We start from the raw sequence: 57,671 nt of genomic DNA on the forward strand, positions 1-57,671 counted from the left end.
TTCTTTTAATAGAAAACCTTCTAAAAGCCATTGTGAAATATCTATTTGTACCCGAATTCCCTTTGGATAATAATCCTCCAGATCAAATACTTCTAATGCACTATTGGCAACTTTATTGATGATTTCTTCCATAGTTATTAGTGTTCAGTCACAGTTTACAGTCGCAGTTGCACACTACTGCGACTGTAAACTGTATACTTTTATTAAAGCATTCCTAATTCTAATTTTGCTTCTTCGCTCATTAAATCTTTACTCCAAGGCGGATCAAAAGTAATTTCAACGTCAACCTCTTTTATGTTTTCGATTGTTTTTACTTTTTCTTCTACTTCTCTTGGTAAGCTTTCTGCAACCGGACAGTTAGGAGATGTTAGTGTCATCAGGATTTTTACTTCGTAATCTGTATTTACCATTACGTCATAAATCAATCCTAATTCATAAATATCTACAGGAATCTCCGGATCGTAAATGCTCTTTAAAACTTTTACAATTGATTCTCCTAATTCGTTTGTGTCTATTTCTTGTTCCATTTTTTTGTTTTTGTATTTTTTTTCGCCACGAATTTCACAAATTTCCCGAATTAATCATTTCGTATGATTAACAAAAATTCGTGCAAAAGAAATTTAGTTTTTATTTTTTGTGTCAAAAGCCAAAGCGTACATTTTGATATTTTTAATCATCGAAACCAATCCGTTTGCGCGAGTTGCTGATAAATGTTCTTTTAAACCTATTTCATCAATAAATTCAGTATCTGCATTTATGATATCTTCTGCTTTTTGATTAGAGAAAGCACGAATTAAAATGGCGATAATTCCTTTGGTTAGAATTGCATCACTATCTGCAGTAAATACAATTTTATCGTCATTTTGTTCACCTTGTAACCAAACTTTCGATTGACAGCCTTTGATTAAATTTTCTTCTGTTTTGTATTCTTCTTTAATCAACGGAAGGCTTTTCCCTAATTCAATGATGTACTCATAACGTTGCATCCAGTCATCAAACATCGAAAATTCGTCGATTATTTCGTTTTGTATTTCTTTTATTGTCATAATTATTCTTTAGTAAAACTAACCAGCAAATTTACCAATTTTTCTATTTCCTTTGGGGGAGTACCATTGTCGAAACCCAAGGTTTCATAAGTTTGCTGATCCTTAGTAATCTTTAAATTTGCAATTGCAGCACCGTCGTAAAAACGTTTTTCTGTTGGGGCTTTTAAAGTTTTAATACTTTCCAGGTCAATTTTCGCAAATTCGGCTACAATCTGTTTCCATTTTGCATCTTCTATTTTGCTTTCTATTGGTTCAGTATTTTTGCCATTTATAACTGAAACTGTTTTGTTTTGAACAATTATCTTTTTATAAAAGCCACGTGAAACTGCAGAATATTCCATTTGTGTTGCTGTCATATCAGTAGTTTTTTGGCTTGAGCAACTTGTTGCAATGAAGATCGTTAAGAGTAATAAAGATAGTGTTCTCATAGTTTTTTTAGCTTAACATAGTTTTTGCCTTTTTAACGGCTTCAACCATTATGTCAATTTCTTCTATTGTATTGTAAAAAGAAAATGAAGCACGAATGGTTCCGGGAATGCAGAAAAAGTTCATAATGGGTTGTGCGCAATGATGTCCTGTTCTAACCGCAATTCCTAATTTATCGATAATTGAACCAATATCGTAAGGATGAATTCCGTCAATATTAAACGAAACTACAGAAGCTTTATTTTTTCCGGTTCCGTAAATTTTTAAACCTTCAATTTCCAGTAAACGTTTTGTAGCGTGTTCTAATAATTTCTCTTCTTGTTCCTGAATGTTTTGAAAACCTATATTATTTAGATAGTCAACGGCAGTTCCTAAAACAATTCCGCCAGCGATATTTGGCGTTCCGGCTTCAAATTTATGAGGAAGATCAGCATAAGTTGTTTTCTCGAAAGTGACTTCCTTGATCATTTCGCCACCGCCTTGATATGGAGGTAATTTATTTAACCAACCTTCTTTTCCGTATAAAATTCCAGTTCCGGTTGGACCGCACATTTTATGTCCTGAAAAAGCATAAAAATCACAATCTAAATCTTGAACATCCGGTTTTAAATGCGGAACAGCCTGTGCGCCATCAATTAAAACTGCAGCGCCCACAGCATGTGCTTTTTCGATAATATATTTGATAGGATTAATGATCCCTAATGCGTTCGAAATATGATTTACAGTTACAACTTTAGTTTTTTCTGAAAGCAAAGCGTCAAAAGCATCCATAATCAGTTCACCATTTTCATCCATCGGAATTACTTTAAGAGTGGCTCCGGTTTTTTCGCATAACATTTGCCAAGGCACAATATTACTATGATGTTCTAAAGAGGAAACAATTACTTCGTCGCCAGGTTTTAAAATTGAAGCAAAACCATTGGTTACTAAATTGATTCCGTGCGTTGTTCCCGAAGTAAAGAGTACTTCGTGTGAGAACTTAGCATTAATATGATGCTGGATTTTGACTCTTGAAATCTCGTAAGCATCAGTTGCTAATTGACTTAAAGTGTGTACTCCACGGTGAATATTGGCATTTATTTCCTGGTAATATTTCGCCTCAGCATCGATCACAATTTGTGGTTTTTGTGATGTTGCTCCGTTGTCGAAATAAACTAAAGGTTTTCCGTTTACTTTTTCCGAAAGTATCGGAAAATCAGCTCTTATTTTTTGGATGTCTAACATGTCTTATTTAGAAAAATTCTATTTACAAAAGTACTAAAACTAAATTGGTTTATCCACCAAAACTATAATTTCCTTTTATGGCGCTATCAATAGAAGATTTGAAAATCAATTCTGTAAAATTTGATAGTATTTATAAATTATTGAAATTCAAAATAGGAGTTCGATCCTAAAATGTTGATGATAAAATATTTATATTGCAGTAAAAAACACCTCTTTAGAATATGAAAAAAATCATCAAGTTACTTGCACTTGTTTTGTTAATCGTAGTTCTTTATTTTGGATTTACAACTTATCCAAAGCTGGAATTAATTTCTGGCTTTTCGGCCAAAAGTATTGCTTCAGGACATTTCTTAGACAATAGATCGAAAGAATTGATCGAAAAATCAGATAATGACATTCCGTTAATGGATTTGGCAACCAATACAATTGATGAGGCAGGAAAGTTTGCAACATCTGCCGTTTATGGCTTAAAAGAAAGAAAAGCAATTTATCGTGAAGGTTTAGGAGCGACTTTAATTGATGATGATTATGATATTTCGAAACCTTATTTGCTTCCTAAACGTACTAAATTAATCAATAATTTTCCTTTTCCTTACGGAAATAACGAACCAAAAGACACCTTGTTTTCGACTGTAGATTATTCGAAATTGAATAAAGCAATTGATGATTCTTTTGATAAAAACGGAGGGAAATTAAAACGTACACGTGCAGTAATAGTTTTGTATAAAGATAAATTAATAGGTGAAAAATACGACACAGGATTTAACAAAGACAGTAAGATTTTGGGCTGGTCGATGACAAAAAGTATTACCAGTTCAGCTTTTGGAGTTTTAGCAAAACAAGGAAAAATTGACATTTATAAACCTGCTCCAATTGCCGAATGGAAAAATGACGATCGTAAAATTATTACCATAAACGATTTGCTGCACATGAATTCAGGATTAGAATGGGAAGAAAATTACAGTAAAATTTGCGATGCAACAATAATGCTTTTTCAATCTGGAGATATGGCAAAAGTGCAACGTGAAAAGCCAGCTCAGTTTAAACCCAACACACATTGGAATTATTCTTCCGGAACAACCAATTTATTGTCAGGAATTTTAAGAAGCCAATTTAAAACCCAACAAGAATATCTTGATTTTTGGTACGGCGCTGTAATTGATAAAATCGGAATGAATTCGATGATCGTAGAGCAAGATATGACGGGAACTTTTGTAGGTTCTTCCTATGCTTGGGCAACAGCTCGGGATTGGTCTAAATTTGGATTGTTATACCTTCATAAAGGAAACTGGAACGGAGAGCAAATTCTGGATGAAAGCTGGGTAAAATATTCTGCAACACCCACAAATACTTCTAAAGGAGCTTATGGAGCACAATTTTGGCTAAACGCAGGAGGGAAATTTCCAGATGTTCCGCGTGATATGTTTTATTGCAGCGGATATCAAGGACAAATGGTGGCGATTATTCCGTCTCTTGATATGGTAATTGTGAGAATGGGACTTAAGGAAGAAGATCAGGGATTTGATTTTAATGGGTTTTTGAAGGGGATAATTTCTTCGGTTAAGAAATAGTTTATATACAGAAAACCCGACAGGTTTTTAAAACCTGTCGGGTTTGAATATAGTATTAAATAGAATTTTTTACAAATCAAATCCTAAATTCACGCCTAATTTCATGGCAATGATTTTAGTAATTCTTTGTTTTAATTCTGGTATTTTAATGCTTTCGATAACGGCGTTCGAGAATGCGTACATCAATAAAGCTTTAGCTTCTTTTTTAGGGATTCCACGAGATTGCATGTAGAACATTGCAGTTTCGTCAAGTTGTCCAACAGTACAACCGTGAGAACATTTTACGTCGTCAGCAAAAATTTCTAATTGTGGTTTTGCATTGATAGTAGCTTTGTCACTCAATAAAATATTATTACTTTTTTGGAAAGCATTTGTTTTTTGAGCTTCTTTATTTACTAGAATTTTTCCGTTGAAAACTCCCGTTGAACGGTCAGAGAAAATTCCTTTATAATCCTGAAAACTCTCGCAGTTTGGTTGTGCGTGGTTTACCAAAGTATAATGATCGACGTGTTGTTTGTCGTTTAGAATTGAAATTCCGTTAAGCGTACTTGTCAATCTTTCACCAAAGTGATAAAAGTTTAAGTTGTTACGAGTAAGATTTCCACCAAACGAAAATGTATGCACATAAGCATGACTTTCCTGTTGTTGAGAAACGTAAGTATTGTCAATTAAATTAGCTTCGCTATTATCGTTTTGAATTTTGTAATAGTCAACAATCGCACGTTTTTGAGTAAAAATCTCTGTAACCGAATTGGTTAAAACCGGATTTTCGTTCAAACTTTGGTGACGCTCGATAATCTGAACATGTGAATTTTCACCCACAATAACCAAATTTCTTGGCTGAACCATTAATGCAGCTTCGTTTCCTGTTGAGAAATACATGATCTCAATAGGTTTATCTGCAACTTTCTTTTGTGGAATATTGATAAAAGCACCTTCACTTGCAAATGCAGTATTCAATGAAGTTAAACTATCATCTTTACTTGCGATTTGATTGAAGTACGTATCAATAATCATTTTATATTTTGGTTTGGTCAATGCCGATGACATCAAGCAAACATCGATTCCGTCATGTGTAGTAGAAGACAAATGCGAACTGAAAACACCATCGATAAATACTAATTTATAGGTGTCGATTTCGTGTAAAAAGTATTTTTTTACCTGATTAAATTCGATTGCATTTTCTTGCTTAGGAAAAACCGTAAAGTCATTTTTTAAGATGGCGTTTAACGATGTATATTTCCAAGCTTCTTCTTTTTTGGTTGGGAAACCTTTATTTTCGAAGTTTTTTAAGGCATTTGTGCGTATGTCATGTAAATCTGAATGTACATCGACACGCTCTTCAAAAGCCATAAAAGACGATACTAATTTTTCTTTTAAATCCATTTTCTTGTTTGTTTCCTTCGGAGTTTCAGGTTTCAAGTTTCAGGTTGCTTATTGAAACTTAACTCCTTTGAATCCATATTGTTTCAGGTTTAAAGTTTCAGGATTTTCTACTGAAACTTATTTCCTTTGAAATCTTTTTTATTAAGGTAAGTGATAAAGTTTTTTATTTTACCTCTTAAATTTTCGTAATCTTTTTTTAAAGCTTCAAATTTTTGTTCTGAAATATATTCAAAATCAAAAACTCTATAAAGTTGAGATCTTGTTTCTCCTGCAGAGCCTTTTGCTATTGATAAAAATTGTCGAAATTCTAAATTTCCATCTCTTTCAAAACCTTCAGCAATATTATCCATCACTGATCCAGAAGAAGCTTTTATTTGATTTTTAAATCTGAAATCTGATTTTAATTCTGTTTCAATTGCAATTGAATGAACTTCTTTTGCTAATCGTCGAGCTTCTTTCCAGATTTCCAAATCTTCAAATCGAGTTATAGTTGCCATGTTTTATCTTAATTAAGTTTAAACCTACAAATGTAGCTCAACTTGAAACTAAACAAACATGAAACCTGAAACTAAAATTTAGTTCTCCGCTTTAATCCAGTCGTATCCTTTTTCTTCCAGTTCGTAAGCCAATTCTTTTCCTCCAGATTTTACGATTCTTCCGTTGTAAAGAACGTGAACAAAATCCGGAACAATATAGTCTAACAAACGTTGGTAGTGTGTGATAACGATAATTGCGTTTTTCTCGCTTTTCAATTTGTTAACTCCGTTAGCAACAATTCTTAGGGCATCGATATCAAGACCAGAATCGGTTTCGTCAAGGATGGCTAATTTTGGCTCTAACATTGCCATTTGAAAAATCTCGTTTCTTTTTTTCTCTCCTCCTGAAAAACCTTCGTTTAAAGAACGAGATAAAAATTTACGGTCGATTTCTAATAATTCAGATTTCTCACGAATTACTTTTAGCATTTCATTCGCAGGCATTTCGGCTTCACCGTTTGCTTTACGAGTTTCGTTGATCGCAGTTTTCATGAAGTTCGTTACACTTACTCCAGGAATTTCTACAGGATATTGAAAAGAAAGGAAAACTCCTTTGTGTGCTCTTTCTTCAGGAGCAAGATCAGCAAGATCTTCTCCGTCAAGGAAAACTTGTCCGTCAGTAACTTCGTAGTTTTCATTTCCGGCAATTACAGCCGAAAGTGTACTTTTTCCAGAACCGTTTGGTCCCATGATAGCGTGTACTTCGCCAGCTTTAACTTCTATATTAATTCCTTTCAGGATTTCTTTATCACCAATTGAGGCGTGAAGGTTTTTTATTGATAACATTGTTTTTTTTATTTTATATAAATGTCAATTCTATTTTTGTTGTTTGGTTTAGGATATTGGCATTAAAATGCGCGTGTCCTAAATATTCCATGCCTAAATAATCGGCTGATTTTTTGAAAGGAATGTAAAAACTTTCTTCAATTTCATTATCGTGTGAATTTGATATCACACCAATTTTCTTTCCTCTGAGTTTTCTTCCGGTTTCTTTTTCAATTCGGAGTAAATCCGAAAACCGATCAAAGAAAACCTTCATTATTCCACTCATATTATACCAATATATTGGCGTTGCAAAAATTAAAGTGTCGTAATTTTCAAGTATTCCTTTTATCAAGGGCAAAAAATCATCTTCTCTGTTTTTGCTTTCGTAATCGTAATAAGAAATATTAAAATCACTTAGATCAATTACCTCTATTCCGTGTTCTTTAGAAATCTCGTCTACAATTTTGGTTGTATTTCCGTTTTTTCTTGAAGAACCTAAAATGATTACTTTTCTACCTTCCATCTTTAATTATCCTACAGATCCTTCTAAAGAAATCTCTAATAATTTTTGGGCTTCAACAGCAAATTCCATTGGCAATTTGTTCAATACATCTTTACTGAAACCGTTTACAATTAATGCAATTGCTTTTTCAGTTGGAATACCTCTTTGGTTGCAATAAAAAACCTGATCTTCTCCAATTTTACTTGTAGTTGCTTCGTGCTCTATTTTAGCTGATGGATTTTTACTTTCGATATAAGGGAAAGTATGTGCTCCGCAATTGTTTCCCATTAAAAGAGAATCACATTGAGAAAAGTTACGTGCATTTTCAGCTCTTGGGCTAATTTGCACTAATCCACGGTAACTGTTTTGTGATTTACCAGCAGAGATACCTTTAGAAATAATAGTCGATTTAGTATTTTTTCCTAAATGGATCATTTTAGTTCCTGTATCTGCTTGTTGGTAATTATTGGTAACGGCAATTGAATAAAATTCTCCCACCGAATTATCTCCTTTTAATACACAAGAAGGATATTTCCAGGTTACAGCAGAACCAGTTTCTACTTGTGTCCATGAAATTTTAGCGTTTGTTTCGCATAAACCTCTTTTGGTTACGAAGTTATAAACTCCACCTTTTCCTTCTTTGTTTCCAGGGAACCAGTTTTGAACGGTAGAATATTTAATTTCGGCATCATCCAATGCGATTAATTCAACCACAGCAGCGTGCAATTGATTTTCGTCACGACTTGGAGCCGTACAACCTTCAAGGTATGAAACATAACTTCCTTCATCTGCAATAACTAGGGTTCTCTCGAATTGTCCTGTTCCTGCCTGATTGATTCTAAAATAAGTTGAAAGTTCCATTGGGCAACGAACGCCTTTTGGAATATAACAGAAACTTCCGTCAGAGAAAACCGCTGAGTTTAATGCTGCGTAGAAGTTGTCTTTTTGAGGTACAACAGTTCCTAAATATTTACGAACTAATTCCGGATGTTCTTTGATAGCTTCAGAAATAGGACAGAAAATAATTCCTTTTTCTCCCAATGTTTTCTTGAAAGTAGTAGCAACAGAAACAGAATCGACAACAATATCCATAGCGACATTGTTCATCATTTTTTGTTCGTCTACAGAGATACCTAACTTTTTGTACATTTCAAGAAGTTCCGGATCTACATCATCTAAAGTTTTTGTTGGATCTACTTGCTTTGGAGCAGAATAGTATGAAATAGCTTGAAAATCAGGTTTTTGATAATGAACATTTGCCCATTCCGGTTCAATCATTTCTTTCCACGCACGAAAAGCCTCAATACGCCAATCGGTCATCCATTGAGGTTCTTCTTTTTTTAGGGAAATAGCTCTTACGATATCTTCATTTAAGCCAATAGGAAATGTTTCCGATTCAATATCGGTGTAAAATCCGTATTCGTATTCTTTAGTTTCGAGTTCGATTTTTAAATCGTCTTCCGTGTATTTTGACATTTTTTAGTTTTTTAAAACGCTTGGGAAATAAGATTTCTTAAGCATTTAAATTTTGCTTTTAGACTTTACTTATAGCGAAAAAGATTCTCCGCAACCACAAGTTCTGCTTGCATTTGGATTATTAAATACGAAACCTTTTCCGTTTAATCCGCCTGAAAATTCAAGTATTGTTCCGGCTAAATATAGAAATGATTTTTTTTCAACTGCAATTGTTATGTCGTTGTCTACAAATATTTTATCGTCGTCGCCTTTGGTTTTGTCAAATTTTAAATCATATGACAAACCAGAGCATCCGCCACTTTTCACGCCTACTCTTACGTAGTCGCTAGCAGCATCAAAACCATCATCTTTCATCAAGTCGATGATTTTCTTTTTGGCTGTATCAGAAACTTTTATCATTGTTTATGGTATTTGTTTTTGCTTTCAATTGAATTAACATTCAAAATAGTAATTAAATTATTACATTTTAAAGTGCTGTCTTTCAATGTTGAAATTAAATTATCTGCAAAGATACGACTTAAAAACCTTTTTCCATAACGGTTCACATTATTATAACAAATGTTAAAATAGATATTAGTTATATTACTAAATGAATGGGTTATTGATGACAGTTTTTAATGATTTTCAATTTTTTCTCAATTTTCCCAAATAAACAATAAATTAAGAACTCTGAAGATTAAAGATTTGTCAAGATTTTTAAAAGGATTTTTTTAGCATAACGGAATTGTATTTCCTAGCTTTGTTTTTAATATTAGAAATCTATTCTCATGAAGCTTTACCCAATAGAATCCGGAAATTTTAAATTAGATGGCGGCGCTATGTTTGGTGTTGTGCCTAAAACAATCTGGAAGAAAACGAATCCCGCAGATGCTAATAATTTAATTGATATTGCTGCACGTTGCCTGCTTATTGAAGACGGAAACCGATTGATTTTGATTGATACGGGAATGGGAAACAAGCAATCTGAAAAGTTTTTTGGATATTACTCACTTTGGGGATCACATTCGATAGACAAATCATTGGCAAAATATGGTTTTCACCGAGATGATATTACGGATGTTTTTATGACACATTTGCATTTTGATCATTGTGGAGGAAGTGTTCAATGGAATTCGGACAAAACTTTTTATGAGCCGGCTTTTAAAAATGCTAAATTTTGGACGAATGAAAATCATTGGGAATGGGCAACAAAACCTAATGCCCGTGAAAAAGCATCTTTTCTTTCAGAGAATATTTTGCCTATGCAGGAAAGCGGACAATTGAATTTTATCAAACGTCCTGAAAGTGATTTTGGATTTTCTGATGAAATGAATTTCGGAATTTATTACGTTGATGGTCATACCGAAAAGCAAATGATTCCACATATTCAATACAAAGATAAAACCATAGTTTTTTGTGCGGATTTGTTGGCTACAGCCGGACATATTCCGTTGCCATACGTTATGGGATACGATACGCGACCTTTGCTAACAATGCCCGAAAAATCAAAATTCCTGAACGCGGCAGCAGATAATAATCATTATTTGTTTTTAGAACATGACGCTCATAACCAGATTATAACGGTAGAACATACTGAAAAAGGAGTTCGACTGAAAGAAGTTTTTACTTGCGAAGATGTTCTTTAGGACAAAATCTTAAATATAAAAAAAATCCCATTCGCGGCAGCAAATGGGATTTTTTAGTTTTAACAATATATAATTATTCAACAATAATTTTCTTTGCTGAAGCAGCATTCTGATTAATTAGGTATACATAATAAACTCCTTTTGGTAAACCAGATAAGTTTATAGTATTATTTGTATTACTTGAATTTAAAGTAAATGTTTTTACCAATTGTCCTAATGAATTATAAACCGTTGCTTTTTCTAAAGCAATATTATTAATATTTACTTCACCTTTTGTTGGGTTTGGATATAAAACTGCTTTGTTAAAACCAGAATCTTCGATACCTAACGTAGAACAAGTAGCAGAATAAATAGCAGTTGGTTCTTTAATTTTAGACCAATTTGCATTAGAATAATTAACATCGTCTACCTTAATACAACTTAAGGTTGTAAGTCCTAAAAAGCTAGTGTATAAAGCGGCAGTTTTTTTATCTGTTGCAGATGGTAAAACAAAATTTCTATTATTACCATTTTGAAGGTTTAATGATATTAATGGATTATTTGTTACATATACAATTTTAAGTTTACTGTTTTTGGATAAATCCAATGTAGTGATTTGGTTTGAACCAGCGTTTAATGTTTCTAAAGCCAGATTCTTGCTCACATCTAATGTGGTCAATTGATTATCACTGCAATCTAAAAATGTCAATGCAGTAAAATTTTCAATTCCGGACAGATCTTTAATATTGCTGTTAGAAAGATCTAAAGAAGTAATTGTACTAATGTTTGCGGTAGTTATTCTTCCGTTTAAACCATCAGTATCAATTCCTAAATCGATTAATTTTTGTTCAAAATTTGGTTCTGCAATTAAAGTATAATAATCGCAATCTTCGTTATAAGTAGCCGTAACGTCTTTAAAATTTAGCCAATTAGTATCTGAATATGTTTTATTATCGACTTGTATACAGCTTAGATTTGGATTATTCTCCAGATGAATATTGAAAGAATGTAAATTAGTATTGTTTCCATTTTTTAAATTCAAGCTTATCAATTGATTTGAAGAACAATTCAAATCCTTTAAAAGAATATTTTTGCTAAGATCTAATTTGGTTAATTGGTTAGAAGCACAAAATAATTGAGACAATGCTTTATGTTGCGAAAGGTCTATAGAACTTAATTGATTTCCACTGAAATCTAAAAGATCTAAAGCGGTATTATTAATAATGTCTAAGGTTGACAATAAGTTGTTCTCACAGGTTAATGCTACCAAATTATTACTTTTAGAAGTGTATAATTCTGTTAAACGATTGTTACTGCTGTCTAAAATTTGTAATGCATAATTGTTGCTAAGATCCAAAGACGTTAATTGGTTTCCACTACAAATTAAATTAGTTAAAGCTGAAAAACCATCAATTCCTTCTAAGCTGGAAATTTTAGCTCCAGATACATTTAAGAAAGTCAATTTATTAATACTTGAAGTTAAAACTTTCCCATCTGAAACTCCTGTGTCAATGCCAAGTGAAATTAATTTGTTTTCAAAATTCGAATCTGGTATAAGTGTATAAGTATTACAGTTTGTCGAATAATTAGCAGTAATGTCTTTTGCGCTAGACCAATTTTTATTTGAATAAGTAACATCATCTACTTGAATACAAATTAGATCTGGGTTTTGTATAAAATTCACAGTGGTAAGCAGTGTATTTGTCCCATTCTTAATGTTTAAATCGCTTAGTTGATTATTAAAACATTGTAAAATGGTAAGTGCTTTATTCTTAGAAACATTTAAAGTGGTAAGCTTTCCATTTCCGCAATACAATTCTTTAAGTGCTGTATTATTAGAAATATCGAGAGTTGTAAAAGTCATCTTTTCACATAATAAAGACTTTAGTTTAGTATTCTTAGAAACATCCAGTTTGCTTAATTTACTGTCTGAACATGCTAAATCAGTCAATTCTGTAAGCATAGAAATATCTAAAGCAGTTAGTTTATTGTAATAACAATTTAAATAAAACAAAGCTGTATTATTAGAAACATCAAGAGCTGTCAGTTGATTGAATCCGCAGTCTAAATATTGCAGAAGTTTGTTTTTGGAAACATCCAAAGTTATCAGTTTATTGCCATTACAACCAAACCAATACAAAGCCAAATTATTAGTTACATCTAAAGAGGTCAGTTGATTAGCAGTACATAATAATGATCCAAGATTCAGCATTTTGGTTACATCAAGCGATGTTATTTGATTATAAATACAATCTAATGCAGTTAATTTTAAATTTGCTGACAAATCCAAAACGCTTAGATTATTGTATCTGCAGTTTAGATCTGTCAAAAGTTTGTTATTTGAAACATTAAGAGTCAAAAGTTTATTGGTTCCGCAATCCAATTTGGTCAGCGAAACAAAATCTTCAATACCTGATAAATTTGAAATATTACTATTAGAGACGTCCAAAGAAGTTATAGTTGATATATTACTGGTAAGTACTTTACCATCAGCAGCACCTGAGTCAATACCTAATGCAATTAATTTATTTTCAAAATTAATATCAGGAATAACAGTATACTGGGCATAAATTGAAAAGTTAGCTAATAATAGCAATAAGAGTAGTTTTGTTTTCATAGATTAGTTTTATAATTAGTTCATGCAAGTATACAATTTGTAACCGATTTTCTTTTACGGGAAAACGTAATATTTATCATTCATTTTTTTTAATTTTAAACATAAAAAAATCCCATTCGACTAGGCGAATGGGATTTTTTAGTTTTAACAATATATAATTATTCAACAATAACTTTCTTTGCTGAAGCAGCGTCCTGATTAATTAGGTACACATAATAAACACCTTTTGGTAAATCGGATAAGTTTATTTTATTATTTGTATTACTTGAATTTAAAGTAAATGTTTTTACCAATTGTCCTAATGAATTATAAACCGTTGCTTTTTCTAAAGCAATATTATTAATGTTTACTTCCCCTTTTGTTGGGTTTGGGTATAAAACTGCTTTATCAAAAACAGAATCTTCGATGCCTAAAGTAGAACAAGTAGCAGAATAAGTAGTAGTAGGTTCTTTAATTTTAGACCAATTTGCATTAGAATAATTAGGATCGTCTACCTTAATACAGCTTAGAGTTGTAAGACCTAAAAAGCTAGTGTATAAAGAAGCCGTTTTTTTATCTGTTGGTGATGGTACAACAAAATTTCTATTATTACCATTTTGAAGATTTAATGATATTAATGGATTATTTGTTACGTATACAATTTTAAGTTTACTGTTTTTGGAAAAATCCAATGTAGTGATTTGGTTTGTAGAAGCATTTAATGTTTCTAAAGCAAGATTTTTACTCACATCTAATGTTGTCAATTGATTATCGCTGCAATCTAAAAATGTCAATGCAGTAAAATTTTCAATTCCTGACAGATCTTTGATATTACTATTAGAAAGATCCAGAGAAGTAATTCCAGCTATATTTGCGATAGTTATTTTTCCGTTCAAACCATCAGTATCGATTCCTAAATCGATTAGTTTTTGTTCAAAATTTGAATCTGCGATTTGAACAAATTCAGTAGAGCAATCCAGAGTGTATTTTGCTGTTGCATCTTTTAGGTTTGACCAATTTGCATTAGAATAAGCAACATCATCAACTAGAATACAAGTTAAATTTGGATTCTTGTTGAAGTTTGTGTACTTGCGATCGAAAATAGTATTATTTCCGTTTTTTAGATTTAAACTCGTTAATTTATTTAGATCGACTTGTAAACGAGTTATTTTCGTGTTACTAGAAATATCAACGCTTGTTAATAGATTAGAATAACAATAAAAAATAATCAATTCCTTATTTTTTGAAACATCAATTGTTGTCAAAGAATTGTCGGCAATACTTAAGTTATTAAGCAATGTGTTTTTTGATACATCTAAAGCTGTCAATTGATTTGTATCAGAATAAAAGGTATACAAATTTATATTTTTTGAAATATCAAGAGCTGTAATTTTGTTGAAAGAACAATCGACATAATCTAATTTAGTATTATTTGTTAAATCAAGACTTGTTAAATCATTTCTAAAACAAGTAAGATCTATTAAATTAATATTGGCTGAAATATCTAATGATGTCAATATGTTTTCATGACAATTTAAAAAAACTAGATTAGGATTGTTTTTTACATTTAAACTCGTTAACTTATTTGTACTGCACAGAACTAAAGTCAGAGCATTATTTTTAGATAAATCTAACGTGGTTAATTGATTATTGGAAACGACTAGATTGTTTAGTTGTAGGTTTCTAGATAAATCTAATGAAGTTAATTGATTATAATTGACACCTAAATAAGTTAAATTTATGTTTTGACTTACATCTAAAGTTGTTAATTCATTTTTATCCAGAGATAAAAAGTTTAATAAAACGTTTGATTGAATGTTTAGATCCTTCAGTTTGTTTTCGCGTATGCTTAATGAGGTCAAACTTTTATTTGAAGAAAGATCTAACGTTGTTATTTGATTCATACCAGCAGAAAGGTATGTTAAATCTCTAAATCCTTCAATACCTGTTAAATCTTTGATAGAAGAATCTGTAACGTTTAAAGTAGTTAAAGAAGCAATATTTGTGGTTAAAACTTTTCCATCCGGAGTTCCGGAGTCGATTCCCAAACTAATTAATTTAGTTTCAAAATTAAGATCCGGAATTAATGTAACAGCATTACAGTCTGTAGTAAAACTTGCGGTGTTGTCTTTTGTAGTTTTCCAGTTTTTAAGGGCATAATCAACATCAGCAACCAAAATACAATTCAGTTTATTGTAAATACAGTTTAATAATACTAATGCATTGTTTTTGGTAAGATCTAAACTAGTTATCATATTTCGATCACACGCCAATGAAGTTAAATTTAAATTAGCTGATACATCTAAATTTGTAAATTTATTAGAGGAAATCCATAATGAATTTAGAGCTAAATTTTTAGATACATCAATTGTTGTTATTTGATTTTCATTACAATACAAATTTGTCAACGCCAAATTACTCGATACATCCAGATTCGTTAGTTTATTGGCGTAAATCCATATAGTAGTTAGTGCTAAATTTTTAGAAATATCAAAAGTTGTCAAATTATTATAAGATATATATATATATTGTAAATCTAAATTTTTGGATACATCGAGAGTAGTTAATTTATTCTGACCACATCTCAAATTAGTTAATTTTACATTTTTGGAAAGATCTAAAGTCGTAATTTGATTATCAGAACAATCCAAAGCTTGTAAAGCGATAAAATCCTGAATTCCTGTCAAATCAGCAATTGATTCCCCATAGATATTTAAGGTAGTTAAGGATGAAACATTTGAAGTCAGGACTTTTCCATTTACACCGTCTCTGTCAATTCCAAGGGCAACCAGTTTTTTCTCAAAGTTAGTATCTGGAATCAGCGTGTAAGCAGAGCAATCTGTGCTAAAACTCGCCATCGGATCTTTTACCTGAGACCAAAGTTTATTAGCATCTTCTACATTATCTACCTGAATGCATTCCAGGTAATTTCCGTAAAAAGTTGCATAAGAAGCGTTAGGATTAAACAAATAATTTGCTCCGTTTTTTATGTTCAAATAGGTCAACAAATTAGTATGAGCGGTCATCACTCTTAGTTTATTGTTTTTACTAAGATCTAGACTTTTTAGTAAATTGTTACTGCACCACAAACGATCTAACTTTAAATTAGAAGACACGTCTAGAATTTTGATACTATTATAGATGCAATCCAGACTTTCCAGCATTAACTGTTTAGAAACATCTATACTTGTAAGTTCATTGCGTTTGCAATCAATGTTTGAAAGTGCTGTATTGTTAGAAAAATTAAGCGCGGTTAATTTATTATTTGGACATTGTAGTGTAACTAAAAGTGGATTATTAGCAAGATTTAACGTTGTTAAAAGATTATTGCTACAAGATAAAGTGGTTAATTTGATGTTTTTAGATACATTTAATTGAGTCAATCGATTGTCATCACAACTCAAATAATCTAAAGCAATAAAATCTTCAATTCCGGTAAGGTTTGTAATGGAACTGTTACCGACATTCAAAGAAGTCAAAGAAGCCACTTTTGAAGTTAAAACTTGACCATCTGGAGCACCAGAATCAATACCAAGACTAATTAATTTGTTTTCAAAATTAATGTCAGGAATGGCAGTGTACTGTTGAGCATAAATTGAAAAATTTGCTAATAATAGCAATAAGAGTAATTTTGTTTTCATAGATTGGATTTATGGTTAGGTCGCGTAAGTTTACAAATTGTAATTCTTATTTCCTTACGGGAAGACGTAATTGGTCTTATTTTTTTTTTTGAGAAAAGCACAAACTAAAAAGTCCCATTTTCAATAACATGAAAATGGGACTTTTTTAGTTTTAACAAAATATAATTATTCAACAATAACTTTCTTTGCTGAAGCTGCATCCTTATTAATTAAGTATACATAATAAATTCCTTTTGGTAAATCAGATAAATTAATCGTGTTATTGGTATTATTTACACTCAAAGTAAAAGATTTTACCAATTGTCCTAATGAATTGTAAACCGTTGCTTTTTCTAAAGCAATGTTATTAATATTTACTTCACCTTTTGTTGGGTTTGGGTATAAAACTGCTTTATCAAAAACAGAATCTTCGATGCCTAAAGTAGAACAAGTAGCAGAATAAGTAGTAGTTGGTTCTTTAATTTTAGACCAATTTGCATTAGAATAAGTTGGATCATCTACCTTAATACAGCTTAAGGTTGTAAGTCCTAAAAAGCTAGTGTATAAAGAGGCCGTTTTTTTATCTGTTGGAGCTGGTAAAACAAAATTTCTATTATTACCATTTTGTAGATTTAATGATATTAATGGATTATTTGTTACGTATACAATTTTAAGTTTACTGTTTTTGGATAAATCCAATGTAGTGATTTGGTTTGTAGAAACATTTAATGTTTCTAAAGCAAGATTTTTGCTCACATCTAATGTTGTTAATTGATTATCGCTGCAATCTAAAAATGTTAATGCAGTAAAATTTTCAATTCCTGACAGATCTTTAATGTTGCTGTTAGAAAGATCCAGAGAAGTAATTGCAGCTACATTTGCAGTGGTTATTCTTCCGTTTAAACCATCAGTATCAATTCCTAAATCGATTAGTTTTTGTTCAAAATTAGTATCAGGCAATACTACAAAGTCTACTGTGCAATCTGTACTAAAAGTAGCTGTGGCATCTTTTTTACTAGCCCAATTTGTATTAGCATATTGTACATCATCAACCTGAATACAGGTTAAATTTGGGTTGTTCCTAAAGTCTAGTTGTTGATTAGGACCACTGCCTAAAAACTGATAATTGCCATTTTTTAAGTTAAGGGATTTTAATTGATTTGATTCGCAAAGCAACGTCTTTAGAGAAGTATTTTTTGAAATGTCAAGTGATTGTAATTGATTATTGCTGCAATCTAAATAAGCCAGAGCGAGATTTTTTGAAACATCAAGTGATTGTAATTGATTTTGACCGCAATCTAAATAAGTCAGGGCAAGATTTTTAGAAACATCAAGTGTTTTTAATGAATCGCCTCTTATATATAAAGCTTCTAAAGCTGTAAAGTCTTCAATTCCGGTCAAATCAGTTATTTTTAATCCATTAAGACTTAAATAAGGAACAGAAATTATATTTGATTTTAATACTTTTCCATTGACTCCGTCTTGATCCAATCCCAGATCAATTAGTTTTTGCTCGAATTTTTGATCAGGAATTAAAGTATAAACTGTTTCAGAAGAGGTACACGATGTATTATAAGTCGCAATACTGTCTTTTGCTGTACTCCAATTTTCATTCGAATAATCAACATTGTCAACTTGAATGCAGGTTAAATCAGGATTGTTTATGAAATTAATTTTCGCGAAATTAACATTATTTCCATTCTTTAAATTTAAGCTTGTCAATTGATTATAACTAGACTTTAAGTTTTTTAATGCCGTATTTTTAGAAATATCTAAACTTGTTAATTGGTTAGAATCACAATACAAAAGCGTCAAAGCAGTATTTTTAGAAATATCTAAACTAGTAAGCTTATTAGAAGAACATTGTAAATTTATTAGTTCAGTATTTTTAGAGACATTTAAATAGGTTAATTGATTTAGATTACCATATAAATTCTTTAATAAAGTATTTGTAGAAATATCCAGATATGTTATTTGATTTCCTTCACAAACAAGTTCGGTTAAAGCAGTATTTTTAGAAACATCTACTGTTTTTAATAAATTGTAATCACATTGTAAACTTGTTAAAGCAGTATTTCTAGAAATGTCTAAATCAGTTACAGCATTTCTGGAAAAATTTAACGTCCCTAAAGCTGGATTATTAGAAACATCTATGCTTGTTACTTTATTATAAGGAAAATGCAGGCTTGTTAAGGCACTATTTTTAGAAACATTTAAGCTTGTTATGTCGTTATATCCCAGAGATAAAAAGATTAAGGCGCTATTTTGAGTAACTTCTAGTTGTGTTAATTTATTACTACTACAGCTTAAATTGGTTAAAGATTTAAAATCCTTAATTCCGGTTAAATCACTAATAGATTTTGCATTAACATTTAGCTCCTTAACCGAAGATATATTTGATGTAAGCACTTTTCCGTCCGGAATACCAGAGTCTAAACCCAGGGATATTAATGCATTTTCAAAATTAATATCAGGAATTAAGGTATATCCCTGACTGCAATTCGTATTAAAACTAGCACCAGCATCTTTATAAGCGGACCAATTTGCAGTAGAATAAGCCGCATCGTCTACTTGAATACAAGTTAATTGCGGATTGTCTACCATATAATTATTGATAAAAAAATTCTTGTTGTTTCCGTTCTTTAAGTTTAAGCTAGTTAGTTTATTAGCAGAAAAATTGAATGATTTTAAAGCAGTATTTTTAGAAAGATCTAAACTTGTTATCAGGTTACTGTTACAGTCCAAATTTGTTAGAGCAACATTTGTTGAAACATCTAAATTTGTTAGCCTATTATAGTAACAAACTAAATTTGTCAAAGCGATATTCTTAGAAGTATTTAAATTCGTAATCAAATTGATATTACAATCTAAAATTTTTAAAGCGGTATTCTGGGTGATATCTAAATTTGTGATTTTATTACTTTGGCAAAGTAAGTTTGTTAAAGCAATATTCTTTGATATGTTTAAGGTTGTCAATTTGTTATTATTGCATTCTAAAATTTTTAAGGCAGTATTTTTAGAAAGATCCAAAGTTGTCAATTGATTAGAAATACAATATAAGTTTGTTAAAGATGTAAAATCTTGAATCCCTGTCAAATCTTCGATTGAAGAATAGGAAACATCTAATTGAGTTACTGAAGATATCTTAGAAGTTAATATTTTACCATCCGGGATTCCCGAATCTATTCCAAGAGAAATTAATTTTTTTTCAAAATTTTTATCCGGAATGCTTGTTGTTGGATTACAATTTAAGCTAAAATTTGTTGCAGCATCTTTACTGTTTGACCAATTAGTGTTAGAATACGATACATCATCAACTTGAATACAAGTCAGTTTCGGGTTGTTTTTAAAGTTGACGCTAGTAAGGATATTATTATTTCCGTTTTGAATATTCACAAACGTTAAGTTTCCGTTATTAGCGCAATTTAAAATCTGCAATTTTTTATTAGCAGTAAGGTCCAGTTCTTTTAATTGATTTCCGGATACATTTAAATTAGTTAATAAAGTAAAATCCTGAATTCCTGCTAAATTAGCAATAGAGTTAGAAGGAATATCTAAAGAAGTTACTGATTTTAGATTTTCAGTAAGTACTTCGCCATCCGGTGTTCCTGAGTCTATTCCGAGTGATATTAATTTATTCTCGAAATTAATATCAGGAATTAGTGTATAAAAAGGTTTTTGATTTTTTGCATTATACAAGTTCGTGATTTCCTCTTGCGTTAGCACGCGATTCCAAACTCCGATATCGTCAATTGTTCCTTCAAAATAATTATTTGACTTGTTTTTTCCAATTCTAAAAAGAGTGTTGAAGCCATTTGTATACAAATCAGCAGTTCCGCTTAATTTGAGAACATTATTTATGTATAACGAAAAAGTATTTGTGTCATCATTGAAAACCATTGCATAAAATGTCCACTGATTATTAAAATAGTTTTCTGGAGACTGAAAAGTTTTAGAGTCCAACTGAATATTTAAATACCCATTTTTAGAAAAACTGATTTTAAACCAATAATTAGCATCAGTTTGATTTCCAAAACTTACAAGACAAAAATCAGACTCTTTAGAAGTAATAATGTCAGTAGCTTTAAACCATCCGGTTAATGAGCGTGAGCCGCCTTTAAGAGGATAGTCAACTATATTTGCTTCGATATTACTACTAGTACCATTAAAAGAATATGCAGCATTACTAATCCCAAATCTATCAGATGTTAGCGTAACATCTTTAGGAGTTGTAGTACTTCCGCTTCCTGTTACGTCAGTTGCATTGCCATTAAAAGGAAAATAAGCAAGTAGTCCATCCTTAGGTACATATGTTGGAACATTTGTGGTTTGTGCAGAAACAGAAAAGATGGCTAATAAAAGTAATAAGAGTAGTTTTGTTTTCATAAATTAAATTTAGAATTTTGGAAGTACAAGTATACAAATTGCAATTCATATTTCCTTACGGCAAGACGTAATCGGTTATTATTTAATTTTTTAACAAAGTTATAAGCATAAAAAATCCCATTTTCATATTACTGAAAATGGGATTTTTAGTGTATAAAAAAAATTATTCGACGATTACTTTCTTTGCTGAAGCAGCATCCTGATTAATTAAGTAGACATAATAAACGCCTTTTGGTAAATCAGATAAATTAATCGTGTTATTGGTATTATTTACATTCAAAGTAAAAGATTTTACTAATTGTCCTGTCGAATTGTAAACCGTTGCTTTTTCTAAAGCAATATTATTAATATAGACTTCGCCTTTTGTTGGGTTTGGATATAAAACCACTTTGCTAAAAGCAGCATCTTCGATACCTAACGTAGAACAAGTTGCAGAATAAGTGGTAGTTGGTTCTTTAATTCTAGACCAATTTGCATTAGAATAAGCAGGATCATCTACTTTAATACAGCTCAAAGCATTTAAACCCAGAAAAGTTGTAGCGATATTAGCTGCTTTTTTATCAGTTCCTGATGCCAAACCAAAATTTCGATTATTTCCGTTCTGTAGGTTTAATGAAACTATTGGATTATTTGCAATGTAAATAATTCTAAGACGACCATTTTTAGAAAGATCCAATGTAGTAATTTGGTTTGAAGAAGCATTTAAAGTTTCCAAAGCCAGATTTTTACTAACATCTAATGTTGTTAATTGATTATCACTACAATCTAAATATACTAATGACTTAAAGTTTTCGATACCTGACAAGTTTGTGATATTACTGTTCGAAAGATCTAAATAAGTAACAGTGGCAATATCTGTAGTTGTTATTTTTCCGTTTAGACCATCAGTATCAATTCCTAAATCAATTAATTTTTGCTCAAAATTAGCATCTGGTAATGATACATAATCTCCTCCGCAATTTGTATTATAGGTTGCTGTAGCATCTTTTTGAGTAGACCATTTCGCATTAGAATAAGCTGCATCATCTACCTGAATACAAGTTAAATTTGGATTATTTCTAAAATCTACACTGTATAAAATAAAGTTTGGATCAGGATTATAATGGTCCAAAAGGGTATTGTTTCCATTCTTTAAATTCAAGCTTACCAGTTTGTTAGAAGCACATTCAAATGAATTTAGATTAGTGTTTAATGAAACATCCAGAGTCGTTAAAAGATTATTACTACAATCCAGTAAACCTAATTTTGTGTTTTTAGATACGTCAAGATTCGTTAGCTTATTATTATCACAATACAAATAATCCAGCTTTAAATTATTCGAAACGTCAAGAGTTGTTATAGCATTGAAACTACAGTCAAAAGTCTCTAAATTAGTATTCAAAGAAACATTTATACCTGATAATTGATTTCTGTAAACAAGAAGTCTTGTTAAAGCTAAATTTTGAGAAACATCTAAAGATGTTAACTTATTTGTATTACAGATTAATGTAGTTAAAGCCGTATTTTTAGATACATCTAAAGTTGTAAAAAGATTGTTTCCGGCCCACAATTCAGTTAATGCTAAATTCGCGGTAATGTCCAGATAATTAATCTGATTTGAAGTACATGTTAACGATTTTAATGCCATGTTTTTAGAGACATCAATATATCCTATTTTGTTATAACCAACATCAAGTTTTGTTAATGCAGTATTAGCAGTAACATCTAAATAAGTGATTTGGTTCGACGCGCATTGTAGAGTTGTTAATGCTTTATTGTTATAAACATCAAGCGTTTTTAATCCGTTAGAATAACAATTTAAATACGTTAATGCCGTATTTTTTGATACGTCTAATGTCGCTACCAGATAATTATTATTACTGTCTAAATAGGTTAAAGCCGTGTTTTGAGAAACATCTAATGTTTTTAATTGATAATTTCCATTACATTCTAATTTTGTCAAAGCCGTAAATCCCTGAATACCTGTTAAATCAGTTATAGAGCTGTAAGAAACATTTAAAGAAGTTATAGTGTTGATACTTGAAGTTAAAACTTTACCGTCAGCAACACCAGAATCAATTCCTAAAGAGATTAATTTATTTTCGAAATTAACATCAGGAATCAAAGTGTATAAGTTTACACAATTTGCAGAATAACTTGCAGTTGCATCTTTGGCAGTAGCCCAGTTTGCATTAGAGTAGGTTACATCATCAACCTGGATGCAGCTTAAATTTGGATTTTTAATAAGATTTAAAGCAGAACTGTTCAACAACGTGTTTTTTCCATTTTTCAAATTTAAGGCAGACAAATTATTCCAGTCACACCATAAACTAGTCAATGCCGGATTTTGAGATAAATCTAAACTTGTTAACTGATTTGAGCTACAAGATAAATAGTTTAAAGCAGGAGCTTTAGAAAGATCAATTGATGTTAAAAAGTTTGAGCCAAAATTAAACTGAGCTAAACTTGTGTTTTTCGAAACGTCTAAAGTTGTTAATTTGTTAGAAGCACAATCAAAGTTTTTTATTAAAACATTTTTCGAAACATCTAATGTAGTAATGTCATTTACACTACAAAACAAAGTAATTAGTGCAGTATTAGTGCTAACATTTAATGCTGATAATCTATTAAAACCGCAGTCTAAAACTTTTAAAGCCGTATTTTGAGAAACATCTAAACTTGTTATTTGATTACCACTGCAATATAAATTTATTAATAATGTGTTTTTAGAAACGTCTAAACTAGTCAGTTTTCCATCACCACGATTGTATGAGTTTCCATCAAGACCATCACATCTCAATGTAGTTAACAAAGTGTTTTTTGTAACATCTAAACTTAGCAGCTGTTTAGAACTACAATTTAAATCTTTTAGTACTATATTTTTAGAAACATCCAAAGATGTCATTAAATTTCGGCTACAGTCTAAAGTTATTAAGGAAGTAAAACCTTCAATTCCTGTCAAATCTGATATAGAACTATTAGAAACATTTAGAGAAGTTACGGTAATAATACTTGAATTTAAAACCTTTCCGTCAGCAACACCAGAATCAATTCCCAGCGAGATTAATTTATTTTCGAAATTAACGTCTGGTATCAGCGTATATAAATTGTTACAATCTGCTGAATAATTTGCAGTTGCATCTTTAGCAGCAGTCCAGTTTGTATTAGAATAAGCTACATCATCGACTGTGATACAAGTAAGATTTGGATTTTTAGTAAGATTTAAATTTGAACCATTCAACAATGTGTTTTTTCCATTTTTCAAATTTAAGGCAGACAAATTATTCCAGTCACACCATAAACTAGTCAATGCCGGATTTTGAGATAAATCTAAACTCGTTATCTGATTTGAACCACAAGATAAATAGTTTAAACTACTATTTTTAGAAACATTTAAAGCTGTAAAACGGTTTCCGCTGCAGCTTAATTGCGCTAAAGCCGTGTTTTTAGAAACATCTAAAGCGGTTAATTTATTACTACCACAATCTATGTTTTTCAATGAAACATTATAAGTAACATCTAATGTCGTGATATCGTTTACATCACAGGCAAAACCAGTTAAAGCAGTATTATTGTTAATATTTAATGCAGACAATCTGTTAAAACCACACATTAAAATGACTAGAGACGTATTCTTAGAAACATCCAGACTTGTTATTTGATTGCTATTACAATATAAATGAGTTAATGCAGTATTTTTAGAAATATCTAAAGCTGTTAATTTTCCGTCACCTCTTGCATATGAGCTTCCGTTTAAACCGTTGCAACGCAATGATGTTAGTAACGTATTTTTTGTAACATCTAAACTTAACAAATATTGTGAACTGCAATTTAAATCAGTCAGTAAAATGTTTTTAGAAACATCTAAACTTGTCATAGGGTTTGAACTGCAATCTAAAGTTGTCAAAGCCGTATTTTTTGTTACGTCCAGATTTGTTAAACTATTACTTGATGCTTTTAGCGTTTTTAAAGCTGTAAAATTTTCAATTCCAGTAAGGTCAGCAATATTTGCACGACTTACATCTAAGGTAGTAACAGTTTGAAGTCTTGAAGTTAAAACTTTTCCGTTTTTACCATCATTATCAATTCCCAAAGCAAGTAATCTTATTTCAAAATTAGCATCAGGAATGCTCGTATATGCAGCACAACCTGTAGAATAACTAGCCGTAGCATCTTTTCTATTTGCCCAATTTGCATTAGAATAAGCTGCATTATCAACTTGTATACAGGTTAAATTAGGGTTTTGAGTAAAATCTATAACAGTAGAAAACGAAGTGTTTTTACCATTTTTTAAATTAAGATTAATTAATTGATTCGATTTACAACCTAAACCGGTTAGTGCAATATTTTTAGAAACATCCAGATTTGTTAACTTGTTATAAGTACAATCAATAAAATACAACGCCAGGTTTTTAGAAACATCCAATGCTGTTAACTGATTCGACTCACAACGTAAATCTCTCAAAAGAGTATTTTTAGAAATATCAAGAGCCGTTAATTCATTCGATCCACAGAATAAATCCAATAATAAAGTGTTTTTAGAAACATCTAAAGTTTTAAATTGATTTGAGATAGCATATAATTCTGTCAATTTAATATGTTTAGAAACATCAATCGTTTTTAACGGATTTGAACTAACACGTAAAGAAGTTAAATCTAAATTTTTAGAAAAATCAAGAGTTGTAAGTTGGTTGTTCTGACACCACAAACTTTTCAGCTTAATGTTTTTAGAAATATCAATAGACGTTACGATATTACCGCTAAAATCCAGTTGAGTCAAAGCCACATTATTTGTAACATCCAGGTTTGCTATTAAATTATAACTGCAATTTAGAAAAGTCAACGCAAGATTTTTAGAAACATCTAAGCTGCTCAATCTATTAGGAAGATACATACTTGAATCGCATGATAAATAAATCAAGTTCACATTTTTGGTCACATCCAGAGCCGTTAACGGATTTGTGCCAATGTAAAATGTAGTAAGATTTAAATTCTTAGAAACATCAATATTTGTTATCTGGTTAGAATCACAATACAAATTGGTTAAAGCTAAATTTTGGCTAACATCTAAAGTTGTCAAACTATTAGAAGAACAAACCAATTGAGTCAGAGCCGTAAAATCCTGAATTCCTGTTAAGTCAGTAATATTGCTATAACCAACATTAAGTGATGTTACAGTATTAATATTTGCAGTTAAAACCTGTCCATCAGGAACACCTGAATCAATACCTAATAAAATTAATTTATTTTCGAAGTTAATATCTGGGATTACAGTGTATTGTGCATAAATAGAAAAATTTGCCAGAAACAGCAACAAAAGTAGTTTTGCTCTCATAAATTATATTTAGGATTTGGTAGGTACAAGTATACAATTTACATCCGGGATTTTATTACGGAAAGACGTACTAAAACAATACTTGCATTTTTATCCATAATCGAACACAAGCTATTTCTCTGACCTTTATTATAAAAGCAGAATAAATGAGCGAGTTTTACAAGGTTTTTGAGGTTCTTAAATATTAAGACAAAAATCATAACACAGTGTTAATCGTTAGTTTTATGTAACAAAAAATCATAATTTAGGCGCATATTTTAACTTTTACTAAAAATAGATAGATGAGTCCTATAAAAATAAATACTTTATCTGCTTTTGCATTACTTGTTTTAGCAGGTTGTAGCGCTACTTTACAAGCGCAAGTTTCAACACCAAGAGAGCCACTTATTGCTCCGATGGCAATTGTAAAAAAAGCACCTCTTAGCGAGAATGAATTAAAAAGATGGAGTCATCTTGATTTAATCAAAGATTCTATTCCCGGAATGAGTGTTGATAAGGCTTACGCCGAATTATTACAAGGAAAAAAAGGTGTAAAAGTAATTGTAGGTATAGTAGACTCAGGCGTTGATATCGAACATCCGGATTTACAAGGAATGATCTGGACAAATCCTAAAGAAATTCCGGGTAACGGAATCGATGATGATAAAAATGGTTTTATTGATGATATTCACGGATGGAATTTTCTTGGAGATGCCGTTCATGAAAATCTTGAATTAACGCGTATTATCAAAAAAGGTGATGACGGTTCAGCCCAATACAAAAGTGCTTTGGCGCAATATGAAGAGAAATCTAAAAAAGTTGTAGAAGACAAACAACAAGTAGATTTTTTAATAGATGTTCATAATACTATAAAAAAAGCATTAAATAAAACATCTTATAAATTAGAAGATTTAAGCACAATTACTTCAACAGACCCAAAAGTTTCAAGAAGTAAAATGGTAATGACTCAGATCCTGACAAATGCCGGACCAACTTTTGATCCGGAATCAGAATTAGAAGATTATAGAGAATCTGTTTACGATCAATTCAATTATAATTTGAATAAAGAATATGACGGAAGAAAAATCGTAGGAGATAATCCGGATGATATCAAAGATGCTCATTATGGAAATAATGTAGTTTTTGGACCGGATAAAGAAAAAGCACTTCACGGAACTCACGTTGCCGGAATTATTGCGCAGGTTCGCGGGAATAATTTAGGCGGAGACGGTATCACAAACAATGTAGACATCTTAACCGTTAGAGCAGTTCCGGACGGAGACGAATATGATAAAGATATCGCTTTGGCAATTCGTTATGCGGTTGATAATGGCGCAAAAGTAATCAACGGAAGTTTTGGAAAAAGCTTTTCTCCTCATAAAACATGGGTTTATGACGCTATAAAATACGCAGCAAAAAAAGATGTTTTAATTGTACATGCAGCCGGAAATGACGGATATGATATCGATAAAACAGAAAACATTAATTACCCAAATGATTCTGAAGACAACATCAAGGAATTTACCAACAACGTTATTACAATTGGCGCAATTAATAAAGATTACGGACAAAATGTTGTAGCAGCATTTTCAAATTTTGGAAAAATAAATGTTGATGTTTTTGCTCCGGGAGAAGAGATTTATGCAACAGTTCCAAATAATAAATACAAATATTTGCAAGGAACTTCAATGGCATCTCCAAACGCAGCAGGAGTTGCAGCATTAATTCGTTCTTATTATCCAAAACTAAAAGCAGCTCAGGTAAAACAAATCCTTATGGATTCTGGAGTAGCGCTTCCTGCAACAGTGGTTTTAGGAGAAGATCATGAATCAAAACCAGTTTCTGAAACTTCAAAAACAGGTAAAATGGTCAATGCTTACAATGCTTTATTGATGGCAGAAAAAATGTCTAAAAAATAAAACAACATACATATTAACCTAATGGAAGAGCAATAGCTCTTCCATTTTTATTGAAAAAATGATGCGTAAAATTATACTATTTTCTTTTTTGAGTTTGGGTTTAAACTCAGCATTTGCACAAAGTGCTCCATATTGGCAACAACATGCTGATTACAAAATGGAAGTTTCGATGGATGTAAAAAACTACCTATACAAAGGAAAACAAGAATTGGTGTATACCAACAATTCTTCTGATACCTTAAAAAAGGTTTTTTATCATTTGTTTCCAAATGCTTTTCAGCCGGGAAGCGAAATGGATGCACGTTTGCATACCATAAAAGATCCGGACGGAAGAATGGTAACCAAAATAAAAGATGCTGACGGAAAGGAAACAAAACAAAGCCGAATTGAGACTTTAAAACCAAACGAAATTGGATTTCTAAAAATCACAAATTTCAAACAAGATGGAGTAACGGCTCAAACCAGAACTTCAGGAACTATTCTTGAAGTAACGTTAGCAAAGCCAATTTTACCAAATTCTAAAACAACATTTACATTAGATTTTGACGGACAAGTTCCGGTTCAGGTTCGTCGTTCAGGACGTAATAATTCTGAAGGAGTCGAATTATCAATGTCACAATGGTATCCTAAATTAGCCGAATTTGATTTTGAAGGCTGGCACGCAGATCCATACATCGCAAGAGAATTTCACGGTGTTTGGGGTAATTTTGATGTGAAAATTACCATTGATAAAGACTATACAATTGGAGGTTCAGGATACTTACAAGACAAAAACGAAATTGGTCACGGGTACGAAGATGCCGGAGTAACGGTTACGTATCCTAAAAAAGCAAAAACGTTGACATGGCATTTTATCGCACCAAATGTTCATGATTTTACATGGGCAGCAGATAAAGAATATACGCATGATATTGTAAAAGGACCAAACAATGTAGATTTGCATTTCTTCTATAAAAACAATCCAAAAACAACTGAAAATTGGAAACAATTAGAGCCTTTAATGGTTAAAGTAATGGATTATTACAACAATAGAGTTGGAGCATATCCGTACAAACAATACTCATTCATTCAAGGTGGAGATGGCGGAATGGAATACGCAATGTGTACTTTGATGTTAGGAAACGGAACACTTCAGGGAATTCTGGGAACTGCAACACATGAATTAGGACATTCCTGGTTTCAGCATATTTTAGCTTCAAACGAGTCAAAACACCCGTGGATGGATGAAGGTTTTACAACTTATATCGAAGACAGCGCTTTGAATGAATTAAAAGGAGATAAAAAAGAAGTAAACCCGTTTAAAGGAAATTATACAGCTTATTATCAATTAGTAAATTCAGGAAAAGAGCAGCCACAAGGTACTCACGGAGATCGTTACGACGAAAACAGACCGTACAGCATTTCGGCTTATGTAAAAGGAAGCATCTTTTTATCGCAATTAGATTATGTAATTGGAAAAGAAAATGTTGATGCAACTTTAAAAAGATATTTTAATGATTTCAAATTTAAACACCCAACTCCAAACGATATCAAAAGAACAGCTGAAAGAGTTTCCGGAGCTGAGTTAGACTGGTATTTAATCGACTGGACAGAAACTACCAATACAATTGATTACGGAATCAAAGACGTAGCAGATAATGCAGGAAAAACTACTGTAAGTTTAGAAAGAATTGGCAGAATGCCAATGCCAATAGACTTAACTGTTGACTATACAGATGGAACTTCTGAAACTTTCTACATTCCGTTAAGAATGATGAACTTCATTAAACCAAATCCAAACCCGAACGTAAAAAGAACAGTTTTGGATGATTGGGCTTGGGCACAATCCAACTATAGTTTTACAATCGACAAAAACAAAACAGCAATCAAAAAAATCACTATAGATCCAAGCGGATTAATGGCGGATATAAAAGCTGCCAATAATGTTTTTGAAGTGAAATAATATTCAATAGAAGTATAAAAACAAGCCCCGTTTAATTATTTAAGCGGGGCTTGTTTATTGTAAGAGATAAAGTGTATTTGAATAGCCTCCAGCTTTAGCTGGAGAAATAAGATTTAATAGAAAAAGGCTTTAGCCAAACCGTCACAGTTTTGGCTAAAGCCTTTTGTCGTAATTTTTCCATCCAACTAAAGTTGGACGCTATTCATTCTTTTTATGAAACTAAATAGTAATCGAACTTAGGTTATTAGATTTAACTCAAATGCTCAATCATATCTTTTGTCATTGATTCAAGATCAAAAGTATGTTTCCAGTCCCAATCTTCACGTGCTTGAGCATCATCAATACTTGCCGGCCAGCTATCCGCAATTTTCTGACGGAAATCAGGCTCATAAGTAATTGTAAATTCAGGAATATGTTTTTTTATTTCATTTGCAATTTCAGTTGGCGTAAAACTCATCGCAGCTAAATTGTATGACGAATGTATTTTGATTTTTTCAGCCGGTGCCTGCATGATATTAATCGTTGCATCAATTGCATCATCCATATACATCATTGGCATTTTAGTTTCTGATGATAAAAAGCACTCATATTTTTTATCGGCAATAGCCTTATAGAAAATATCCACTGCATAATCTGTAGTTCCGCCGCCAGGAGGAGTAGACCAGCTAATTAAACCAGGATAACGAATGCTTCGAACATCAACACCATAAATATTATGGTAGTATTCGCACCATCTTTCTCCCGCTTGTTTACTAATTCCGTAAACCGTAGAAGGTTCCATAACCGTATATTGAGGTGTGTTTTCTTTTGGAGTTGTAGGGCCAAAAACGGCAATACTAGAAGGCCAGAAAATCTTTTTTATCTTTTTTGCTTTCGCCAAATTCAAAACGTGAAATAACGAATTCATATTAAGATCCCATGCAAATGCAGGATTTTTTTCGGCTGTAGCCGATAAAAGTGCCGCCATCAAATAGATATCCGTAATTTGATGCACTTCGACAAGATGCTCAATCTGGTTAAAATCTAAAGCATTGACCACCTCAAACGGACCTGAATTAACAACGTCAGTATTTAATTTTCGAATATCAGAAGCAATTACATTGTCTGTTCCGTATAATTTTCGCAGTTTTTGAGTCAGTTCTGTCCCAATTTGACCGCAAGCGCCAATGATCAATATTTTTGGATTCATTTGTATTGTTTTTAGATACGCAAATATAACGTTTTCGCAAATATTTTTACTTTTGATAACAACAAATTATAAATTTAACAATGATAAAGATTCTTTTTTGGATTATTCTTCGTTGGAGTATTTAATTTTTTTACCGCAAAGTGCGCTAAGATTTTTAAATTAAGCGGTTATAAAAAACACAAAGTTCGCAAAGCTAGATATTGAACCAGCTTTGCGAACTTTGTGTTTTTCTAAACTTACTACAAGTAAAAAAAACTTAGCGTGCTTTGCGGTAAAAATTTTTCAGACAAAGATTTTCAAAACAATAATAGTAAATCCTTTTAATTCGTGGCAACAAAACGTGCTTTAAAAAGCAAAAATAATCTGTGCTAATCTGTTTAATCCATCAAATCTGTGAACCAAAAAAATAACCATGATTTATAGAATCTTTAGCAAAAAACAGAATTCGTAATTGTAAATTTACTTTGTAACTTTGTAGCTTAATGTTTTACCAAATGAAATATAAAATATCTCTTTTTCTACTTTTTGTTTTTGTATTGAATTCATGTCAAAATGAAGATGAAAAGCGTCGTGCAGAAAATGAAAAAGAAGCGAAAAAAAAGGAAGTTATTTTTGACAACATCAATAAAGGATGGGTATTTATTGATGAACCAATCAATGAGATTTCAGAACAAAAAGCAAGTTCATGGAATGAATGGCGCGACTTTTTAAAAGAAATTGGAGATAAACCCAGAAAAACAATTGGAGCGTTCCAGAAAAAGTCAACTGCGATTTCTAAAAAAGCAATGGCTTTAAACGAAAATATTCCTTCAGAGTTCAATGTTCCTGCGATAAAAAGCCGAATTTCTATTTTGATTACCAAAGTAAAAATGATGGATTTATTCATTCATTTAAATCAGATCCCATCTGAAAAAGTGACTTTTTTAATTGGAGAAATCAATAAAGAACTAGTCTCTTTGGAAAGACAAATGGATAATATTATTGTAAAAAGTAAGATTCCGAAAGAGCAGGGAGAAGAAGATTTCTTAAAAATGTTAGACACAACACGTGCGATACCTAACACAAAAACAGATCCGCTTCTAGAAGACAAATAGATCAAAATACATCACAAGTTGAGTAAAAACGCCTTATATACCATGTATGATAATCTGCCTAAAAACGAGCAGATTGCCACACAATTATTAGAACAAAATCAGATAAAAATGCATCTTAACGGTTTGTTAGGATCAGCAGTTTCATTTGTTATACGCGCTGTTTTCAAAAAAACAGAGTTGCCTTTTTTGCTTGTTCTGGACAATAAAGAAGAAGCTGCTTATTACCTGAACGATCTTGAACAAATGATTGGCGAGCAGGATGTTTTGTTTTATCCTGCGTCATTTCGCCGCCCTTATCAGGTTGATGAAACTGATAATGCAAATGTTTTGCTTCGTGCTGAGGTTTTAAACCGAATCAATTCCCGCAAAAAACCAGCAATAATTGTTACATATCCTGAAGCACTTTTCGAAAAAGTAGTTACGCGTCAGCAATTAGACAAAAACACGTTGAAAGTCGCTTTAAACGATAAAATTTCGATCGATTTTATCAACGAAGTTTTGTTCGAATACGAATTCAAAAGAGTTGATTTTATTACAGAACCCGGAGAATTTTCGGTTCGTGGAGGTATTGTCGATGTATTCTCTTTTTCGAACGATCATCCTTATCGAATTGAGTTTTTTGGTAATGAAGTTGACAGTATCAGAAGTTTTGATGTCGAAACGCAATTGTCTGTAGAAACTCATAAAAAAATCACCATAATCCCGAATGTCGAAAACAAGATATTTCAGGAAAACCGTGAAAGTTTCTTAGATTATATTTCCGAAAAAACAGTTCTTTTTATTCAAAATACAGACGGACTTTTTAGTCAGTTAGACAAACAATTTGCAAGAGCCGAAGAAGCTTTTGAGAAATTATCCAAAGAAATAAAACACGCCCAACCGGAACAATTATTCTTAAATCAGGCTTCGTTTATCAGGCGTGCTTTAGATTTTTCGGTTGTAGAATTGGCTTCAAAACCCATTTTCAAAACAACAAAAACATTCGAATTTCATATTCAGCCACAGCCATCGTTCAACAAACAATTTGATTTGTTGCTGAATAATTTGAGTGACAATCATTTCAACGGATATAAGAATTATTTGTTCTGTTCGAATGAAACTCAGGCCAAACGCTTTCATGATATTTTCGAAACTTTAGACGAAGCCAATTCAGAGAATATTCGCAAGCAATATCATACCGTTGTATTGCCTTTGTACCAAGGTTTTATTGACGAAGAAAATCAGATAACAGTATATACAGATCATCAAATTTTTGAGCGTTATCATAAATTCAACATCAAAAATGGTTATTCTAAAAAGCAAAATATTACGCTTAAGGAATTAACCGCACTTTCTGTTGGTGATTATGTAACCCACATCGATCACGGAATTGGGAAGTTTGGTGGCTTGCAGAAAATTCAGGTCGAAGGTAAAACGCAGGAAGCGATAAAACTGGTTTATGCGGATAATGATATCGTTTATGTAAGCATACATTCGCTTCATAAAATTTCGAAATACAACGGAAAAGACGGAACGCCGCCGAAAATTTATAAACTAGGATCGAACGCCTGGAAAATTTTAAAACAAAAAACCAAAGCGCGTGTCAAACATATTGCCTTCAACCTGATTCAGTTGTATGCAAAACGCCGTTTAGAAAAAGGATTCCAGTTTGCGCCGGACAGTTATTTGCAAAACGAATTAGAAAGTTCGTTTATTTATGAAGATACACCAGATCAAACTAAATCGACACAAGAAGTAAAAGCTGATATGGAAAGCGATCGCCCAATGGATCGTTTGGTTTGTGGAGACGTAGGTTTCGGGAAAACGGAAGTTGCGATTCGTGCTGCTTTTAAAGCCGTAGACAATAGTAAACAAGTTGCCGTTTTGGTTCCGACGACTATTTTGGCGTACCAACATTACAGAACTTTTACAGAAAGACTAAAAGATATGCCGGTTTCAATAGGTTATTTAAACCGATTTAGAACTGCAAAACAAAAAGCGCAAACCTTAAAAGATTTAGCCGAAGGAAAACTTGATATCGTAATTGGAACGCATCAATTAGTAAACAAAAATGTAGTTTTTAAAGACTTAGGTTTATTGATTGTCGATGAAGAACAAAAGTTTGGAGTAAACGTAAAAGACAAGCTAAAAACGATTGCGGCAAATGTTGATACGTTGACTTTAACCGCAACACCAATCCCGAGAACGCTTCAGTTTTCGTTAATGGCAGCGCGCGATTTATCGGTAATTACAACGCCTCCGCCAAATCGTTATCCAATAGAAACAAATGTGGTTGGTTTTAATGAAGAAGTAATTCGTGATGCGATTTCGTATGAAATTCAGCGAAACGGGCAAGTTTTCTTTATCAATAATAGAATCGAAAATATAAAAGAAGTAGCAGGAATGATTCAGCGTTTGGTTCCAAATGCAAGAGTCGGAATTGGACACGGACAAATGGAAGGCGCTAAATTAGAGGAATTGATGTTAGGTTTCATGAACGGAGATTTCGACGTTTTGGTAGCAACAACAATTATCGAAAGTGGATTGGACGTTCCAAATGCCAACACGATTTTTATCAATAATGCCAATAATTTCGGATTATCAGATTTGCATCAAATGCGTGGTCGAGTAGGACGAAGCAACAAAAAAGCATTCTGTTATTTCATCTGTCCGCCATATTCATCCATGACCGAAGATGCGAGAAAACGTATTCAGGCGTTGGAACAATTTAGCGAATTAGGAAGTGGTTTCAACATCGCGATGAAAGATCTTGAGATTCGTGGAGCTGGAGATTTATTAGGTGGCGAACAAAGCGGTTTCATTAACGAAATTGGTTTCGATACGTACCAAAAAATCATGAACGAAGCCATCGAAGAATTAAAAGAAAACGAATTCAGAGATTTATATCCGGCAGAAAACGATATTGAAACCAAAGAATATGTAAAAGATCTACAAATCGATACCGATTTTGAGCTCTTATTTTCAGATGAATACATCAACAATGTTACCGAACGTTTGAGCTTGTATAACGAATTAGGTTCTGTAAAAAATGAAGCCGAATTAGTCATTTTCCAAAATAAATTAATTGACCGTTTCGGTCCAATGCCTCCGCGCGCTAATGCTTTGATGAACAGTATTCGCATCAAATGGATTGCTACAGCCGTTGGTATTGAAAAACTGGTCATGAAAAAAGGCAAAATGATAGGTTATTTCGTTTCAGATCAACAATCGGATTATTACCAATCTAAGCGTTTTCATAAAATGATAAAGTTTGTGCAAACCCACAGTAATCTTTGTACGATGAAAGAAAAACAAACGCCAAGTGGTTTACGACTTTTATTGACTTTCGACAATGTAAAATCGACCAAACGAGCTTTGGAATTGATGGAAATGTTGGGAGAGTAAAGAAAAAAAACTGCCACGAATTTCACGAATTTGCACTAATTTAAAAAGGGAAAATTAATTTTAATTCGTGTTGATTCGTGAAATTCGTGGCAAAAAATATCGAATTTAAAAGACTATTTGTCTTTATAGAATTTCTCTAAATGCTCGTTTTTATCTTTTTCTGCCTGAACCAAACGTTCGTAAAGTTCTACTACTTTGTCAAGCGGATTAAAAGTGCAATGATGACTTCCATGGTGATTTCCTACAGTTCCCTGGCTATTATCATAAAAATTATTAAAATAATTAAACACAGCTTCTTCTGAAAAATTCTTAATAGCTTCAACACTTATACCAAGTGCTATTGCAACCTCTTTGAGTTTTTCGTCGTCGATAGTTTCGCTGTTTTCGATTGCAGAAACTGTCTGTTGACTGGTTCCTAAAGCTTGGGCAAGTGCTTCCTGCTTCATGTCTTTCAGTTCACGAATACGACTGATATTTCTTCCTATATGATGTGGTTTTGTTATTGTGCTCATAGCTCAAAGGTATTAAAATTCTGAAAGCAAAAATTGATTTCAGTGAAAAACAGTTTTATTTTTGTAAGATACATTTTACAATATGTAAGTATTTTTATTCTTCAAAAAAAATATATTTAACAAAAATACATTTTTCAAATAACTACTATTAAAATATAAGAATTAGTTAGCTTAAAAAAATAGTCACGAATTTCACGAATTTGCACTAATTTAAAAAGGGAAAATTAATTTAATTCGTGTTCATTCGTGAAATTCGTGGCGAAAAACAACATCAAATCTTAAGTTTTATTTATCTTTTATTTAAGAAAAACCTTAGAACTAAAAAGTTTTCTTTGAATCAAATTTCAAAGCCAACTTTATATGCAATATCAATTTATACTTCTGTTTTTATTTTTAGGATTAACTTCAATTTCGGCTCAGGAAACCAAACAAATTATTTCAAAAGATACCCTTAAATCAGAAACAATTGATCCGCTTCGTCCCGCAAAAGCAGCATTTTATTCGGCTATTTTTCCAGGATTAGGACAAATTTATAACAAGAAATATTGGAAACTTCCTTTAGTTTATGGAGCAATTGGCACAAGTGCTTATTTTTATATCGACAGTCAAAAAAACTACAAAACGTATAGAGACGAATATAAAAGCAGATTGGCAGGAAACACAAGCAGTTCAGAATATATGGCAAACTTAAGCGAAAGTCAGTTAGTTTCTGCTCAAAAGCAATTTCAACGCAATAGAGATTTATCGGCCTTATTTATTGTTGGGTTTTATGTTTTAAATATTATTGATGCCAATATAGATGCTGCTTTATCTCAATTTAATGTGAGCGAAAGATTAGCCTTTAAACCTTCTATGGATTTCAAGAATGAAACGATGCAATCTAATTTTGGATTTGCCTGTACATACACTTTTTAAGAGTTTTAAGTTTTTTTATTTAAAAAAGAATATTAGGCTTTGAGTTTATAAACTCAAAGCTTTTTTTGTTGGTTTTTCTTACTTTTAGTTCGGCGAACAATTAATTTGTCTTATATTTATAGGTCACTAAAATCAATAAAATTTATTGCTTAATTTTAGTTAAGCATATTATTACCATTATTCTTATGACAGATATATTTAAAGATTTTATTACAAAACTAGCAGAAGTTAATGTGCAGGATATGAATAGAATAAAGTCTTGTATTACGAGTCATAAAGTAAAACGAAATACTATTATTTTATCTCAGGGAGAAGTTTGTGATAAATTTTATTTTTTAGAACAAGGCTGCATGCGTACCTATTACATCACAAAAGAAGGTCAGGAAAAAACAAGATTGATTTCTTTTGACAATACTCCCGTAACTGCCCTCACAAGTTTTATTAATCAAAAACCTTCTGTTGAATATATTGATGCCTTAGAAGATTCAGAATTATTGTCTATCTCTCATGATGATTTTTTTATTCTTGTGAATGAAATCCCTAGTTGGGGATTATTTTATAGAAGAATGTTAGAATTAGCCTTTACTTTTCAAAATAATAGAATAGAAGATTTGGTTACCCTATCAGCCAAAGAGCGTTACGAAAAACTTTTGAAAGAACAGCCGCATTATATTCAACGTCTTTCTAATAGAGTAGTGGCGACTTATTTAGGAATTTCCCAAGAAACTTTAAGCAGACTCAAATCTAAATAATCCTTTTTGACATTTGTCAATGCACAGGGTTTTCTATCAGCCTAATTTTGTCGTATAAATCATCAGAAACCAAACTGATGCTATTAAATAATAAAATTAAAAAAGGTTTGATCATGAAAACACTATTAAGAAAACCATCCGGAAATACTTTAGAAAACGTAATTGATAAATTCAGTATCAAAGAACTGATAGAATTTGAACGTTTTTGCAGGGACAATGCACAATGGGAGGAAATGAAGAAATGTTTTGCAGAAAATTCTACTGTAACAATTTCATGGTTTAAAGGATCTGGACATGGTTTCGTTGACGCTTCAAGCAAAATGGAAACCTATGCGCCTCACAAATTATTTGATACTTTAATCTGGCTGAATAAAGATAAAGCGGTTGCGATTACAATGGCAACAATTCAAATAAGACAGGAAATTCAGGGACATTTATTAGAATTAAGTTCTGATGTAAAACTTTTATACAAAACGCAGAAAATAAATGGTCTTTGGTCTATTATTTCTATGGAAGGAATTTACGAAAAAGATGCTTTAATACCTGTTTCTCCTGCTGATGGTATTATAATTCCGAAAGAAGAAATTGCCAAATTCAGACCAAGTTATGCGAATATGTCTTATGCTTTAAGCAAAAGCGGTTATCCTATAGATAATAATTTACCTGGAATTGACAAACCGGAAAGTGTTGCAAAATTGTATCAGGAATCTGAAGATTGGTTGAATTCTTAAAACTAGAAAATAAAACAGGGCACTTGAATGTCGAAAATTATTGAATTTATAATCGTTAAAATACAAAAGAAATGGAAAATACAAAACAACCAATAGAAGGTGTAACAACAGGAATACTAAATGTAGCTGGAGCTGAATTGTATTATGAAACGAAAGGAAACGGACCAGTTTTATTAATGATTCCCGGAGCAAATGGAGATCATTTTATTTTTACACCCATTCGCGAAATATTGTCTAAAACATTTACGGTTGTAACCTATGACCGCAGAGGATTCTCAGGTTCTAAATTAGTAGGAGAACAAGATTATACACATCGAATTAATACAGATGCAAATGATGCTGAAGCTTTAATTAAACATTTAACGAGTGAACCAGCTTTTGTATTCGCAAGCAGTTCAGGAGCTTTGGTTTCGCTTCAATTGATGACGCTTCATCCTGAAATTATAAAAGCACTTATTCCGCATGAACCAACTGCTTTAAAATATCTTCCGGATGGTGACAAATGGAAAGCAACGACTCAGGAAATTTATGATCTTTATATTAAAGAAGGTGAAGGTCCCGCCAAAGAAAAATTCGTAAACGAATTGATTCCGGGAACACAAGATGGTGAATATATGAAATCAGGAAAAGGACCAGAAACACCAAATACAAAGTACTGGTTCAAACACGAAGTGAGACAATATCCATCGACTGATTTTGATACCAAAAAGTTGGAAGAAAACAAGGATAAAATTATTTTTTGCGTAGGAAGAGATTCTGTAAATACAATGCCGGCATGGCCAGTTACCAATCTTGCAAAACAATTTGGAACAGAAGTTTTATATGTTCCGGGAGGACATTTAGGATATGCGCTTCATGCGGTGGAGTTTGCAAAAGATTTAGTTGAAGGTTTAGCAAAGAGAGGAAAGCTTTAAAAAGAAAAAAAGTTGCCACGAATTGCACAAATTAGCACAAATTAATTTAGACTTGCTTTATAAAAATTCGTTCAGATTCGTGAAATTGCTTCGCCTGTTCGCTGTCGCTCGGGTCGTGGCAAAAAATATTTAAAACAAAAATGGCGTATGAAAATCTCATACGCCATTTGTTTTTATAACTAGATTAAAATTATTTAACGATCAGTTTTTTATTCACATTAATGTCTTTAGTATTGATATTTACAATATAAATACCAGAAGGCAAATGATGATTAATTTGTCCTGAAGTTGAAAGTTTTTGAGTTAAAACAGTTTTTCCGTTCATGTCAGAAACTGTAATTAAAGCTAAATCTCCAGATTCTAATTCAGGTAATGAAACATTAAATTGATTGTCTGTAGAAGGATTTGGATAAATGGTAACTACTTTTTCTGTTGCAATGATTTCTTCAGTTTGAAGAGACGATTTAGCAGTTAAACCTGAAACTGTAGTAGTTTCTAATTGCCATTGTGCACTAAACCAACCATCTTGAGAATTACCATATTGTGCAAATCCTGTTTGATTTTCAACATGAATAATATTTCCGGTTTGCCATCTGTTTCTTAATCTAACCCAAGTTCCGTCGATATAATCGCTCGACCATTGTGCGCTCCAGAAAGTAGTATCGGTTATATTAGCCTGAACACTTCCGGTTTGACTTTCGATATTGATCAATTCGCCAGTTGCTACATTTTTAAGCACAAAATAAGTTGCATCAATAGCGATTTTTTGCCATTTGTAATTGTTGTTAGAAATCGTTGCACCATAACCTACATTGGCTCCGGCATCAGATAAATAAGCACCAGTCCATCTGTTTTTGATCGTGTAATATGTTCCTGTTGCAGTCGAAACTGTTACAGCACAAGTACTTGTTTTGCTTCCGTCAACGGTTGTAACAGTAATTGTTGCTGATCCATTTGCTACAGCCGTTACCAATCCAGATGAATTTACAGTTGCCACAGCGGTATTACTTGAACTGTAGTTTACAGATTTGTTTGTTGCATTTGCCGGAAGAATTGTTGGAGTCAATTGTTGTGTTCCACCAACAGATAATGATGCTGAGGTTGGGCTCAAACTCACACTTGTTACTGCTACATTTGTTGCATTTACTGTTACTGCACAAGTTGCCGTTTTTGCTCCATCCTGAGTTGTAACGGTTATTGTTGCAGAACCTGCAGCTACAGCCGTTATTAATCCGGAACTATTTACAGTTGCTACAGCAGTATTATTTGAACTATAAGTTACTGTTTTGTTCGTTGCTGTTGCAGGAGCAACTGTAGGTGTTAATTGTTGTGTTGCACCTACTAATAAAGAGGAAGTTGTTGGAGACAATGTAACTCCTGTAACCGCTACCACTGTTCCTGGGTTCGAGTCGTACCAAGTTGTGTTCATGTACCAACCTGTTTTGTTTCTGCTTAAATCAGCAGATTGACTTGTTCCGTCATTAAAAATTAAATTAGTCGACGTTACATTTGTAAACGTATAACTATACCAACCATTTCCGGCGTTCGTCATGTTTACACCTGGCCATGATGCATCTGCCAAAACTCCTGTTGGTAAAGCACTCCAATAATAAATCTTGATTCCAGTTCCCCAATTTGATGGTTTATAGAAATAAACGGTGAAATTAGTATTTGGGTTTACAGTAATTGCTGCAATTGCGGTTTTGCTTCCGTCTTGTGTTGTTACGGTAATATTTGTTGTTCCTGCTGAAAGTGCAGTTACCAATCCAGATGAATTTACAGTCGCAACTCCTGTATTGCTAGAACTCCACGTTACTGTTTTGTTTGTTGCATTTGCGGGAGAAATTGTAGCAGAAAGCTGTTGTGTGTTTCCTGCATATAAACTCGCAGTTGTTGGCGAAACACTTACTGAAGCAACCGGAATTGCCGCAACTGTTATTGCCGAAGTTGCTGTTTTGTTTCCGTCAACTGTTTTAACTGTAATCGTTGTTGTACCTGCTGAAACCGCTGTAACTAATCCAGATGCGTTTACCGTTGCTACGGCTGTATTGCTTGAAGTCCAGGTTAAGTTCTGGTTTGTTGCATTTGCCGGAGCAATAGTTGGATTTAATTGTTGTGTAGATCCTAAACCAACAGTTACCGTCGCCGGACTCACCGAAACTCCTGTAACAGCTACAACCGGTGCATTTGTATTAGTTAAAACCAAATATTCGTAAGCCGCGAATGTTCTCGTTGCGCCAGTAGTTAAAGTTACCGAGGCATTGTTGTTATAAGGATTCACATAAGTTCCTGCCAAAGCTGCCGGAATAACATAGGATTTAGAAGCATTTCTTAAATTCGACATTACGATTACTTTTTCAGTACCCAATGTTTTGGTAAAAATGCTAATATCATCATTGGCATACATCGTTAAATCTCCACGGCGTATTGCTGCGCTTGTGGTTCTGAAATTTAAGATTTTTGCAAAATCAGCTGCTGCAGTTGGATTTTGAGACCAGTTGAATTTGAATCCTGTCCAAGGCCAATCGGTTTTGGGTTCGTAATCAATTTCCTGTCCGCTCATTAAAAAAGGAACCCCTTTCATATAAGCCGATACTAAGAAATTTGCAACGATCCCATTATGGTTGTTGAAGATTACAAAAGGTCTTTGTACGCCATTATCATTAGTATAGGTATCATGATTTCCGGTGTAACGAACAGCTTGATTTGAACCTGTAGCATTTGCATATTCATAATCATTTATAGTTTGAAAACGTGTTGAAACCGGACCTCCGGCAGCTACATCTTTTAAGGCATTCCAAAACCATCTGTCACCAAAATTCATATCAAAACCAGCCGTAAAGTTGGCTTGTCTGTCTCCTTCGGCTAACATTAATAATTTATGAGAAGAAATTCCGCGTATGTTTCCAATAACTTCAGACCAGAAATCAAGCGGAGGATTATTAGCATAATCGCAACGATATCCGTCTACGTTTGCAGCCAGAATCCAATAGCGCATAGCATCTTTTATCGCATTTCTTGTCGCTGAACTATTAAGATCAAGCGCCGCAATATCAGAGAAGTTTCCTAATTGCTGAATCGTAGTTCCGCTTCGCATATAATATTCCGGATGCGAAACTGTCCAGGCATTATCCCAAGACGTTCCATTGATGGCAATGTCAAGAATAACTGCCATTCCGCGGCTATGAGCGCCATCGACCAAAGTTCTTAAGTCTGAAAGCGAACCATATTCTGATCCAACGGCTTTAAAATCTTTAATACAATAAGGCGAAGCTGAACTTTTAGAATCAGTACCGTGTGGGTAAATGGGCATTAAATAAATAACGTTGGTACCAAGTGCTTTTATATTATCTAAACGGGCGGTTACTCCGGCTAAATTTCCGTTGGCACTAAACGGACGAATATGTACCTGATACATGTTTACATCCCGGGTATCCGGAACACCAGCGAATGGCGTGCCGTACTGAGGCGGATCTTGTGCATAAACGGAACTTGCAAATAATAACAGAAAACAGACTAATGTTTTCATGAAATGAAATAATCCTGAGGTAATATTGATTTTCATAATTTTTGTTTTTTGCATGCTTGTCAGCATCTTTAACTAAAATTCATTTTCACTCGCATTGTTTTTAAATTCGACAAACATTTTGTGGTTAATAGTTTTGTAGTAAAATTTTTAATTTTTGCTCAAAAATGAGCATAAGTTTCTGCCACGAATTTCACGAATTGGCACAAATTTTAATCTGCAGCCTCAATTCGTGGAATTCGTGAAAATTCGTGGCAAAAAAACTTAGTAATCTATAACTTTTTCAATCCCTTTAATTCTGTAGCATTTCCTTCTTTGATGCTGATGGCAACACCGCCACCTGGAGCTAAATACTGTTTTAAAATTGTTTTTGAGGTTACAACAACTTTGGTCACCGTATATTTTTGTGGATTTTCATTCCAATTCGCTTCTTTGGCATCAGCATAAATAGTGGCTATGAATTTTTTTCCGGCTGGTAAATAATCAAAAGTAATGTTGGCAGTTCTTGCATTCTCGTCTGTGATTCCGCCAATAAACCAATTGTCTTTTCCTTTTGCTTTACGGGCAATTGTGATGTAATCTCCCGGTTCAGCTTCAAGAATATAACTGTTATCCCAATCTACTGCAACATCTTTGATGAACTGAAATGCATCTGGAAAACGCTCGTAGTTTCCAGGAATATCAGCTGCCATTTGCAACGGACTGTACATTGTAACGTAGTATGCCAATTGTTTTACTAAAGTTGTATTAACGCGCTGAGAGCTTCCGGTTCCGTAGTACGAAAGATCAGTCTGGAAAATCCCCGGAGTATAATCCATTGGACCTCCCATTAAACGGGTAAATGGCAAAATCGTAGTATGATCCGGCGCTAATCCTCCCATAGATTCAAACTCAGTTCCTCTGGCAGATTCTTGTGCAACCCAGTTTGGGAAAGTTCGGTGCAAACCTGTTGGTCGAACTGCTTCGTGACTGTCAATCATTATTTTATAATCGGCGGCACGTTTGGCTACATTAATGTAATGATTCACCATCCATTGTCCGTCATGGTGTTCGCCACGCGGAATAATTTTACCAACATAACCTGTTTTTACAGCATCATAACCGTTGTCATTCATAAACTGAAACGCACGATCTAAACGACGCTCGTAATTGGTTGCAGATCCTGAAGTTTCGTGGTGCATAATAATTTTGACTCCTTTTGAAGCCGCATATGCATGAACTGCTTTTACATCAAAATCCGGATAAGCGGTTACGTAATCAAAAACTTCTTCTTTCCAGTTTCCAATCCAGTCTTCCCAGCCAATATTCCATCCTTCGATCAGGATTGCATCGAAACCATTTTTAGAAGCAAAATCAATATATTCTTTTGCACGTTCTGTTGTGGCTCCGTGTTTTCCGTTTGGCGTAAGTTTGGTAAAATCATCAGTTAATTTTACATTATTTTCTTTTCCGAAAGCCCAGGTACTTTTTCCGGCTACGAAATATTCCCACCAAATTCCGATATATTTTACCGGTTTAATCCATGAAACATCTTTATAACTTGTTGGTTCGTTGAGGTTCAAAATTAATTTTGAAGCCAAAATCTCTGTTGCTTTATCGCTTACAACAATAGTTCTCCAAGGCGATTGTGCATCAGTTTGAATATATCCTTTTGCTCCAACAGCATCTGGTGCTAAATGACTGCGCATTTTGTAATTTACAGCATCAACTTCAAGATACATTGCCGGATAATTGATTAATCCCGCTTCGTGAATGTTGATGTATAAACCATCATCAGATTTCATCATCGATGGCGTTTGCACAGACAATTCTTTGATAGGCCATTGCGAATTGATTTCAATCGTAGCTTTTTTCATTAACGAAGGAACGTCAGAAATTTTCGAAGTTGTATACGCATATTCATTGGTATCATAATCTCCCGGAATCCAGAAAATTTTATGATTTCCAGCCAGATTAAATTCAGAACGTTCTTCCTTAATAACAAAATAACTCAAATCATTTTGTTTCGGAAATTCATATCTAAAACCTAACCCGTCGTTGAATAAACGGAAACGAATTCTAATATATCTGTTGTTGTTTTTTGCTTGCGCTAAAGTGACAACCAATTCATTGTAATTGTTGCGAATTGTTTTTTCTTCGCCTAAAACCGGATTCCAATTTTCATCAACAGAAGATTGTGCTGTATTTGTAACGGTAAAACCATCCAAAAACGAAGGCAAATTTTGAAGTTCTAAACCCAAAGAACTTGGTTTTATAACTGATTTTTGTTTATATGACAATTGGTAAGACGGAATTCCGCCTTCTTTTAATTCAAATTTTAAAGAAAGATTTTTGTTTGGCGAAGTTATTTCCTGTGCCTGAATCCATAATGAATTGGCACAAATAAAAAGTAATAGTGCGATTTTTTTGCTTAAACGAATTTGAAGCGGCATTTTTTGGGATTGAAAATTCATGTTATTTAGTTTTTTGCAAATCTAATTTAATTTTAAAGTTGCGTGGGAATTAATTCTTCAATACTAAATATTGAAATGGAAGTAATGTAATTTCGTTGCCAACAGTTACAGAATTTCCTGAAAAAGCATCTTTCCATGTTGTTTTTAAAGCTGGCGAAACAAGATATTTTACAGAACTATTAGTTAAATTAGAAAGTACAAGAACTTTTTCAGTATCTTTTACCATAGTAAATGCACTTACTGCATCGCTGCTATATCCGGTATAAATTCCTGTTTTTATAGCTGTACTTGAGTTTCTAAAAGCGATAATTTTTTTGTATTCAGCTAACATTGATGCATCTGCAGTAGACCAGTTAATTGGCGTTCTGGCAAAATAATTTAATCTTTTGTCATAGCCAACTTCTTGTCCGTTGTAAATCATTGGAACAGATTTTAAATACGCAGCAACAACAAAAGTAGCGATAGATCCTTGTTTACCTCCAAAAAGTTCGAGCGGAGTTCCTTCTGAAAGGTTTACATCGTGATTGCTGGTGTATCTTACTACTCTGTTTTCTTCATTATAATTGTTGGCATATTCTGTAGCATTAGAATCCTGAATTGTAGTTGCAGGTTTAGCTTCTTTGAATACTTTTTCTAATGTGCTGAAGAAATTGAATCCAAAAGTATAATCAAAACCAGCAGCAAAGTGGTTTACTTTAGAACCTTCGGCTAACATTAATATTTTCTGATTTTTTTTGATGCTTCTTAATTTAGTAATAGCATCACACCAGAAAGTTTGCGGTACAAAATCAGCATAATCACATCTAAAACCGTCAATGTTTGCGTTGTAAACCCAATACGACATGGCATCGATCATAGCATCTTTCATCTCGGTATTATTAAAATCTAATTGTGCTACATCATTGTAATTTGTTCCCGGAGGAATAATGATATTGCCTTTATCATCTTGCTGATACCAATTTTTATGTTGTGTAATCCAGGCATTGTCCCAAGCGGTGTGATTGGCAACCCAGTCCAGAACTACTGCCATATTTTTTTTGTGTGCTTCTTCAACCAAAGTCTGAAGATCTTGCAAGGTTCCAAAATCAGGATTTACAGCTTTGTAATCTTGTACGGCGTAAGGTGAACCTAATTCTCCCGAAGCTTTTAGTTTACCAACAGGATAAATAGGCATTAGATAAATAACATTTGCACCCAATTCCTGAATTTGAGTCAGTCTTTCCTGAACGCCTTTTAAGTTTCCTGCCGAACTAAAAGCACGAATATTGACCTGATAAATTACGGCATCTTCTTTTTTAGGCATTTTTTCGAATGATGCTCCGTATTGTTGATAGGGAGAAGCCGGAGTTGAATCGCTATCTGATGAACTGCACGAAATAAATGCTAATGCAAGTATTAAAGTATAGACGATTTTTATATTTGATTTCATGTTTTTTTGAATTTGGTTTTAATAAACCCAGAATTAATTTAGCTGAAAGATATCCTGCCTTTCGCTCAAAAAAGGCAGGTATCACTCAAACTAATCTAGCTTTATTACAATGTTAGATTATTTTTTAACGATCGTGCAAGTTGCCGTTGCAGGATAACCTGCTGCTGCGGGATCTACGTCGTTTATGGTAAAAGTAATTTCATAAGTTCCTGCTTCAGGAATGTCATAAGCGCCTCCATTATCTTTATTAATGGTATTTGTTGTAGGATCTGCAGGACCGTAGTTTACATCCCACTTATCATTTAATCTAAATTTTAAAGCTCCGGCCAATAAGTTAGCAGTAACTTTCCAGGTTTTAGTTTCATGATCGTATGACATTGGGATAGAGTGGTTCCATCCGTAATCTTTGTCTTCCGGTGTTGGTGCATGAGTTGATGATCCTACAATTCCCCAGGCATAAGGAGTAGAACTCCATTTTAAGGTATTCAAATTTACCTTGATTTGATAAGAACCTACACCAGGTAAATTGAAATTGGCATCACTCATATTTTTTAAATCAGCATTTGTATCCCCTGCACCATAAAATTGATCCCAGTTTCTGGCGGTATTAAATTTAAAGATCGTTCCGTAACCCGGTAAAAGGGTAACATATCCTTGATAAATACCTTTTGAAATCGCAGTCAATGCTAAAGCTTTGTCTACATTCCATTCTCCCTGATAAGAGCCCGGCATATAGATTTCGCCAAAAACGACACTTTTTTCATAAGGTGTAACAGTTAAAGTGATTGGATCCGAATAAATTTTTCGATCCATAGCCGCTTCTACACGAACCACTAATTTACCTGCAACATCTGGAGAAAGACCTAAGTCTGTGGCGATTTTGTTTAAATCGATACCTATGAATGCTTTGCTTAAAACATCCTGACCAACTTCTATTCGTTTGGCTTTTTGCCATGCATTTGCGCCGCTTGTATCATTGATTAAATCAAATTGTATGGCATAAGTAACTGGTGCTTCGATAGGAAATGCTACTTCTGGCCAGGAAATAAGTAAAGCATTATCCTCTGCACTTTCTTCTGTAAGGACTAATGTACTTGCAGAAGCCTGAATTGCAGCAGGAAAACTTACTGTTTTTAGTGTCGTTAACTGACCTTCACTTTCGCAGGAAGCGCTTAAAAAAAGCACACTTCCTAATAGTAATAATTTATTTATATAGTTTTTCATGATCGTTTTGTTTTTAGTAACCCGGGTTTTGTTTAAGTCCACGATTAGCATCTAAAGCTGATGTTGGAATAGGGAACAATTTTCGGTAAGCAGGAGACGCCGGTCTGAATTCGTTTGCCAATAAAAATTTGTCAAAACGAATCATATCCTGTCTTCTGTGACCTTCCCAGTTTAATTCGAATCCTCTTTCGTTATAAACATCATCAAGAGTTGGGTTTGCATCGAGTGCATTTAATCCTGCACGCACTCTGATTTGATCTATAAATGGTTTTGCAGCGCCTGGATTTCCTAAACGAACATTACATTCTGCTATCATTAAAATTACATCGGCATATCTAAAAATAGGAAAGTCATTTGATGCTCCTCCGCCGCTTTTTGCTCCTGCCGGATAAAATTTAATATTACGAACTCCCGCCTGAGGATCAGCTCCCGGATTGTCTAATGAAGCAACATCAAGTGTGTAATTATATCCGCCTGCTTGTTCGCCTACTAAAAATTGTTGTCTTCGAATATCTGTTAAGGCATATTTCAGGAAGAAATCTTTAGGAACGATAGTTCCGTTCCAGCCAGCCATTCCAAATAAAGCTGTACCATGCGGACCATATACACTACGAACAGCATAAATATTGCGCGATACAACATCAAGGGTTGCATAAATAGGTAAAATGGTTTCGTCTTCAGGAAGTACGTCTCCAAATAATTCATAATATTTATTGCCTAACGGACTTGAGGCATTTGCTGCTCCGGAATGTAGTGTAAAACCGCCTTCGCTAACTTTGTTACAAGCTGCTAAACATTCGCTCCATTTTGTTTCTCCGGTATAAACCTGAGCATTTAAATACACTTTTGCCAATAGCGTATAACCTGCCCATTTATTGAATCTTCCGTAATAATTTCCTCCTTTTGTACCAGAAAGCTGTTCTACGTTTTCGGTTAATTCTTTTACAATAAAAGTGTAAATTTCTTTACGGCTTGATTGCGGAATTTTATCTACTGTAATATTATTATCAGTAAAAAACGGAACATCTCCATAATCATCAATCAATAAATAATAAAAGAAAGCACGTAATACTTTGGCTTCGGCAATTTTTGAAGCTTCGGCATTTGATTTTTCTAATAAATCAACCGCTAAATTTGCATTAAAAACAGATTTGTATAACCAGTTCCAGGTATTATTAATGATAAAATCTGTTGGTAACCATTCGTGTTTGTGCAAACGTGCAAAATCCTGTTGCCAGTCTCCGGTATTTCTATGCGGAATCACTTGTTCGTCTGACGACATACAGTTCATGTCATACCAGCCATTATCTGCTCCTGCATAACCAACGCCTGGAATATTTTTACGCTGAAAATCACCCGGAATTTCTGCATAAACGCTTGCAAGAGCAATATCTGCTCCTTCAGGAGTTCCGTAAAAATCATCAGCCGGATATTTATCGTACACATTTTCGCTGATATCTGAGCAGCTAAAAAGTGTTAGGAAACAAACGCTTCCTGCTAGTAGTATATTTTTAATTTTCATTTCTTTTACTATTTAAATTTTACAGTCAGACCAAATGCAACACTTCTGGTACGAGGATAAATTCCTTTATCACCTCCAAAATTATCATTAGGGTCGCCACTTCCGCTTATGTTCAATTCCGGGTCAAGACCTGTATAATCTGTAATTAATAATAAGTTGTTTCCTGTAAGTGAAAGTCGGATAGAGTCTACATATTTATCCGTAAAACGGAAAGTATATCCTGCAGTAACATTTTCTAAACGAACAAATGAACCATCTTCTAGCCATAAGTCAGAACCGTAAGGAGAAGTATAAATTCCTTCGTCAAGAGCACTTTCTAATACATTCGATTTACCTACATTTTCTAATCTGCTTAAATTAGAACGTAATCCATTGTAGATTTTATTTCCGCCTGAACCTCTGACTAATACAGATGTATCAAAGTTTTTGTATCGGTAAGATGGATTAAAAGCAAAAGTATACGTTGGCAAAGCAGAACCTGCATAGTAACGATCCGGACTTTTAACGCCCTGATCTATAATACCATTTCCGTCACGATCTTTTACTGTTTCGACATTGTTGTCATTTTTACCCGTATGTTCTAAGATATAAAATGCGCCAACTGGTTTTCCTTGTACCAAATAAGAATTTGCCGCTCCCCAGCCTACATAATCTGTATTTAAAGGAATACCGTTAATGCTTCCGCTTAAATTAAGTACTTCATTTTTCATGAAAGAAACATTTCCGGCTAATGTCAGTGTACTGTTTTCGGTTTTAATAACATCATATGCAAGAGCAATCTCCAAACCTTTGTTTGAAATACTTCCTACGTTTGCTTTTATTTGGTTATAAGGATATGGAGGTTGAGGTACCGTATAATCGAATAATAAATTATCTGTTGTAGAATCATAAACGTCTACACTACCTCTTAATCTATTGTTTAAAAGAGCAAAATCAAGCCCAATATTAGTTTGTTTTTTTGTTTCCCATTTCAAATCAGCATTTGCATTTTGAGTAATGTTGAAATTGGTAATAGGCATTCCTCCAAAATAAGTAGTTCCTGCGCTCCCCACTAATGATAACGAAGTTTGTGGATAAAGGCCTTGTTGGTTACCTGTTTCACCGTATCCAACACGTAGTTTTAACTCATTAAACAAAGTCTGTGTCGCCATAAACGATTCTTTGTTAATTTGCCATGCAACAGAAGCTGATGGGAAATTTCCCCATTTATTGTTTGCACCAAATACAGATGAACCATCACGTCTGATACTTGCCGTTACTAAATAACGATCTAATAAAGAGTAATTTAAGCGACCTAAATACGATACTAAAGTCCTGTCATTTTTATATGAAGAAATATCGCCAGACTGAACTTTAGAAAAATCACCAAACTGAAGTGCGTTATACGTAGTTTTATCATTTATAAAGCCTCTTGCCTGCGCATAATTGCCCTGATAAGCCTGACTTTGCCATTCGTATAAAGCCAATGCATTAAAGCTATGAATACCAAAAGTCTTTTTATAAATAAGACTTATATTGGTTAGTTTTTCGTTTTGTCTTTCGTTTTTAATATTTGCATATCCTTTTTGATCAATTGCCAGAGCATCTGTTGATTCTGCGGGCATAAAATATCCAATAGTTTTATTGGTTTTTCTCCAGCTTCCAAACCAGCCGGCAGAGAAACCTTTACCCAAATCCAATTCGGCTTTTAAACTTCCGAATAAATTATCATTTTGAGTTTCATTTGTAGCGGTTTGAGCCACTGCATAAGGATTTAAATATTGAAATACCGTTGGATCCGTATAATATTTTCCGTCAGTATTAAAAACAGGATCCGTTGGTCTCGCCAATAACGAATTTGTAATAAGGTTTGATTTATAAGAAACCGTTCCTACTTCGCCAATACTGCTTGTTACATTATTTACCCCAGTATTTAGATTAAAAGTTAATTTTAATTGGTCATTAAGAGCCAATTGTGTTGCCTGAATACGACCAATATATTTTTGATTGCTTGAGTTAATTACAACTCCATCTTGCAAAATTGCAGTTAGGGAAGCTCTGTAATTAAATTTATCTGTTCCGCCGCCAAAAGAAAGAGTGTGTGTTTGTGTGATTCCGGTTTGAGTCAAAAGGTCGTACCAGTCTGTATTTGAACCGTGATTTGCAGAAGCCGGAACACCAACACTTTGTGCAGTTTTCCACCATTGATTAGCATCTAACATGTCTAATTTTTTTGGAATAAAATCAATAGACGTAGAACCTATATATTCCATAGTTGTTTTGCCTGCCTTATTTTTTTTAGTGGTTACAATGATAACTCCGGGAGCACCTCTTGAACCGTAAACTGCAGTTGCCGAAGCATCTTTAAGTACATCAATGCTTTCAATTTCACTAGGCGGAACCTGATTCAATAAATCCATATTTCCCTGAATACCGTCAACGACAACAAGCGGATCGTTTCCTCCAATTAAAGAAGAAATACCACGAATACGAACACTTGGTCCTGAACCCGGTTCGCTCCCAATTTGAGTAATGTTTACACCGGCAGCTTTACCAGAAATTAATTGTAACGGATTTACAATTGCTCCCTGATTCATATCTTTTGCAGCGATTGAAGAAACCGCACCTGTAACATCTTTTCTGGCTGTAGAACCGTAACCCACAACTACAATTTCTTGTAAATCTGTAGCGTCAGGAATAAGCTGAATGTTGATAACGCTCTGGCTGGCAACAACTTTTTTCTCTTTATAACCCACAAAACTTACAATGATTATTGCAGAACTGCTTTCGACAGTAAGCTTATATTTACCGTCAAAATCCGTTACCATTCCGTTTTTAGTTCCTTCCTCAAGAACCGAAGCTCCGGGCAAAGGCAAACCATTTTCATCAGTAATGATTCCACTTACGGTTTGTTTTTGATATTGAATATTTTGTGTTTTTAGTTCCGGTTTTTTAAGGATGATTTGAGTGTCCCTAACTTTAAATTCAGTTAAAGTTCCTTTAAAAAGTTTGTCTAAAACAATATTAATAGGCTGATCTTTTACAGAAATAGAAATCGTTCGGTCTAAGTCGATGTCATTCAATTTGTAAATAAACCTGAAATCTGTTTTTTGTTCTATGGTCTCAATAACCTTTTCGATGGTTGAATTGTTTAATTCAAGAGTTACTTTTGTTTTTTGGGCATAAGTATTTCCTCTAATATTAAACATGGCGACCAAAATAAGTAGTGTAGTTAGTTTCAATTTTAGGTCATTTTGGAACAATGAGTATAGGAACCCATTATTCTTAGATTTTTTTTTCATAATTTTGTTAATTGATTGTAGTTAATTCGTTATATTCAATCACTTAGTAAATCGGAAATTGTTCGCAGCTCTTTCCGATTTTTTTATTCCTTGAATTTTATTCTTTCATTTTTCTTCATGTTTTTAGTGGTTATTTAATTAGTATTTGATTGTTTTTTATGGTATAATTTATGCCATGAATGTCATTAAAATAGCTCATAACTTTTTCTATAGATTCATCGCTAAAACTTGCATTGAATTTTTCGCTGGCTAGTTTTTCATTTTTGTTTACAATTGTAACATTATAGCGTCTTTCAAGTTTTGTAATTATATTTTTGAAAGTCATATTTCTAAAAGTCAAACCGCCATTAATCCATGAAGTATAAATATCAGTGATTACAGGTTTGGTAGAAATTAGTGTGTTTTCTTTATTAAAACTTCCTCTGTAACCGGGTTTTAAAATGGTATTTTTTGCAGCGTCAAATTCTTCATTCGTACGATACATTCCAACAGAACCTTCTACTAAAACCACATCTGTTGCAGCATCTTCAGGATAATTAGAAACGTTGAAATGAGTTCCCAGAACACGCACATTCAAGGCATCGGCATTTACTATAAAAGGATGTTTTTTATCTTTGGCAACATCAAAAAAAGCTTCACCATCAAGAAATACCTGTCTGTTTTCGCCGGCAATAAATTTTACAGGATATTTTAGTGTTGTTCCGGAGTTAAGATGCACAAGGGTTCCGTCAGACAATTGCAATCTGAATTTTTTGCCATACGGAATTTTGATTGTATTGTAAGTTACTTTCTCCAGATCAGTATTATTGTCGTAAACAATTTTGTCTCCATCCTGATTTCCAACTACATTTCCGTCAGCATCTTTCACGACAACTTTATTGTTTTCGGATATGATTTGCGTATTTCCATTTTCTAATTGCAAGACGATGTCAGTACTTTTAAAATCAAATTTTGGCTGAGGTTTAGTAGTAAAAGCTCCTTTTTGATAAGCAAATCCAATTCCGAATAGAACGACCACAGAAGCTGCAATTGAAATATACTTTCTGAAATTTGATTTTTTAGGAGTAATTTCTATCACAGTTTCCTCTTCTTTTGTGTTTGCGAGAATAGAAGCAAAAATAGAATCTGCGGTTTGCTGATTCATTTTGGGCATTTCGCTCAAAAGATTTTGAATGTCTTCTACTGAAGGAAAATCATCCGTAAGTTTATTTTTTTTGTAATAGGCAATTACCTCGTTTGTTTCTTCGGGTGTACATTGGTTTAAAACAAACTTTTGCAAAAGGTTTTTTATTTCAGAATTTGAATTCATTACGAATTGATTTTAGGGCTGGGTTTTATATAATACAGTTGAAAGCAAATTGAGTACTACTCAAACGTTGTAATTTTTTTAATTTTAACATTTGTATGTACGATTATTGCATGGGTAAAACTCGTTAAGTGCTGATTTTGTTGATATTTTTTGATTGAAACTTTAAAAGTATATATTTTAATATTTTTTAAATTCTAGGGGTTTTTTAGGCTCAAGAAGTTGTTTTGTCATTTCGACGGAGGAGAAATCACACTAGAAAATCGACAAAGATTGGTGCTTTTAGGAGCGGAATAACGAGTGTGATTTCTCCTCCGTCGAAATGAAAAGATTGTGGTAATTTGGATTCAGAAGAATTTCCCATTTATATTAAGCTCTTTCGCTTAAGCACAAAAAAAATCACCCGAAAAGAGTGATTTTAATGGTTAACATTTGGTTTTTTGGTTTAGATAATTTCATCATGAACGTGAAAAAAGACTCGCATCGATTCTAATGCTTTGCTCATTTGGTTCCTGACGGTATTGATAGAGATGCCGAGTTCCTGGCTTATTTCTTCGTAACTCATGCCTTTTTTTCGGGACATCTTAAAAATTTGCTTTCGTTTAGGCGGTAATTTATTCATGGCTTCCTTTCGTAGCTTTTTGCAATCGGCTTCCCGAATAGAGTAATCGCCATAATCATGCGATTTCTGACTTTCATAAAAAATTTCTTCTTTAAGCAAGGCGTCATTTGCTGCCTTATTCAAAAAATTAAAAGCCTGATTTCTGGCAATAGTAAAAATATAAGCTTTGAATGATTGTTCAAGATTCAAGTTCTCACGATGTTGCCAGACTTTCATAAAAACATCCTGTACATTCTCTTCAGCAGCTTCTTTTGATTTTAATAAACTAATGCTATAACCATAGATATCCTGATAGTATAAATCAAAAAGTTTACGAAATGCTTTTTCGTTGCCGTTTTTGAGTTCACTCACCAATATTTTTTCGTTATGGTCTGTTGTTTCTAACATTAATTTAATTAGTCTTTATTTAATTCTAATTATATTATGATACTATCAAAATGGGTACTCTAATTTACTGACTGGTTAGCAAATATATAAAAATATTATTCGCAACAAATTTTATTAAAAAAAACTTAATTCTATTTTTTTTAATAAAATAACTGCTGAATGCCAGTAAAGGTATTGGTAAATGGCTTTTTATCAAGTCTATATAATTTTGCCTGATATTTTATAAATTAATTATTCTCTTGTGTCTTTATTGAGAATATTCTTATTGTAGCTATTATTAAATGACAATTTGGTAATAAGAAAATCCCTGTATCTTTCTTTACAGAATGATACAGGGATTATATATAATTAGATAGAATTTGAGTATTCTTATCTGTTCTAAAATGATTAGTTTTTCAAGTCTTTAATTACTTTAAAAGCAACATCAACCTGATCTTCACCAACTAAAATGGTAAATTCGTTTGAAGTAGAAATTACCTCATTAATAATAATTCCTTCCCACGCTAAACGTTGAAAAATGAAATAATAGATACCTGGAACCACAATATTTTCTTTTGGTAATTTTACAGTAATAGATGCCAGATTATCTAATTTCTGAATTAATTTTTCACGCATAAAATGTTTCTCAACCAAATGGTTTACACTGCTGCTAACCACGATGTTAGTTTCGTTTACGCCACGTGATGAAGTATAAAATATATCTGATAAAGCATTAATATCAGAAATTAAATCAGCTTGTTTGTTTAGAACAGTTTCAGAAGCTGCAAAAGTGTAATCCGTTAATTCAGAGCGAACAGTTATTTCGCCAATATTCTTGATTACCTTATTTATTTTATGATTCAATTTAAAATCCAATTCTTCTGTAAGTCGTTTTAGAGACATTACAACAGCGCCTTGTTTCACTTCTTTACCAAATTCACTTTCTAATTCGGTCATAATGTTCCGGGAAAGCGACGTCAGGTTGATAATTCCAAGCGATAACGCATTTAATAAAAAGGGTTTTGTTTTGATGTAATTTTCGACGATAGAAGAAACGGTTTTCATAGTTTTTTTTCTTTTTTTTTGTAACTTAATTGTGCTGGTTTAGTTATAGAGGTGTTATAAATCTTCGCAAATATAAATAAAAAAACAATTTGTTACAAATATAACAATAAAAAATTATGTTAAAAATGGTAAAAAGCATCTGTAAGATGTTCAATTGCAAATGTTTCGCCATTTCTATGGATTGCGATGATGTCAAATCTTACATCAAAATCTATATCCCTATAGTTTATGTAGGCATTTACTGCTTTTATCAGCAGCTGAATTTTTTTTGGTTTAACAAAATCTTGCGGAGCACCAAAATCTAAACTAGATCTTGTTTTTACTTCTACGATGGCTAAAACAGAGTCTTTTTGGGCGATAATATCTATTTCGGCCTTCTGAAAAGTCCAATTTCGTTCTAAAATTTTATAACCTTCTTTTTGGAGATATTCTACAGCAAGTTCTTCACCTTTTTTTCCGAGTTCATTATGTTCAGCCATATTTTTTTAGTTTTCAGTCTCAGTTTTTCAGTATTAGTTAGATATATGTTAGAAATGTAGATACACGCAAAGGCACAAAGTCGCAAAGCCTGATTGTACAGCTTTGTGACTTTGCGTCTTTACGAAAAATTATGTTGTGGTATTTTTTCTTATTTAAAAGAAAACAGAATCAGGTAATTATTTTTGAAAAGAAACAGTACTTCCGGTTTCATTTACTTCTATAGAAATGGTACTTCCCATTATCAAAGCTCTATTATCCTGAATATGTCCTGCCGGAAAGTTAAAGATTACCGGAATATTGTATTTTTTAGTAACATCGTCTACTATTTCGACTGCGTTTTTGCCCCACGGAACTTCGTTGTCTTTCATTTTCGTCATTCCGCCAACGATAATTCCTTTCAGGTTTTCGATACAGCCATTGCGTCTAAGATTCATCATCATACGATCAATATGATAAAGATATTCATCAAGATCTTCGATAAATAAAATTTTATCCTTGCAGTCAATTGCTGATGGAGATCCTAATAAACTATATAAAATAGATAAATTTCCGCCCACTAATTCACCCGTTGCTTTACCAAAACGATTCATTTTGTCCGGACCAATTGTATAGGA

Annotated in this window: 38 protein-coding genes (2 of these 38 only partly in view); 10 read left to right on the forward strand and 28 right to left on the reverse strand. The window is 32.9% G+C overall.

Annotated elements, in window-relative coordinates; genetic code table 11:
- The 5 genes from ASF10_RS00775 to ASF10_RS00795 form a co-directional block, all read right to left on the reverse strand.
- Positions 1-132, reverse strand: the 5' portion of a protein-coding gene (locus tag ASF10_RS00775) for a DUF2480 family protein (RefSeq protein ID WP_056244043.1). 378 nt of this gene lie to the left of the window's left edge; 132 of the gene's 510 nt are visible here — the first part of the coding sequence; the start codon lies at positions 130-132; its stop codon lies beyond the left edge, outside the window.
- Positions 133-203: 71 nt separating this feature from the next.
- Positions 204-527, reverse strand: a complete 324-nt coding sequence (locus ASF10_RS00780; protein ID WP_035688342.1) for an SUF system Fe-S cluster assembly protein — start codon at positions 525-527, stop codon at positions 204-206.
- A gap of 93 nt (positions 528-620) precedes the next feature.
- Positions 621-1,046, reverse strand: coding sequence for a SufE family protein (locus ASF10_RS00785; RefSeq protein WP_056244045.1), 426 nt, complete (start codon positions 1,044-1,046; stop codon positions 621-623).
- 2 nt (positions 1,047-1,048) lie between these two features.
- Positions 1,049-1,474: a hypothetical protein gene (locus ASF10_RS00790; protein WP_056244046.1), complete on the reverse strand. Its 426-nt coding sequence runs from the start codon at positions 1,472-1,474 to the stop codon at positions 1,049-1,051.
- A gap of 7 nt (positions 1,475-1,481) precedes the next feature.
- Positions 1,482-2,696 (reverse strand): aminotransferase class V-fold PLP-dependent enzyme, encoded by a 1,215-nt coding sequence (locus ASF10_RS00795; RefSeq protein ID WP_056244051.1) that lies wholly within the window; start codon positions 2,694-2,696, stop codon positions 1,482-1,484.
- Positions 2,697-2,917: 221 nt separating this feature from the next.
- On the opposite strand from ASF10_RS00795, the gene ASF10_RS00800 reads away from it, so the two are divergent.
- Positions 2,918-4,267, forward strand: a complete 1,350-nt coding sequence (locus ASF10_RS00800) for a serine hydrolase domain-containing protein (RefSeq protein ID WP_056244054.1) — start codon at positions 2,918-2,920, stop codon at positions 4,265-4,267.
- Between the two features lie 69 nt (positions 4,268-4,336).
- Here ASF10_RS00800 and sufD read toward each other — a convergent pair whose 3' ends face one another.
- The 6 genes from sufD to ASF10_RS00830 form a co-directional block, all read right to left on the reverse strand.
- Positions 4,337-5,653 (reverse strand): Fe-S cluster assembly protein SufD, encoded by a 1,317-nt coding sequence (sufD, locus tag ASF10_RS00805; protein ID WP_056244056.1) that lies wholly within the window; start codon positions 5,651-5,653, stop codon positions 4,337-4,339.
- A gap of 107 nt (positions 5,654-5,760) precedes the next feature.
- Complete coding sequence (locus tag ASF10_RS00810) at positions 5,761-6,150, reverse strand: four helix bundle protein (protein WP_056244059.1); 390 nt, start codon at positions 6,148-6,150, stop codon at positions 5,761-5,763.
- A gap of 78 nt (positions 6,151-6,228) precedes the next feature.
- Positions 6,229-6,975, reverse strand: a complete 747-nt coding sequence (gene sufC / locus ASF10_RS00815; RefSeq protein ID WP_056244062.1) for a Fe-S cluster assembly ATPase SufC — start codon at positions 6,973-6,975, stop codon at positions 6,229-6,231.
- 13 nt (positions 6,976-6,988) lie between these two features.
- The gene (locus ASF10_RS00820; RefSeq protein WP_056244065.1) at positions 6,989-7,477 is read right to left on the reverse strand and encodes a flavodoxin family protein; all 489 of its coding nucleotides are present in this window, start codon (positions 7,475-7,477) and stop codon (positions 6,989-6,991) included.
- 6 nt (positions 7,478-7,483) lie between these two features.
- Positions 7,484-8,932: a Fe-S cluster assembly protein SufB gene (sufB, locus tag ASF10_RS00825; protein ID WP_055097561.1), complete on the reverse strand. Its 1,449-nt coding sequence runs from the start codon at positions 8,930-8,932 to the stop codon at positions 7,484-7,486.
- A 69-nt stretch (positions 8,933-9,001) separates the two neighbouring features.
- Complete coding sequence (locus ASF10_RS00830; protein ID WP_055097560.1) at positions 9,002-9,331, reverse strand: HesB/IscA family protein; 330 nt, start codon at positions 9,329-9,331, stop codon at positions 9,002-9,004.
- 368 nt (positions 9,332-9,699) lie between these two features.
- Here ASF10_RS00830 and ASF10_RS00835 point away from each other — a divergent pair, with 368 nt between their 5' ends.
- Positions 9,700-10,557 carry an MBL fold metallo-hydrolase gene (locus ASF10_RS00835; protein ID WP_056244068.1) on the forward strand — a complete coding sequence of 286 codons (858 nt, stop codon included), beginning with the start codon at positions 9,700-9,702 and terminating at the stop codon, positions 10,555-10,557.
- A gap of 73 nt (positions 10,558-10,630) precedes the next feature.
- Here the strand turns inward: ASF10_RS00835 and ASF10_RS00840 are convergent, their stop codons facing one another.
- The 4 genes from ASF10_RS00840 to ASF10_RS24460 all read right to left on the reverse strand — a co-directional run bounded on the left by ASF10_RS00840 (position 10,631) and on the right by ASF10_RS24460 (position 26,452).
- Positions 10,631-13,153 carry a leucine-rich repeat domain-containing protein gene (locus ASF10_RS00840; RefSeq protein WP_056244070.1) on the reverse strand — a complete coding sequence of 841 codons (2,523 nt, stop codon included), beginning with the start codon at positions 13,151-13,153 and terminating at the stop codon, positions 10,631-10,633.
- A 158-nt stretch (positions 13,154-13,311) separates the two neighbouring features.
- Positions 13,312-16,773 carry a leucine-rich repeat domain-containing protein gene (locus ASF10_RS00845; RefSeq protein ID WP_056244073.1) on the reverse strand — a complete coding sequence of 1,154 codons (3,462 nt, stop codon included), beginning with the start codon at positions 16,771-16,773 and terminating at the stop codon, positions 13,312-13,314.
- Between the two features lie 165 nt (positions 16,774-16,938).
- Positions 16,939-21,138 (reverse strand): leucine-rich repeat domain-containing protein, encoded by a 4,200-nt coding sequence (locus ASF10_RS00850; RefSeq protein WP_056244075.1) that lies wholly within the window; start codon positions 21,136-21,138, stop codon positions 16,939-16,941.
- 163 nt (positions 21,139-21,301) lie between these two features.
- Positions 21,302-26,452 carry a leucine-rich repeat domain-containing protein gene (locus ASF10_RS24460; protein WP_056244080.1) on the reverse strand — a complete coding sequence of 1,717 codons (5,151 nt, stop codon included), beginning with the start codon at positions 26,450-26,452 and terminating at the stop codon, positions 21,302-21,304.
- Between the two features lie 281 nt (positions 26,453-26,733).
- On the opposite strand from ASF10_RS24460, the gene ASF10_RS00860 reads away from it, so the two are divergent.
- Both ASF10_RS00860 and ASF10_RS00865 read left to right on the forward strand, forming a co-directional pair.
- The gene (locus ASF10_RS00860; RefSeq protein ID WP_056244082.1) at positions 26,734-28,350 is read left to right on the forward strand and encodes a S8 family peptidase; all 1,617 of its coding nucleotides are present in this window, start codon (positions 26,734-26,736) and stop codon (positions 28,348-28,350) included.
- A 61-nt stretch (positions 28,351-28,411) separates the two neighbouring features.
- Entirely contained in the window at positions 28,412-30,292 is a 1,881-nt protein-coding gene (locus ASF10_RS00865) for a M1 family metallopeptidase (RefSeq protein WP_056244085.1), read from the forward strand.
- Between the two features lie 250 nt (positions 30,293-30,542).
- On the opposite strand, the gene ASF10_RS00870 is transcribed toward ASF10_RS00865, so the two are convergent.
- A complete protein-coding gene (locus ASF10_RS00870; RefSeq protein WP_056244089.1) occupies positions 30,543-31,481 on the reverse strand; it encodes an L-threonine 3-dehydrogenase in 939 nt (312 codons plus the stop codon).
- Between the two features lie 494 nt (positions 31,482-31,975).
- On the opposite strand from ASF10_RS00870, the gene ASF10_RS00880 reads away from it, so the two are divergent.
- Both ASF10_RS00880 and mfd read left to right on the forward strand, forming a co-directional pair.
- Positions 31,976-32,575, forward strand: coding sequence for a hypothetical protein (locus tag ASF10_RS00880; RefSeq protein WP_056244096.1), 600 nt, complete (start codon positions 31,976-31,978; stop codon positions 32,573-32,575).
- 18 nt (positions 32,576-32,593) lie between these two features.
- Positions 32,594-35,959, forward strand: coding sequence for a transcription-repair coupling factor (gene mfd, locus ASF10_RS00885; protein ID WP_056244099.1), 3,366 nt, complete (start codon positions 32,594-32,596; stop codon positions 35,957-35,959).
- 113 nt (positions 35,960-36,072) lie between these two features.
- Here the strand turns inward: mfd and ASF10_RS00890 are convergent, their stop codons facing one another.
- Positions 36,073-36,471: a helix-turn-helix domain-containing protein gene (locus ASF10_RS00890; RefSeq protein ID WP_056244103.1), complete on the reverse strand. Its 399-nt coding sequence runs from the start codon at positions 36,469-36,471 to the stop codon at positions 36,073-36,075.
- A gap of 360 nt (positions 36,472-36,831) precedes the next feature.
- Here ASF10_RS00890 and ASF10_RS00895 point away from each other — a divergent pair, with 360 nt between their 5' ends.
- The 4 genes from ASF10_RS00895 to ASF10_RS00910 all read left to right on the forward strand — a co-directional run bounded on the left by ASF10_RS00895 (position 36,832) and on the right by ASF10_RS00910 (position 39,783).
- Positions 36,832-37,386, forward strand: a complete 555-nt coding sequence (locus tag ASF10_RS00895) for a DUF5683 domain-containing protein (protein ID WP_056244106.1) — start codon at positions 36,832-36,834, stop codon at positions 37,384-37,386.
- A gap of 185 nt (positions 37,387-37,571) precedes the next feature.
- Positions 37,572-38,138, forward strand: a complete 567-nt coding sequence (locus ASF10_RS00900; RefSeq protein WP_056244109.1) for a Crp/Fnr family transcriptional regulator — start codon at positions 37,572-37,574, stop codon at positions 38,136-38,138.
- Positions 38,139-38,251: 113 nt separating this feature from the next.
- Complete coding sequence (locus ASF10_RS00905; RefSeq protein ID WP_056245519.1) at positions 38,252-38,869, forward strand: bile-acid 7-alpha-dehydratase; 618 nt, start codon at positions 38,252-38,254, stop codon at positions 38,867-38,869.
- A gap of 71 nt (positions 38,870-38,940) precedes the next feature.
- Positions 38,941-39,783 carry an alpha/beta hydrolase gene (locus tag ASF10_RS00910; protein ID WP_056244112.1) on the forward strand — a complete coding sequence of 281 codons (843 nt, stop codon included), beginning with the start codon at positions 38,941-38,943 and terminating at the stop codon, positions 39,781-39,783.
- A 190-nt stretch (positions 39,784-39,973) separates the two neighbouring features.
- Here ASF10_RS00910 and ASF10_RS24465 read toward each other — a convergent pair whose 3' ends face one another.
- The 11 genes from ASF10_RS24465 to ASF10_RS00965 all read right to left on the reverse strand — a co-directional run.
- On the reverse strand, positions 39,974-43,348 hold the full coding sequence (locus ASF10_RS24465; protein WP_241774882.1) for an Ig-like domain-containing protein: 3,375 nt from the start codon (positions 43,346-43,348) through the stop codon (positions 39,974-39,976).
- 233 nt (positions 43,349-43,581) lie between these two features.
- Positions 43,582-45,762 carry a glycoside hydrolase family 97 protein gene (locus ASF10_RS00920; RefSeq protein WP_082472363.1) on the reverse strand — a complete coding sequence of 727 codons (2,181 nt, stop codon included), beginning with the start codon at positions 45,760-45,762 and terminating at the stop codon, positions 43,582-43,584.
- 49 nt (positions 45,763-45,811) lie between these two features.
- Entirely contained in the window at positions 45,812-47,191 is a 1,380-nt protein-coding gene (locus ASF10_RS00925) for an alpha-amylase family glycosyl hydrolase (RefSeq protein WP_056244120.1), read from the reverse strand.
- Positions 47,192-47,308: 117 nt separating this feature from the next.
- Positions 47,309-48,415: a SusE domain-containing protein gene (locus ASF10_RS00930; protein WP_056244124.1), complete on the reverse strand. Its 1,107-nt coding sequence runs from the start codon at positions 48,413-48,415 to the stop codon at positions 47,309-47,311.
- Positions 48,416-48,428: 13 nt separating this feature from the next.
- Positions 48,429-49,937, reverse strand: a complete 1,509-nt coding sequence (locus ASF10_RS00935) for a RagB/SusD family nutrient uptake outer membrane protein (RefSeq protein WP_056244127.1) — start codon at positions 49,935-49,937, stop codon at positions 48,429-48,431.
- An 8-nt stretch (positions 49,938-49,945) separates the two neighbouring features.
- Positions 49,946-53,158 carry a TonB-dependent receptor gene (locus ASF10_RS00940; protein WP_241774883.1) on the reverse strand — a complete coding sequence of 1,071 codons (3,213 nt, stop codon included), beginning with the start codon at positions 53,156-53,158 and terminating at the stop codon, positions 49,946-49,948.
- A 190-nt stretch (positions 53,159-53,348) separates the two neighbouring features.
- Positions 53,349-54,527 carry a FecR family protein gene (locus ASF10_RS00945; protein ID WP_056244132.1) on the reverse strand — a complete coding sequence of 393 codons (1,179 nt, stop codon included), beginning with the start codon at positions 54,525-54,527 and terminating at the stop codon, positions 53,349-53,351.
- Positions 54,528-54,969: 442 nt separating this feature from the next.
- Positions 54,970-55,533, reverse strand: coding sequence for an RNA polymerase sigma factor (locus ASF10_RS00950; RefSeq protein ID WP_056244136.1), 564 nt, complete (start codon positions 55,531-55,533; stop codon positions 54,970-54,972).
- A gap of 387 nt (positions 55,534-55,920) precedes the next feature.
- Entirely contained in the window at positions 55,921-56,577 is a 657-nt protein-coding gene (locus ASF10_RS00955; protein ID WP_008466087.1) for a hypothetical protein, read from the reverse strand.
- Between the two features lie 119 nt (positions 56,578-56,696).
- Positions 56,697-57,056, reverse strand: coding sequence for a YraN family protein (locus tag ASF10_RS00960; RefSeq protein ID WP_056244140.1), 360 nt, complete (start codon positions 57,054-57,056; stop codon positions 56,697-56,699).
- A 177-nt stretch (positions 57,057-57,233) separates the two neighbouring features.
- Positions 57,234-57,671, reverse strand: the end of a protein-coding gene (locus tag ASF10_RS00965) for an LD-carboxypeptidase (RefSeq protein ID WP_056244143.1). 462 nt of this gene lie beyond the right edge of the window; 438 of the gene's 900 nt are visible here — the last part of the coding sequence; its start codon lies beyond the right edge, outside the window; the stop codon is at positions 57,234-57,236.

The organism is Flavobacterium sp. Leaf82, assembly GCF_001422725.1.
Lineage (GTDB): Bacteria > Bacteroidota > Bacteroidia > Flavobacteriales > Flavobacteriaceae > Flavobacterium.

Excerpts from the sequence above, each read along its gene's own strand:
- ASF10_RS00790 (WP_056244046.1), bottom strand. The coding sequence starts at position 1,474 with ATGAGAACACTATCTTTATTACTCTTAACGATCTTCATTGCAACAAGT.
- sufD (WP_056244056.1), bottom strand. The coding sequence starts at position 5,653 with ATGGATTTAAAAGAAAAATTAGTATCGTCTTTTATGGCTTTTGAAGAG.
- ASF10_RS00945 (WP_056244132.1), bottom strand. The coding sequence starts at position 54,527 with ATGAATTCAAATTCTGAAATAAAAAACCTTTTGCAAAAGTTTGTTTTA.
- ASF10_RS00800 (WP_056244054.1), top strand. The coding sequence starts at position 2,918 with ATGAAAAAAATCATCAAGTTACTTGCACTTGTTTTGTTAATCGTAGTT.
- ASF10_RS00830 (WP_055097560.1), bottom strand. The coding sequence starts at position 9,331 with ATGATAAAAGTTTCTGATACAGCCAAAAAGAAAATCATCGACTTGATG.
- ASF10_RS24460 (WP_056244080.1), bottom strand. The coding sequence starts at position 26,452 with ATGAGAGCAAAACTACTTTTGTTGCTGTTTCTGGCAAATTTTTCTATT.
- ASF10_RS00840 (WP_056244070.1), bottom strand. The coding sequence starts at position 13,153 with ATGAAAACAAAACTACTCTTATTGCTATTATTAGCTAACTTTTCAATT.
- ASF10_RS00865 (WP_056244085.1), top strand. The coding sequence starts at position 28,412 with ATGCGTAAAATTATACTATTTTCTTTTTTGAGTTTGGGTTTAAACTCA.
- ASF10_RS24465 (WP_241774882.1), bottom strand. The coding sequence starts at position 43,348 with ATGAAAATCAATATTACCTCAGGATTATTTCATTTCATGAAAACATTA.
- ASF10_RS00925 (WP_056244120.1), bottom strand. The coding sequence starts at position 47,191 with ATGAAATCAAATATAAAAATCGTCTATACTTTAATACTTGCATTAGCA.
- ASF10_RS00900 (WP_056244109.1), top strand. The coding sequence starts at position 37,572 with ATGACAGATATATTTAAAGATTTTATTACAAAACTAGCAGAAGTTAAT.
- ASF10_RS00880 (WP_056244096.1), top strand. The coding sequence starts at position 31,976 with ATGAAATATAAAATATCTCTTTTTCTACTTTTTGTTTTTGTATTGAAT.
- ASF10_RS00820 (WP_056244065.1), bottom strand. The coding sequence starts at position 7,477 with ATGGAAGGTAGAAAAGTAATCATTTTAGGTTCTTCAAGAAAAAACGGA.
- ASF10_RS00920 (WP_082472363.1), bottom strand. The coding sequence starts at position 45,762 with ATGAATTTTCAATCCCAAAAAATGCCGCTTCAAATTCGTTTAAGCAAA.
- ASF10_RS00890 (WP_056244103.1), bottom strand. The coding sequence starts at position 36,471 with ATGAGCACAATAACAAAACCACATCATATAGGAAGAAATATCAGTCGT.
- ASF10_RS00950 (WP_056244136.1), bottom strand. The coding sequence starts at position 55,533 with ATGTTAGAAACAACAGACCATAACGAAAAAATATTGGTGAGTGAACTC.
- ASF10_RS00935 (WP_056244127.1), bottom strand. The coding sequence starts at position 49,937 with ATGAAAATTAAAAATATACTACTAGCAGGAAGCGTTTGTTTCCTAACA.
- sufB (WP_055097561.1), bottom strand. The coding sequence starts at position 8,932 with ATGTCAAAATACACGGAAGACGATTTAAAAATCGAACTCGAAACTAAA.
- ASF10_RS00930 (WP_056244124.1), bottom strand. The coding sequence starts at position 48,415 with ATGAAAAACTATATAAATAAATTATTACTATTAGGAAGTGTGCTTTTT.
- ASF10_RS00780 (WP_035688342.1), bottom strand. The coding sequence starts at position 527 with ATGGAACAAGAAATAGACACAAACGAATTAGGAGAATCAATTGTAAAA.
- ASF10_RS00785 (WP_056244045.1), bottom strand. The coding sequence starts at position 1,046 with ATGACAATAAAAGAAATACAAAACGAAATAATCGACGAATTTTCGATG.
- ASF10_RS00870 (WP_056244089.1), bottom strand. The coding sequence starts at position 31,481 with ATGAATCCAAAAATATTGATCATTGGCGCTTGCGGTCAAATTGGGACA.
- ASF10_RS00905 (WP_056245519.1), top strand. The coding sequence starts at position 38,252 with ATGAAAACACTATTAAGAAAACCATCCGGAAATACTTTAGAAAACGTA.
- sufC (WP_056244062.1), bottom strand. The coding sequence starts at position 6,975 with ATGTTATCAATAAAAAACCTTCACGCCTCAATTGGTGATAAAGAAATC.
- ASF10_RS00850 (WP_056244075.1), bottom strand. The coding sequence starts at position 21,138 with ATGAAAACAAAACTACTCTTATTACTTTTATTAGCCATCTTTTCTGTT.
- ASF10_RS00910 (WP_056244112.1), top strand. The coding sequence starts at position 38,941 with ATGGAAAATACAAAACAACCAATAGAAGGTGTAACAACAGGAATACTA.
- ASF10_RS00845 (WP_056244073.1), bottom strand. The coding sequence starts at position 16,773 with ATGAAAACAAAATTACTCTTATTGCTATTATTAGCAAATTTTTCAATT.
- ASF10_RS00795 (WP_056244051.1), bottom strand. The coding sequence starts at position 2,696 with ATGTTAGACATCCAAAAAATAAGAGCTGATTTTCCGATACTTTCGGAA.
- ASF10_RS00960 (WP_056244140.1), bottom strand. The coding sequence starts at position 57,056 with ATGGCTGAACATAATGAACTCGGAAAAAAAGGTGAAGAACTTGCTGTA.
- ASF10_RS00810 (WP_056244059.1), bottom strand. The coding sequence starts at position 6,150 with ATGGCAACTATAACTCGATTTGAAGATTTGGAAATCTGGAAAGAAGCT.
- ASF10_RS00835 (WP_056244068.1), top strand. The coding sequence starts at position 9,700 with ATGAAGCTTTACCCAATAGAATCCGGAAATTTTAAATTAGATGGCGGC.
- ASF10_RS00955 (WP_008466087.1), bottom strand. The coding sequence starts at position 56,577 with ATGAAAACCGTTTCTTCTATCGTCGAAAATTACATCAAAACAAAACCC.
- ASF10_RS00895 (WP_056244106.1), top strand. The coding sequence starts at position 36,832 with ATGCAATATCAATTTATACTTCTGTTTTTATTTTTAGGATTAACTTCA.
- ASF10_RS00860 (WP_056244082.1), top strand. The coding sequence starts at position 26,734 with ATGAGTCCTATAAAAATAAATACTTTATCTGCTTTTGCATTACTTGTT.